Below are 56,734 nucleotides of genomic sequence, written 5' to 3' on the forward strand. Positions count from 1 at the left end.
CTTTGCTGAAGACAGCCACTCCCACGCCGAAGACGCCGACGAGCATGATCACGATCATCGCCCGGGCACACTGGATGCGCATTTGTGGTTGTCGCCGGTGAATGCGCGAGTGATCGCCGACAAGATGGCCGCAGACCTCAGCGCTGCCGACCCGGCGAATGCCGAGCGCTATCAGAGCAATGCCAAGGCGTTTGATGAGCGTCTGGATGCACTGGATCAGCGTTTGAAGCAGCGTCTGGCCAGCGTAGAAGGCAAGCCGTACTTCGTCTTTCACGAAGCGTTTGATTACTTTGAAGAGGCTTACGGCCTGAAGCACACCGGGGTGTTCAGCGTGGCCGCCGAAGTGCAGCCGGGCGCGCAGCATGTCGCGGCGATGCGCAAGCGTTTGCAGGAAGTGGGCAAGACTTGTGTGTTCAGCGAGCCACCGTTGCGTCCGCGTCTGGCCGAAACCTTGGTCGCTGGCCTGCCAGTGAAACTGGCTGAGCTGGATGCGTTGGGCGGGTACACCCCGGCGACGGCTCAGGGCTATGAGCAGGTGTTGGAAAAGTTGGGTAATGATTTGGCCGGGTGCCTGGAATCTCTGTAACCCCGGCATCGGCGTCGACCCATTCGCGAGCAAGCCCGCTCCCACATTGGATTTGTGAACGACACAGAACCAATGTGGGAGCGGGCTTGCTCGCGAAGCTTTTAAAGGGCGAAAGGCAACGGTGTACTGACTTGCTGCCGCTGCGCCAACTTCTGCTCAAACTCTTTTGGATCGTGAATCAACACGTCCTGCCCGGCAAACTGCTCCGCCGCGATCAACCGCGACAGCCAGAACCGCACACACGCCACGCGCAGCATCGTTGGCCACAACTCAGCCTCCGCCGCCGTGAACGGCCGTAGCGCCGCATAAGCGCCAAGGAATGCGCGGGCACGCGGGCCATCGATCAAACCTTCTTCGTCCGAACACCAATCGTTCAAGGCAATCGCCACGTCGTAAAGCATCGGCCCCGAGCAGGCGTTGTAGAAGTCGATCAGCCCGGTCAGGTGCGTGCCTTCGAACATCGCGTTATCGCGAAACAGGTCGGCGTGAATGTTCGCCCGAGGCAGCGCGAGAATCTTCTCTTTACGCTCGGTGATTTCATCCAGCGCCTTTTGCAGCAAGGCACGCGGCTCATCGCTCAGGTGCGAGAGAAATTCGCTGCCCTCTTCCAGCATCCAGTCCAGGCCACGATCGGTCTTGCGCTTGATCATGCGCTCGCCCTGCGTCGCCAGGTGCAGGTGCGCCTGCAACTCGCCGACCTGCGCGCAATGCTGGGCATTGGCGATTTTGATGTGTTTGCCGGACAGGCGAGGTTGCAACAGCGCCGGCTTGCCTTTCAGCTCACGCAACGCCACGCCGTCTGTGGTGCGCAGTGCGTACGGCACCGGCAGATCGGCTTCGTGGAGCACGTCGAGCAGGTCGATGAAGAACGGCATCTCCTGCACCGGGCCGCGCTCGACCAGGGTCAGGACAAATTCGCCCTGCTCCAGGCTGATAAAGAAATTGGTGTTTTCGCTGCCGGCGGCGATCCCCTGGAAATCAAGCAGACGGCCTAGCCCGTAAGGGGCGAGAAAGGTTTCCAGCTCGGGCCGAGCCAGGGGCGTGAACACAGACATGTTTTAACTGCCAGTACGGGCGCCGCCAATTGCGGCGCCGGGTGAATTAAAAACTTACTTCCATTCGAAAATCTTCCATGACGGAATCAGCATATCCGGCTGATCCGAGCGGATGAAGTTGGCATCCGTCCCGTCGGCACGCACCAGAAAGTATGGCGGAAAGCCTTTCTGGGTCACTTTGATCGCATAGAGGAAACCGTTCTGGCGGTACTCCTGAATGGTCTTGTCGCCTTCCGTGCGGATGGTAACTTCCGGCTCCCCTGTCGGTGCATCATCCGCCGCCATCGCGGCCAACGGTGAGGCAGCAATCAGACCGACCAGCAGCAAGCGATTTAACGTACGCATGATAACCTTGTCCCTTTGTCGTCAACGGTCCCGCTATTCTAGCGCCGGACCCGCCGAAAAGGTTGATCCTGCTCATGAGCCAAGCCCCCCTCGTCCTGGTGGACGGTTCGTCTTACCTGTACCGCGCCTTTCACGCGCTGCCACCACTGACCACTTCCAAAGGCCTGCCGACCGGTGCGGTCAAAGGCGTGCTGAACATGCTCAAGAGTCTGCGCAAGCAGTACCCGGACAGCCCGTTCGCCGTGGTGTTCGACGCCAAGGGTGGGACATTTCGCGATGAGATGTACGCCGAATACAAAGCCAATCGCCCAAGCATGCCCGACGACATGCGCGTGCAGATCGAGCCGTTGCACCAGAGCGTGATCGCCCTTGGTTTCCCGCTGTTGTGCGTGGAAGGCGTCGAGGCTGATGACGTGATCGGCACCCTCGCCCGCAGCAGCGCGGCGGCGGATCGTCCGGTGATCATCTCCACCGGCGACAAGGACATGGCGCAACTGGTCGATGGCCACATTACCTTGGTCAACACCATGTCCGGTAGCTCGATGGACGTAGAAGGCGTGAAGGAGAAATTCGGCGTCGCACCGGAGCAGATCATCGATTATCTGGCGCTGATGGGCGATTCGTCCGACAACATTCCGGGCGTTCCGGGCATCGGCCCGAAGACCGCTTCCGGCTTGCTGGTCGGCGTCAACGGTGGCCTCACCGAGTTGTACGCCAATCTCGACATCGTCCCGACCCTGCCGATTCGCGGCGCGAAAACCCTGCCGGCCAAGCTCGAAGAGCACAAGGAGATGGCATTTCTCTCCTATCAACTGGCGACGATCAAGATCGACGTGCCGCTGGACGTCGAACTCGACGATTTGCAGATGGGCGCAGAAGACCCGGCCAAGCTCTACGAGCTGTACTCGCTGCTGGAATTCAAAAGCTGGATCAATGATCTGGATCGCGACGCCAAACGCCTGGAATTGAGCGCGGCCAGCGAGCCTGCGCCGGCTGGCGATCTTTTCAGCGCGCCAGACATCGAAACTCCTGCTGCTCCGACCGAAGCGGCGTACGAAACCATCCTCGATCAGGCACGTTTCGACGTCTGGCTGGAAAAACTCAACAACGCCAAGCTGTTCGCCTTCGACACCGAAACCACCGGCATCGACGCGCAGCAGGCGCAACTGGTCGGGCTGTCGTTTGCCGTGCAGGCCAACGAGGCCGCGTACATTCCGCTGACCCACTCCTACATCGGCGTGCCAGAACAGCTGGATCGCGACACCGTATTGCGCGCCCTCAAACCAATTCTGGAAGACCCGAGCAAGCTCAAGGTCGGCCAGCACGCCAAGTTCGACATGAACATCCTCGCCAACTGCGCCATCGGTGGTGATCAGAGCCAAGGCATCACCGTGCGTGGCATCGCCTTCGACACGATGCTTGAGTCCTACGTGCTCAACTCCACCGCCACCCGCCACGACATGGACAGCCTCGCGCAGAAGTACCTGGATCACACCACTGTGAGTTTCCAGGACATCGCCGGCAAAGGCGCCAAGCAGCTGACTTTCGACCAGATCGCGCTGGAACAGGCCGGCCCGTACGCCGCCGAAGACGCCGACATCACCCTGCGTCTGCACCAGACTCTGTTCGAAAAACTCAGCGCGATCCCGAGCCTGGCCAGCGTGCTGACCGACATCGAAATCCCGTTGGTGCCGGTGCTGGCGCGCATCGAACGCCAGGGCGCGTTCGTTGACGCGGAGCTGCTCGGCATCCAGAGCATCGAGTTGGGCAACAAAATGGTCGCGCTGGAGCGCGAAGCGTTCGAGATCGCCGGGGAAGAATTCAACCTCGGCTCGCCGAAGCAACTGGGCGTGATTCTCTACGAGAAGCTTGGTTTGCCAGTGCTGAAGAAGACCGCCAAGGGCCAGCCGTCCACCGCTGAAGAAGTGTTGGCGAAACTCGCTGAAGATGATCACCGCTTGCCGAAGGTGCTGATGGAGCACCGCTCGATGAGCAAGCTGAAAAGCACTTACACCGATCGCCTGCCGGAGCAGATCAACCCGCGCACCGGGCGTATCCACACTTCGTATCATCAGGCGGTAGCGTCGACCGGTCGCTTGTCCTCCAGCGATCCTAACCTGCAGAACATTCCGGTGCGCACCGCTGAAGGTCGACGCATTCGTCAGGCGTTCGTCGCGCCAAAAGGCTACAAACTGCTGGCAGCGGACTATTCGCAGATCGAACTGCGGATCATGGCGCACCTGTCCAAGGACGAAGGCCTGATGAACGCCTTCCGCAACAATCTCGACGTGCACACCGCGACCGCTGCCGAAGTGTTCAAGGTCGAACTGCACGAAGTCAGCTCCGATCAGCGTCGTGGCGCCAAGGCGATCAACTTCGGCCTGATCTACGGCATGGGCGCGCAGAAGCTCGGCAAGGACATCGGCGTCGACACCAAGACTGCCAAGGCTTACATCGACACTTACTTCGCCCGTTATCCGGGGGTTCGCGAGTACATGGATCGCACCCGCGCGCAGGCAGCGGATCAGGGTTATGTCGAGACGTTCTTCGGTCGTCGTCTGTATTTGCCGGAGATCAACTCGAACAAACCGCAGGAGCGCGCTGCCGCCGAACGCACGGCGATCAACGCGCCGATGCAGGGCACGGCTGCCGACATCATCAAGAAAGCCATGGTGGCGGTGGATGAATGGCTGGCGACGTCCGGGCTGGACGCTCGCGTCATCCTGCAGGTACACGATGAATTGGTGCTGGAGGTTCGCGAGGATCTGGTCGAGCAGGTCAGCGCCGAAATCCGCGTGCACATGAGCGAAGCGGCGAAACTGGATGTACCGCTGCTGGTCGAAGTGGGTGTGGGCAACAATTGGGATGAGGCTCACTGAGCCGTTTGAACACGGTTTGCCGCGACCTGTTGTCGCGGCAAGCCCGGTAAAACCTGCTTATTTCGAAAAGCGCTTGAGATTATTCCAAAGCTTTTTGAAAAAAATCTGAACTAATCTGGAAGGACACTACTCAGAGTTACTGAATGGCTGGTGAAGCCCTTCAATGCTCCTATGTTGTGTTAAGTGTTGGCAGATATCTGAACCCCGCCCTAGCGGTTCGGAACTTAAACCCCGGAATTCTCCCTCCCCAATGAAGTCCGGGGCTTTTTTTGCCCAAAATTTGTCTGTAGCGCGTTCATGCTGCGTTGAAAGCGCAGCTCAAATGCTCATTTAGATTCCCTAAACTCCGCTTTTCACTGCCCTTTCGCCTTGCCTGAACACACTACAAACAAATTTCCATATCCCGACTTACTCGGCTGCCGCCTCGGCGCCTTTGTCTGCCAGTTCCATCCAGCCGGCCAATACAGTGTAGGCCTCTTCCAGGCCCATGCGTTTTGGCGCCGAGAACAGCTGGATGGTGACCAGGTCGCCCCAGCCTTTACGGATTTCCGACTGCACTTTGAGCAGGGTGTTTTTGGCTGCGCCGTAGGTCAGTTTGTCGGCCTTGGTCAGCAGGATGTGCATCGGCATGCCGGCCGCAACGGCCCAGTCGAGCATCAGCAAGTCGAAGTCGGTCATTGGATGACGGATGTCCATCATCAAAATCAAACCCTTCAGACTCTCGCGGCCACCGAGGTAAGCCTCAAGGTGACGCTGCCAGTGCATCTTCAGCGGGATCGGTACTTTTGCATAACCGTAGCCCGGCAGGTCGACCAGACGGCGATCTTCGTCTAGCTTGAAGAAGTTCAACAGCTGTGTGCGACCCGGCGTTTTCGAGGTGCGCGCCAGGCTGGCGTGAGTCAATGTGTTCAGTGCGCTGGATTTGCCGGCGTTGGAACGGCCGGCAAACGCGACTTCGAAGCCTTCGTCGTCAGGGCATTGATCGACTTTGGCGGCACTGAGCATGAACGTGGACTGTTGGCACAGGCCGAGGATGGGATTCTTGAGTTGCATGGGATTTCCGATGTGGGCGGCGCCGGGATTGGGCGCGGAACGCGGTGTCGCTTCCGTTTCAGTGACGCCAGTATATAATGCCGCAGATTTTGTGTGTGCTTTGTCCCAGCGAAGGATGAAGTTCACGAGAGCGACAGACTTTGATTGCGCATTAGAACGCAGAACGCTCTCAACCCTGAAAAGGTCGTTTTATGACGAAATGGCTGCTGGCTGCCGGAGTCTTGATGCCGCTTTACAGCGCACAGGCTACACAGGATCCGGAAGCCGTGTACAACCGTGTTTGTGGTGCCTGTCATTCCGGCCAACTACCCATGGCGCCCAAAAGAGGCGATCAGGAAGCTTGGACGCCGAGGTTGGCGAAAGGTATGGAGACGCTGGTGCAACACGTGACCCAGGGTTTCAAGGCGATGCCGCCGCGTGGTTTGTGCATGGACTGCAGTGCCGAGGATTACCAAGCCATCATCCTTTGGATGAGCGAGTAAACCCGGTCCATAACTTAACCCTTAGCCGTAGTTGGATTAGCTGATGAACAAATTGATCGTGAGTCTGCTGTTGACCGTGGGAATCTCAGGCTTCGCCCATGCTGCCGGTGATGCCGCAGCGGGCCAGGCAAAAGCCGCCGTTTGCGGAGCCTGCCATGGCCCGGACGGCAACAGCATGGCGCCAAACTTTCCAAAACTGGCCGGTCAAGGTGAACGCTACCTGACCAAGCAACTGCACGACATCAAGTCGGGCAAGCGCACCGTTCTGGAAATGACCGGGCTGCTGACCAACCTGAGCGATCAGGATCTGGCCGACATCGCCGCCTACTTCGCCAGCCAGAAAGGCAGCGTCGGCGCCGCCGATCCGAAGATCGTCGCTCGCGGTGAAGCACTGTTCCGTGGCGGCAACCTCGCCAAAGGCCTGCCAGCCTGCACCGGTTGCCACTCGCCGAATGGCGCTGGCAACGCCGCTGCCGGCTTCCCGCACCTGGGTGGCCAACACGCTCAATACATCGCCAAGCAGCTGACCGATTTCCGCAAGGAAGAAGGCGGCCGTACCAACGACGGCGACACAATGACCATGCAGACCATCGCCAAGCGCTTGAGCGACGAAGATATCGCAGCGGTCTCCAGCTACATTCAGGGTCTGCACTAAGCGCGTTGTGGCGGGCGTTGAGCGAGGGTGAAGATCAAAAGATCGCAGCCTTCGGCAGCTCCTACAGGGGGGTTGCGTGATCCAATGCTGGAGTTGATATCTCCTGCAATGTTAACGCTCGATTAATCCGTCGCAGCAAGTATAAAAAGGGTGGCTTTGGCCGCCCTTTTTTGTGGCCGCTGCCGTTACACTACAGAACTCATGCCCGCCAGGATCTGTCTGAAAACAGGTCGCGCGAGGCGACCAAAATTGTCCAGGAGTAAAGCATGCGTAATCTGATCATCAGCGCCGCTCTCGTCGCTGCCAGCCTGTTCGGCGTCACCGCCCAAGCCGCCGAAGCCCCAGCCGCCCCTTATGTGGAACTGGCCAACCCGGTACCGGTTGCAGAGCCTGGCAAGATCGAAGTGGTCGAGCTGTTCTGGTACGGCTGCCCGCACTGCTACGCCTTTGAGCCAGTGATCAACCCGTGGGTTGAAAAACTGCCGTCCGACGTCAACTTCGTGCGTATCCCGGCGATGTTCGGCGGCCCGTGGGACGCTCACGGCCAAATGTTCCTGACCCTGGAAGCGATGGGTGTCGAGCACAAGGTTCACGCGGCGGTTTTCGAAGCCATCCAGAAACAACACAAAAAGTTGACCGACAAGAACGAGATGGCTGACTTCCTCGCCACCCAAGGCGTGGACAAGGACAAGTTCCTCGCCACTTTCGACTCGTTCGCCATCAAAGGTCAGATCGTAAAAGCTCGCGAACTGGCCAAGAAGTATGAAATCACTGGCGTTCCAACCATGATCGTCAACGGCAAGTACCGCTTTGACATCGGCTCTGCCGGTGGTGCCGAACAAGCGCTGCAACTGGCTGACCAACTGGTCGCCAAAGAGCGAGCGGCAACCAAGGCTGCAGCCAACTAAGCGCCGCCCCCGCCATGCGCCGCTGGAAATCTGAACGCATCGTTGGCCTGCATGATCCGCAGGTCAACGAGCATCACCTGGAGTCCACGGGCCTGCCCGCAGACCAACGTCTGCGCCTGCTCAGTTTCAATATCCAGGTCGGCATCAGCACCGAGCGCTATCGGCATTACCTGACCCGTAGCTGGCAGCACCTGCTGCCGCACAACGGTCGCTCAGGCAATCTGCAAAAGATCGGCGACCTGCTCGGCGACTTCGATCTGGTCGCCTTGCAGGAAGCCGATGGCGGCAGCCTGCGTTCGGGCTACGTCAATCAGGTCGAACACCTGGCCCAGCTCGGCGCCTTCCCTTACTGGTATCAACAACTCAATCGTAATCTCGGCCGACTGGCCCAGCACAGCAACGGCGTGCTCAGTCGTCTGAAACCGTCGGCGATTGAAGATCACCCGCTGCCCGGCCCGAAAGGTCGTGGCGCGATTCTGCTGCGTTTCGGCGAAGGCCCGGAAGCGCTGGTGGTGGTGATGATGCATCTGGCCCTTGGCGCGCGAACCCGCAGCCTGCAACTGGCCTATATTCGTGAACTGATCGGTGGCTACAAACACCAGGTGTTGATGGGCGACATGAACACCCACGCCAGCGATCTGCTGCAACATTCTCCGTTACGCGATCTCGGCCTGCTGGCCCCGCAGGTGGAAGCGACATTCCCCAGCTGGCGTCCTCAGCGTTGCCTTGATCATATTTTGCTCAGCCCGACCCTGACCCTGGAAAAGGTCGAAGTGCTGGCGCATCCCATTTCCGATCACCTGCCGGTCGCGGTAGAGATTCGTCTGCCGGGCTCGCTCACGGCTGATGCATTGCCCGCGTTGAGTCCTGACCCTCGCGGAACCCCTGAATGAGCGACGAAGCCCAGCGCTGGAAAGAGAAATACCTCAAAAGCATCGAACAACAGGACAAACTCGAACGCCGCTGGGCCGCCAGGCTCGACCTGCTGCGTCGCGGGCTGGTGCGCAGCACATTGGCCGCCGAAGGCACCGACAAAGTCGTTGATCAGTGCATGAAAGAGATGCGCGACGTGGTGCGCACCGACGACATGGACGCCGGCCTCGCCGCCCTGCTACCGCGCCTGGAAAAAGCCGTGCTCGACTCCGAGCAACGCCGCGAAACCCGCATCGATCAGGTCAGCACCGCGCTGACAGCGCTGGTGACGCAACTGCAAGCCTTGCCGTTGCCTCGCGAAGTCGCGCAACCACTGAAAAAATTCGCCAAGCAACTGGATGGCCGCGTCGGTTCAGCGCGGGAAATGCCGCTGCTGCTGAGTGAGCTTAGTGGTTTGCAGGGCAAGGCGTTGAGTCAGTTGGACGCGCCTGCCGAACCTGAGCGACCGGGATTGTTGCAGCGTCTGTTTGGCGGTCGTGACAGCGATGAAGCGCAGACACCAGAAGCGCCCGCGCCGGTTCAGGCTGCTCAACCGGTCGCTGCACCCGAGCCGATTGCGCCTGCCGCAACCATTGAACCGGTAAAAGCTGCGCCTCCGATCCAGGAAGCCCCTTGCGTTGCGATCACTGAAACACCCGCTACGGCGATTCAGGCAGAACCGGACGTCTTCGCCTTCGTACCGCCAACCGTCGCCAGCGAAGCCGTCAGCGCTCCAGCAGAAGTCATCGCCGTCGAGCCGGAACCGCAGGTCATTGCCGCCCCTGCCCCCCACGTTGCCTTCAACCCCGACGAACTGATCCACCACAGCGATCCATCGCCGCTGATCCTCGACAGCCTGCCGCTGCCCGAACCCATCGCCCAGGCACTGGCCGCGATCGACCCGGAACAACCCGAGCAAGACATTCTTTTTTCTCTGCCGGACACCCCGGAGCCTTCCTACAGCTCCGTGGCCAAACACATCGAAGACACCCTGATCGGTCTGCTCGACGACCTGACCCTGCCCGAACGCCATCGCCCGCAAGCCGAGGCGATGCGCGAGCGGCTCAAGCACGGTCTGAACTGGTACGAACTGATACCGATCCTCGATGATCTGGCGACTTTGATGCTGGCGATCACCGACAGCGGCCAGCACGAATTCGAAGCCTATCTGCAACAACTCAACGAACGCCTTGAAGCGTTCCAGAGCAATCTGCAAGCCGCCAGTGACGGCCATGCCGATAACAGCTCGGCGGCGCGGGCGATGGACACGCAAATTCGCGAGCAAGTCGATGGTTTGCAGACCAGCGTGCAAGAAGCGGCGGATCTGGATGACCTCAAGCAAGTGCTGGAGAATCATCTGGAAGGCCTGCTTGGCACCATGGATCAGCACCAGAAGCAGCGCGACGCCCGCGAGCAGGAAGTGGCGACGCGGCTCAAAGGCCTGTCCGAGCGCGTGGCGCACATGGAGCAGGAAGCCCAAGGCTTCCGCGAACACCTTGAAGAACAACGCCAGAAAGCCCTGATCGACCCGCTCACCGGTCTGCCCAACCGCGCCGCGTGGAGCGAACGCCTTGAGCATGAAATCAAGCAGTGGCAGCAGCACGGCAACACCCTGAGCCTGGCGATGCTCGATCTCGATCACTTCAAGCGCATCAACGACAACTACGGCCACTTGGCCGGCGACAAGGTGCTGAAAATCATCGCCACCGTGTTGCGCAAACGCCTGCGCGGTTCAGATTTCATTGCGCGTTTTGGCGGTGAAGAGTTTGTGCTGTTGTTGCCGGCCACGCCGCCAGCGCTCGGCGCAAAACTGTTGGAAACACTGCGCGCAGCGATCGAGGCCTGCCCGTTCCACTTCAAGGGCGAACGCGTGACCATCACCATTTCCATGGGACTGGCATCGTTCAAGGCCGGAGAACACAGCGATCTGGTGCTGAAAAGAGCCGATCAGGCGCTGTACCGGGCGAAAAATGCAGGACGCAATCGGGTCGAGCTCGGCTGAGGAATTTGTTCCATTTTGTTTAAATCCGCCCGCTGACCGTCGAGACGCAAGGCAGTACGTTACACTGTTGCATTACTGTCTTGCGTGTATTGCCCTCAGCCATGAAATTTTTTGCCCTCCTCGCGTCGCTGCTCGTTCTGGCCGGTTGTGCCAGCGCCCCGCGTTACGACACCAGCCACCCTTCGGCCAATTACGATAGCCGCATTCAATTCGTGATCGTCCATTACACCTCGGCTTCGCTGGAGCGTTCGCTGCAACTGCTGACCCACGGCGAAGTCAGCAGCCATTACCTGATCAGCGATGACAAGAACGCGACCGTCTACAAGCTGATGGATGAAAACCAGCGCGCCTGGCACGCCGGCGAAAGCCAATGGCAGGGCCGCACCTGGCTCAACTCCAGCTCGATCGGCATCGAAATCGTTAACCCGGGCTTCAAAGACACGCCAACCGGCCGCCTCTGGTATCCGTACAGCGAAGCGCAGATCCAAGGGCTGATCGCCCTGCTCAAAGACATCAGCAAACGCAACGGCATCAGCCCGCGCCACATCATCGGCCACAGCGACATCGCGCCGTTGCGCAAACTCGACCCGGGCCCGCTGTTCCCTTGGAAACGTCTGGCTGACGCAGGCCTGGGCCTGTGGCCCAATGAACAAGCGGTGGCGCGCCAGCAGGCGCTGTTCAACAGCGGCGAACTGCCGAGCATCAGCTGGTTCCAGGGGCAACTCGCGCACCTTGGTTACGACACACCGCAGACCGGCGAACTCGACGTCGCCACCCGTCACGTCCTCGCCGCGTTCCAGATGCACTATCGCCCTTCGCGCTTCGATGGCACCCCGGATGCGCAAACGGCGGCGTTGTTGCTGGTACTTAATCAGACAAAATAATGACGCCCGCCCGACGGTCAGGGCGAAATCGCAATCAGCAGCTATAACTCATTGGTAATTCTTCGGATATTCCATATGGTTGCTACCCGAGAGACGCTGCGAAGCTGGTTTTATCGCCCTTGGTTTTTGGCGACGATCGCGGCTGTCCTCAGTGCCAGCCTGTTGATCGCCGGCGGTATGTTCTTTGCGATGCATCAGGTTGAGCAAAGCGAAAGCCGCGAAATGAATGCGCAAGGCGAACGTTTCCTCGCCCGCCTCGAACAATTGTTCGGCCAGTTGCGGGAAAGTCTCGACGACCTCGAAGCACAGCCGTTGCGCAGTTGTGACGGCGACATGATTGCCACCCTGCAGCAAGTCACCTTCAACTATCGCTTCGTCTATGAAGCCGCCTACAGCGATGGCAACCGAACCTGTTCCAACCGTCCGCGTCAGGAAGGTTTGACGGTTGCTCGCCAGCCCGACATCAAAGGCCCGACCTACAGCTATTGGCTGAACACCACCACCGAACCCGATGAAAACCGCGCCGCACTGATGCTGGGTCGCGGTAATTTTCGCGTGGCCACTTCGCGCGGACATTTGACCGACATGGTCGACCTGTCACCCGGCAGCAGCCTGCTGGTGGTGCTCGATCACGGCACGCGGGCAATCCCGGTACTCGGCACAGAGCAGGCCTGGCCGCCAACCGAGCACTGGCCACCGAAAAACCGCGAAGCACTGCAAGTCACGCAAACCCGCCTCGTCTACCGCATGCCCACCGATAACCCGGAATATCAATTGGTGCTGATCTCGCCGCGCAGCGGCATGCATATTCCCGCCGTCTGGTGGTGGATGGTGCCAGCCTGCCTCTTGCTCGGCGCACTGGCCGGGTTCCTGGTGTTTTTGTTGGTGCGCCAGCGTCAGTCAATAGACGCCGAGCTGCACGGCGCGATTCGCCGCGGCGAGTTGCAGGTGCTCTATCAACCGATCTTCGACCTCGACAGCCGCAACTGCGTCGGCGCTGAAGCCTTGCTGCGTTGGCGGCGCCCGGACGGCACGCTGACCAGCCCTGACCTGTTTATCCCGATGGCGGAGAACACTGGGCAGATCAGGCAGATGACTGACTTCGTCCTCCAGCGTTTGCTGGAGCAACTCGGTCAACTCCTGCGCGCCAACCCACAGCTGTATATCTCGGTGAACCTCGCAGCGTGCGACGTGATGGTGCCGCGCATCGGCCAGGTCATGGCACGCCTGCTGACCCTGCACCGGGTGGCCGCGCGGCAGATTGCCTTCGAAGTGACTGAACGTGGATTGATCGATGTGGTGGTGGCGCGGGAAAACCTGCAAGCCCTGCGCGATGTCGGCCACCAAGTGCTGATCGACGATTTCGGCACCGGCTATTGCAGCCTCGCCTACCTGCAAACCCTGCCGGTGGACTGCCTGAAAATCGACAAAGCCTTTATCGACGCGCTCGGCCATGACGCCGCCAGCAGCGGCGTTGCCCCGCACATCATTCACATGGCGCAGGCGCTGGATCTGAAGGTGATTGCCGAAGGCATCGAGCTAGAATCGCAAGCCGAGTTGCTCAGCAGCGAAGGGGTGAAATTTGGTCAGGGCTGGCTGTTCGCCCATGCCTTGAGCGCGGTGCAGTTTATCGAACTGATCACCCGAGGCCGACGACTCGCTGGCCGCCGAATGGATGACGAAGCCTAGACTGCCAACGCCATGTAGAACTGCGTGCCCTGCCCCGGCCGCGAATACACGCCCATGCGCCCGCCATGCAACTGCACGATTTCCTTGCACAGCGCCAGACCAAGCCCGGCGCCGCCCTTCTTGCGCCCGACCTGCACGAACGGTTCGAAGATTCGCCCCTGCTGGCCGTAGGCAATCCCTTCGCCGTTGTCTTCGACGCTGATGATCACCCGCTCGCCATGTCGACGGGCCTGCAAACGAATCTGGCCGTCGCGCGCGGTATGGCGCAAGGCGTTGTCGATCAGATTGTCGAGCACGCGATCGAGTTGCGCCTGATCGGCTTGCAAACGCGGCAACGGGCCTTGCAACTCGACATTGAGGGCAATGCCCTTCGCCGCCGCTGAATCGGCGAACCGCAGCTGCGCTTGCTCGAGCAAATCTTCGATGGAGCACGGTGCCAGCGTGAGTTTCTGCAAACCGTTCTGGTAGCGCGAAAAGTTGAGCAAGTCGTTGATCAACTGCATCAGGCGCTGCATTTCTTCGTTCACGGTGTCGAGCAGATCAGCCTCGCGCGACTCCGGCGGAAATTTCGCCCGTTCGCGGAACAGGCCGAACGCCATGTGCATGCCGGTGACCGGCGTGCGCAATTCGTGGGAAGCACGCAAGACGAACTCACTGCGCACTCGTTCGAACGCACGCTGCTCGGTGACGTCGTGCAGCACCATCACCGCGCCGAGGATATGCCCTTGGGTGTGGCTGACCGGTGTCAGGCTGTACGTCAGCAGACGCGATTCGCCATCGACCTCGATACTCAAATCTTCCGGTGCGCGCTCAAGCGTGCCGCCACGCAGCACCAGTTGCAGCTGAGCGTCCAGCTCAGGCCTTCCGAGCGCGGTGCCGAGGCCTTGGCCGAGACGATCGTCCTCCCAGCCCAATTGGCGCTGCGCCACCGGGTTGAGGTGTTCCAGATGGCCTTGGCGGTCGATCATCAACAAGCCGTCGTCGATGCTGTCGAGCACGGCCTGTAAACGTTGCTGACCGGCGAGCAATTCGTCGACGTTGGTCGCTTGGTGCTCGCGCAGTGCTTCGGCCATCAGCCCGAAACGCCGGGACAACAGGTTCACTTCCATCGCTGAGGAAATCGGCAGGGTTACTTCGAAGTTGCCCTGCCCGATGTTGTCGGCAGCTTTCGCCAACACCTCGATCGGCGCGCCGAAGCGTCGCGCAATGCCGTGAGCGGTGACGAAACCGATGATCAACACCGCCAGCCCGACCAGCCCCAGCAGGCCGGCAACCAGCAACGCCCGTTCGCGGGCGGCGTGTTGCACGGCATTAATGTTGTCCAGCGCATGCTTGTGCTCGGTGATCAAACCGTTGCGCAGCGCATTGAAGCGTTCCCTGAAGTTGGCATTGCTGCTCAACGCGGTCGCCGGGTCACGGGACAGGTCAAACGCCTGCAGAAAACTTATGTAATCCGCTTTGGCCTGGCTGAAGCCGTACTGGCGATCATCATCACCGCGTTCCTGGGCGATGCCTTCATCGAGCAGCTCGAAGTAATGCTGTTTGGACGCTTCGAACGCGGCGTCATCCGGCTTTTCGGCCAACATGAGGATCAGTTGATCACCCAGCGTTTGCCGCATCTTCAGGCCCAGATCAAGGGTGACGAAGTTGTTGCGCAACAGCGCTTCCTGCGAGCCGGCCATCTGCATCACGCTGACCAGCCCGAGCAGAAGCCCGAGCAACGCCACGGTGATCAAGGCGGAAATGCTCAGGAACAACCGTGTGCGCAACTTCATCGCCAGTTTCATCGCCCGGCACTCACAGGTTGTACTGCTTGCGCTTGCGATACAGGGTCGAGGCGTCGATGCCGAGGGTTTTCGCTGCTTGATCCAAGGTGCCGGCGGTGGCGAGAACCGCGCCGATGTGGGCTTTTTCCAACTCATCCAGACTCAGCGCGGCGCCAACCCGTGGTGCATTGTTGGCCGGTTGCTCGGCCATGCCGAGGTGGCTGATTTCCACGCGCTCCTGCGGGCAGATGATGCTCGCCCGCTCGACCACGTTGCGCAGTTCACGAATGTTGCCCGGCCAGCGATAACCCAGCAGTGCTTCACGGGCCTCGTCGCTGAAACCGCGTGCAGGACGCGCGTACTCTTTAACGAAGCGCGCCAGAAAGCGATCGGCGAGGGTCAGGATGTCCTCGGCGCGCTCACGCAGCGGCGGCAAATGCAGGGTGATGACGTTGAGGCGATAGAGCAGGTCTTCACGGAAGCGACCGTCGCGCACCATGTCTTCCAGATTGAGGTTGGTCGCCGCGAGAATTCGCACATCGGCGCGACGGGTGACCGGATCCCCTACCCGCTCGTATTCCTTGTCTTGAATAAAACGTAGCAACTTGGGTTGCAACGTCAGGGGAAAATCGCCGATCTCGTCGAGAAACAGCGTGCCGCCGTCAGCTTGATTGACGCGACCCAGCGTGCTTTCACTGGCACCGGTAAACGCGCCGCGACTGTGACCGAACAGCTCGCTTTCCATCAATTCCGCGGTCAGCGATGGGCAGTTGATGGTGACGCAGGATTTCTTCTCGCGTTTGCTCCAGCCGTGAATGGCGCGGGCCAGTTCACCTTTACCGGTGCCGGACTCGCCGAGAATAAGAATGTTGGCGTCGGTGCCCGCGACCTGGCGTGCAGTTTCCAGTACGACTTTCATCGCCGGGCTGTGGGAATCGAGCCCGTCCTTCGGCTTGCGGATCTCGCCTTCGAGGGCTTCGAGGCGGGCCGACAGTTGGCGCACTTCCAGTTGTTTGGCGGTGGCCAGACGCAATTGATCAGGGCTGCACGGTTTGACCAGATAGTCGGCAGCACCGGCCTGGATCGCGTCCACAGCGGTATCAACAGCAGAATGCGCGGTGACGATCACCACGCGCATCCACGGCGCCTGAATGCGCATTTGCGCGAGAACGTCGAGACCGTTGTCTTCACCCAGACGCAAATCGAGGAAGCACAGGTCGAAGACCTGGCGTTGCAGCAGCGCGTCGGCCTGAGCGGCGCTGTTGGCCGTGGCCACCGTATAGCCTTCGTCTTCGAGGCAATAACGGAAGGTTCGCAGGATGGCGGATTCATCGTCCACCAGCAGAATGCGGCCTTGTTGCTCAGTGGCAGATTCCATTTTTCCTACGCTCCATAAAGATTGGTCTTGGGTTAGTCCCGGAAAAATCGGGCAAGTTGCATGGTTGATTCTGAACGATGCGAGCCATAGGAGGGTAGCTCTCTCCAGCCTTCAGGGCCAATACGTTGATTTTGTTGATTTTTTAAACAAACAGCGATTTGCAGGGGATTCCCTGCGTCCTTTTCTGACATCCAAGACCTCAACTCAATTCCATAAGAATGAATTCTCCTACGAAATAATCGTGCGGTTTGCACGACCGTGGAAGAGCCATCGTGCAGGATGCGTCGCGAAAGATTTTCAGATCGATCGCAACCTATTGTTTTTATTGGTTTTTTAATCAACTAAAAAACTGGCATGCAGTCTGCAATATCTCTATCAGCCCGGGCAGATCAGAACTGCCCTAACCGAATAAGAGAGTGAGGAACCCAGGATGACTCGCCAACGTGCCGCCCAAGTGCGTATCTCGCCACTGCATATCCAGCAAGGTCTGTTTGGCGTACTTGCGCTGCTGATCACCCTGATCGCTTGCCAGCAATACCTGCGCTGGGAAAACGCCCAGCAGCCAGAGGCACCGCTGATCTCGATGCAGCACGCGACACAGAGCCATTTCAGCGCTGTCAGCAGCGCGCAGGAAGACAGCGCGCCGATGCGCATGATGTCGGTCGACCAGGCGGAGCCACTGGATCAGCTGCCACGCGAAGAGCGCTGGGTTTTCTGATCGATCTGATTTTACAAATTCGGGCGCGCAGCGCCGGAACACGCCACACCCCTAAATAGAGAAGTAAGGAGAATCACCATGTTGAGCTGGGCAATTACATTCTTGATCATTGCCATCATCGCTGCAGTACTGGGCTTCGGTGGTATCGCGGGCACCGCCACGGGTATCGCCAAGATTCTCTTTGTCGTGTTCCTGGTGATGTTCATCGCTTCCTTCTTCTTTGGCCGTCGCGGTCGAGGTTAACGATGAATGCTTTAAAAGCATTGGCAGCCGCCCTGCTTCTGGGCGGTAGTGCCATGGCGATGGCGGCCAACGACGGCCAGACGCGGGTCAACGAACTGCTCAGTTCCGACCCGCAGTATCGGGAAACGTGGGAAGGCGTGGTGAAGAAGGAAGAGCGCCTGCCGGAATGGGTGATGAACCTCTCCGGTACACCTGACCAACAGATGAATGCCGTCACCGAAGATGGCGACAAGTACCTGGTCGGGCCGCTCTGCGAATCGCAGGACAAGTGCCTGAACCACCGCTTGATCGTCGCGTTCAGTTTCGACAAGAAAGATGCATACGCCATGCTCGTCGATGTGCCTGAAGGACTGCCGGCCGACAAGTCGCCCACGCGACATGCCACTTACCGCTTCCTCGGCAAACCCGATCAAGGCATGCAGGATCTGCTGATGGAAACCCTGAAGAAAGATCCGAACTGGTATTGAACATGAAGGCAGCAGCCCTGCTGCCTTCCTTTGCACCGAGCCGAGGAGGCTCGGCGCATGACCAAGGGGCCGGGACGTTCTGACTGTTACAGGGTCGGAGTGACCTACGGGTACAGGGAGTGCCTGCGAGAGGGCCGGGTCAGGGCACGTCAAAGCTGCGACGCAGGTTCGCCAACCCCCAGTGGTTCGACGGACTTGCGCTGAGCTTCATCCTCAGCAAAAAACCATCAAAACATTGATCCAGAGCGACCTGCTCATGCTTTTTTGCGACCAGACTGTGCGCGAAAACATTACGCGGTGTTTCCGGGCGACCGTATATCGAGAAAGAAGACCTCTATTCAAGAGGACTTCTAGTCTTCCTGCGTAGGCTTTTTCCTCAAATTTCTGTCGATTTTTCCTGATTAAAAAACCACCAACCCAGGCTGTGATGGCCGGTTCACGGCAGTTATGCCGGCCGAAATGTCGCAATCGAACCGGTTGGGACGCCAGTTTCATTTAAAAAAGCTCATGCCGATTCGGCATAGGGTAGGCGTTTACGGCATTAGACGGCGCAACCTTGCATCGGAATAGTTGCGCCTTTTTTCGCCTGCCGGAGAGCCGTGAATACGCGCTTCGGGGCACCTTATACGGAGGCAGATGCACAGACTTTTCCGCTAAAAAGCGTTCCAGTTCCTGCATGTGCCTGAGTCAAACGCAAGTAAGGGTAAAGATAATGAAGAAGGCAAAACTCAGCCTCGCCTGGCAGATCCTCATCGGTCTGGTTTTGGGGATTGCAATTGGGGCGTTGCTCAACCACTTCAGTGCCGAAAAGGCCTGGTGGATCAGCAATGTCTTGCAACCGGCAGGCGATATCTTTATCCGTCTGATCAAGATGATCGTGATTCCGATCGTCATCTCTTCCCTGATCGTCGGCATTGCTGGCGTGGGCGACGCCAAGAAACTCGGGCGTATCGGCCTGAAAACCATCATCTACTTCGAAATCGTCACGACCATCGCGATCGTTGTCGGCTTGCTGTTGGCCAACGTGTTCCATCCGGGTGCCGGCATCGACATGAGCACGCTGGGCACAGTGGATATCTCCAAGTACCAGGCGACTGCCGCCGAGGTACAGCATGAACACGCGTTCATCGAGACCATCCTTAACCTGATCCCGTCGAACATCTTCGCGGCCATGGCTCGCGGCGAAATGCTGCCGATCATCTTCTTCTCCGTGCTGTTCGGTCTCGGTCTGTCGAGCCTGCAGTCGGATCTGCGCGAGCCGCTGGTGAAGATGTTCCAGGGCGTTTCGGAAAGCATGTTCAAAGTCACCCACATGATCATGAACTATGCGCCAATCGGCGTATTCGCTCTGATCGCGGTGACCGTGGCCAACTTCGGTTTCGCCTCGCTGGTGCCGCTGGCGAAACTGGTGATCCTGGTTTACTTCGCCATCGCTTTCTTCGCCTTCGTGGTGTTGGGCCTGATCGCCAAAATGTTCGGTTTCTCGGTGTTCAAGCTGATGCGCATCTTCAAGGATGAGCTGGTGCTGGCCTACTCCACCGCTTCCTCGGAAACCGTGCTGCCACGCGTGATCGAGAAGATGGAAGCCTACGGCGCACCGAAAGCCATCTGCAGCTTCGTGGTACCGACCGGTTACTCGTTCAACCTCGACGGTTCGACTCTGTATCAGTCGATCGCGGCAATCTTCATCGCGCAGCTGTACGGCATCGACTTGTCGATCAGCCAGCAACTGTTGCTGGTGCTGACCCTGATGGTCACCTCCAAAGGCATCGCCGGTGTTCCGGGCGTGTCCTTCGTGGTACTGCTGGCTACCCTGGGCAGCGTCGGTATTCCGCTGGAAGGCCTGGCGTTCATCGCCGGTGTCGACCGCGTCATGGACATGGCCCGTACCGCGCTGAACGTGATCGGTAACGCGCTGGCCGTGCTGGTTATCTCGCGCTGGGAAGGCATGTACGACGACGCCAAGGGCGAGCGCTACTGGAACTCCCTGCCACACTGGCGCACCAAGACCAAACTGCCAGCAGGCGAAATCTCGAAGAACTGACACACCCCTGTAGGAGCTGCCGCAGGCTGCGATCTTTTGATTCTGTTTTTAAAGGCAAGATCAACAGATCGCAGCCTTCGGCAGCTCCTACAGGAGATTGAGGTCGCCCGGTAAATTGGGGGCGGCAGATCCAGACGAACCCCGGAGAAATCCGGGGTTTGTCGTTTCTGGCCACCCCGTTATCATTCGCGGCATTCTTCGGGGGATTTGACTGATGCTTAATGGCCTGTGGCTTGGCTTCTTCATCGTGGCAGCCGTGTCGGCGCTGGCGCAATGGCTGATTGGCGGCAACGCCGGGATCTTTGCGGCGATGGTGGAGAGCATTTTCGCCATGGCCAAGCTCTCGGTCGAAGTCATGGTGCTGCTGTTCGGCACCCTCACCCTGTGGCTGGGTTTCCTGCGCATCGCCGAAAAGGCCGGAATCGTCGACTGGTTGGCGAAAGTCCTCGGCCCGCTGTTCCTGCGGCTGATGCCGGAAGTCCCGGCCGGTCACCCTGCCCTTGGCCTGATCACCCTGAACTTCGCCGCCAACGGTCTGGGCCTCGACAACGCCGCCACGCCCATCGGCCTGAAAGCCATGAAGGCGCTGCAGGAGCTCAATCCCAGCGCGACCATCGCCAGTAACGCGCAAATCCTCTTCCTGGTGCTCAACGCCTCCTCCCTGACCCTACTGCCGGTAACGATCTTCATGTACCGCGCCCAGCAAGGCGCGCCGGATCCGACGCTGGTGTTCCTGCCGATCCTGCTGGCGACCAGTTGCTCGACGATTGTCGGCTTCCTCTCGGTAGCGTTTATGCAGCGCCTGCGGATCTGGGATCCGGTGGTGTTGGCTTATCTGATTCCCGGCGCGCTGGTTCTCGGTGGCTTTATGGCGCTGCTGGGCACGCTGTCGGCGACGGCGTTGGCGGGATTGTCGTCGATCCTCGGCAATCTCACGCTGTTCGGATTGATCATGTTGTTTCTGATCATCGGCGCGTTGAGGAAAGTGAAGGTTTACGAAGCGTTCGTTGAAGGCGCCAAAGAAGGTTTCGACGTTGCGAAGAATCTGCTGCCGTATCTGGTGGCGATGCTGTGTGCGGTGGGCGTGCTGCGCGCTTCCGGGGCGCTGGACTTTGGTCTGGACGGTATTCGCCATCTGGTCGAATGGGCCGGTTGGGACACGCGGTTTGTCGATGCGCTGCCGACGGCGATGGTCAAACCGTTCTCCGGCAGTGCGGCGCGGGCGATGTTGATCGAGACGATGAAAACCTCGGGCGTCGACAGCTTCCCGGCGTTGGTCGCGGCGACGATTCAGGGCAGTACTGAAACGACGTTCTATGTGTTGGCGGTGTATTTCGGCGCGGTGGGGATCCAGCGGGCAAGGCATGCGGTGGGGTGTGCGTTGCTGGCGGAGTTTGCCGGCGTGGTCGGCGCGATCTTCGTCTGCTACTGGTTCTTCGGCTAACCACTAATCCCATTGTGGGAGCGAGCTTGCTCGCGAATGCGTCCGGTCAGTCAACATCATCGCTGAATGACCCACCGCATTCGCGAGCAAGCTCGCTCCCACAAGGTTTGTGTGTTGGGCTTAGGGTTTTGGGGGCGCGAGTTTCTGGCCTTGGTCGACGGCCCAGGCCACGACTTTCGCGGTCAAGCGATCACTGGCCTGGCCAAAACCGGCGACCACCGCCGGCACCTGCACATCACTCAGCGGCTGGCGCTCTTCAAAGCGGCGACTGGCGAGAATCCGCTGGTCATAACCGCGCACCAGCAACGCATCGACCCGCACCACAACGCTGGCCTGCGTGCCCTGATACTCGGTCTGAAACGCCTGCAAACTCCCGCCCAATTCCAGATCTGCAGCAAAGTTGCTGTCATCTGTGCTCAGCAACGTCACCCGTCCATCACGCTGAAAGCCGTCGAGCAAGCGATTACGCACCAGTACCGGCGCCGGATCGCTCCAGCGCGAAGCCTTGTAACTGCTGATCATATCGCCCTGCGGAATCACCGCGATGTTCGAGCGGTTCAGGGCTTCGCTGGACTGCAATTTATTCAAGCGTAACGACCAGGTCTGAGCCGCCGCCGAACGGGTCGAGGCGGGCGCCTGTGCGGCTGGCAAGCGGTACACATCCGACGGTTCGGACTTGGGCAGGATCGAGCACGCACTGATCAAGGTGAAGCCAACGAGGAGGGCGAGGCGAGTCAGCTTCATGGCGTGAATTCCTTGTTCTTGTCACGGCCCAGCAAATAGCCGCTGGGGTTGGCCTCAAGCCGTTGCGAGATGGCGCGCAGCGAGGTCAGCGTCTCACGCAGTTCGCGGATCGCCGGGGCCAGGCCATTGAGGCCCTGCATGCCGTTGTCGAGGGAGTTTTCGTTTTTGTTGAGCAGGGCGCTGATCGTCGTCGTGCTTTGCTCCAGCGATTTCATCGCCTGCTCGGCGCTGCCCAGCGCTTGTTTGCCCTGATCGTTGAGCAAGCCGTTGGCGTTGCGCATCAGCAGCGACGTCTGTTCGAGCATGCTGCCGGCCTGTTTGCCGACCGTCGCCAGTTGCTGCATGGCTTGCTTGATGTCACCGCGTTGGTCGTTGATGGTGCCGGTGGTTTGCTCCAGATGGGCGAGGGTCTTGCTGACGCGTTCGACGTTGTCGGGGGAGAACATCTGATTGGCGTTCTGCAGCAGCGCGCTGATGCCGGTCATCAAATCGTTGGAGTCATTGAGCAAGCGCGAAATAGGCGAGGGCGACGCGACGATCAGCGGCAGCTTACCGTCATGCCCACGCAGTTTCGCGCTCTGCGGCGTGCCACCGCTGAGCTGGATGATCGACGTGCCAGTGATCCCGGCCAGCGCCAGTTTCGCCTGGGTGTCTTCTTTGACCGGGGTGTCACCGGCCAGACGAATTCGCGCCAGCACCCGGCGTGGATCCTGCGGATCGAGGCGCAGGCTGATCACGTCGCCGACCTTGATCCCGCTGTACTGCACCGAGCTGCCCTTGGACAAACCGCTGACCGCCTCGTTGAAGACGATTTCGTAATCCTTGAACTCGGTGTCGACGCTGGACTTGGCCAGGAACAGACCGAAGAGCAGGGCGCCTGCCACCACAATCACGGTGAACAGGCCGATCAACACATGATGCGCTCGGGTTTCCATGTCAGACCTCGTTGAGCAATTTGGCGGCGTCCAGCGCCGAGCGGCCGCGCGGGCCGTGGAAGTATTCGTGAATCCAGGCGTCGTCGGTCTCCGAAACGACGTCGATCGGGCCGGCGACCAGCACTTTCTTCTGCGCCAGCACCGCCACGCGATCGGTGATGGTGTAGAGCGTGTCGAGGTCGTGGGTCACCAGAAACACGCTGAGACCGAGCGCATCGCGCAGGGTCAGGATCAATTGGTCGAATTGCGCCGCGCCAATCGGATCAAGGCCGGCGGTGGGCTCATCGAGAAACAGAATGTCCGGATCCAGCGCCAAGGCCCGGGCCAGAGCGGCGCGCTTGATCATGCCGCCGGACAGCGACGAAGGATATTTATCCGCTGCCGACAATGGCAACCCGGCCAGCGCCAGCTTCACGGCGGCCAAATGTTCGGCGTCGTTACGGCTGAGGCCGGCGTGTTCAATGAGGGGCAGGGCGACGTTCTCGGTCACCGTCAGCGAGGAAAACAGCGCGCCTTTCTGGAACAGCACACCAAAGCGTCGTTCAACCATCGAACGCTCGTGCTCCGACAGACTCGGCAGGTTCTTACCGAACACTTTGACGATACCTTCGCTGGGCCGACGCAAACCGACAATGCTGCGCAACAACACCGATTTGCCGCTGCCGGAACCGCCGACCACGGCGAGGATTTCGCCTTTGTACAAATCCAGATCGAGGTTCTCATGCACGCTCTGGCTGCCGAAGCGATTGCACAGGCCACGGACTTCGATCACCGCCTCCGAGGGCGCGCGGGGTAGACGACTCACCAGCCCATCTCCATGAAGAACAGTGCGGCCACCGCGTCGAGCACGATCACCACGAAAATCGACTGCACCACGGCAGACGTCGTGTGCGCGCCGACCGACTCGGCGCTGCCGCTGACCTTGAAGCCTTCCAGGCAACCAATCGCTGCAATGATGAAGGCGAAGATCGGCGCTTTTACCAAGCCGACCAGAAAGTGCTGCACGCCGATGTCCGACTGCAACAGCGTCAGGAACATCGCCGGCGAGATATCCAGCGACACCGCGCACACCACGCCGCCGCCGATGATCCCGCAGAGCATCGCCAGAAAGGTCAACATCGGCAGTGCCACCAGCATCGCCAGCACGCGCGGCACCACCAGCAGCTCCATCGGGTCGAGGCCGAGGGTGCGGATCGCGTCGATTTCTTCGTTGGCCTTCATCGAGCCGATCTGCGCGGTGAAGGCACTGGCAGTGCGCCCGGCCATCAGGATCGCGGTGAGCAGCACGCCGAATTCACGCAGGAACGAGAAACCGACCAGATCCACGGTAAAAATCGTCGCGCCGAAACTGGCCAGCACCGTCGCGCCGAGGAACGCCACCACCGCGCCGACCAGAAAGGTCAGCAACGCCACGATCGGTGCGGCGTCGAGGCCGGTCTGTTCGATGTGCGCAATCATTGGCGTAATGCGCCAGCGCTTGGGCCGGAACAGGTTGCGAGCGATGGTTTCCAGAATCAGGCCGACGAAGCCGAGCAGTTGCAGGGTGTCCTGCCAGACCGTATCGACCGCACGACCAATGCGTGTGAGCAATTGCACGCTGACGCTGATTTCCGCTTCCTTGATCGGCACGCAGAAATCAGTCATCGAGCGATACACGGTTTGCAGCAACGCGCGATCGGCGGTGGAAATCGTGCAATCAGGGTGCTCGGCAGATTTACCGAGGCGCTCGGAGCCGAGCAGTTCGACCAGCAGCGAAGCGCCAGCGGTATCGAGGGCGCCGAGGCTGTTGAGGTCAATCGGGGTGTTGGCGTCGTATTGGCCGTGGAGCTTTTCGCTGAGGGTCTTGAGCTCGGCGTAATGGGCAAGCGTCCAGTCCCCGGTCACGCGCAGGCGGGCAGGGCTGATCGACGTGTCCAGTTGGGCATTGCCGCTGATCGAACTGCTGGTCATAAGCTCCGTGCTTTTCGGCTGATTACGCTGGGATAGGTAATAGCACGAACCTGACTACTTTTCTTTGATGGCTGTGCTGTCGGTGATTTCGAAGCGCAGCACGCCGATCACCTGGCCATCCTCGGTCAGCACCCGCACCTGCCATTTGCCCGCCGGGTTGCCGGGGAAATTCTGCTTGTGCGTCCACGCCCGGTAGCCTTCCTTGCGCCCGCCGTGGATGTCGAGCGGGATGCGATCGACCTCTTTGCCGTTGAACTGCCAGACGTGATAAATCCGCTCATCGAGCCCGCGTGGCGCGTTGATCGCGGTGTAGGCGTAGAGGCCATCGCCACGAATCTGCTCGGCGCTGACCGTGTCGAGGCTGGCGCCGGGGGTGCGATCCTGCAATTGCGTGCTGATCGCCACGTCGGTCATCCACAAAGTCGCCGGCGGTACCCACGAACGCAACACCCAACCGACGCCGCCGATGCCGACGGTGATGCACAGAATCGCCAGCGCGTTGCGCACCGTGCGGATCGGGAAGATCGACGCCAGGCTCGGGAACGACAACAGCACGGCAATGCCCAGCGCCCACTTGAAACTCTGCGAGGTGGTCAAATGCATGATCACCGGCAATGCGGTGAGCAGGGCGGCGAACAGGGTCAGGGTGTGCAACGCGAGGAACGCCCAGCGCCGTGGCGCCAGCCATTTGTAATAGAGAGGATCGACGATGGAGATCAGTGCCGCGACGCTGAGCAGGCCGGTGAAAACCAGTTGACCGCTGTTCCACGTCGTGGTGATGAAGAAGAACGGCAGGACGAAAAACAGGCTTTCCTGGTGAATCATCTGCGTCGCGTAACGCAGCAACGGCTGGGGAATTTCCCGTTTGAAGATGCGGGTGAACAGGCCGGTGAGGGTGTTTTCCAGCATCAGCCAGATCCAGCTGAGCAGCATGATCACCGTGATCCAGCTCGCCAGCCCTTGCTGACGATCGACCATGATGAAACTGCCGACCCCGGAGATGAAACCACCGAGCGCAATGACCCCGGGATAGCGCTTCATCAGTTCGAGAATGCGCTGGATCAGGAGCTGTATTTTCGGCATGTCGGGGTTCACAACGCTGTAGGAAAAATCCTCGACAGAGTAGCGCCCGCCGGGCGCTGTGGCGAGGCTGCCGGTCACTTATTCGGTGTATTTCAGGGCCTCAAAAGATCGCAGCCTTCGGCAGCTCCTACATTTGGAATGCAACCCCCTGTAGGAGCTGCCGAAGGCTGCGATCTTTTGATCTTCAACCCCGCTTACGATGCAAACGCCAGCCGATCAGAATCAGCATCAACACACCGATTCCACCCGCACTCAACCACAACACCTGATCATCACTGATCAACGGCTTTTCAATCCGCAAATACCCCGGCTGCAACAGCAACTCGCGCATGGCTTTGTTCGCCGCTTCCAGCGTCACCCCTTGCAGCTCGCGCGCCGGGTTGGCGAAGCGGCCGTCCTCGTAATCGCTCAGGGCACTCCAGTAATAATCCGCCATCGCGCTATTACCCTGCACTGCCCACGCCTGATGGGCGATGGATGCCTGTTTGATGCGGGCAAAAGTCGCCGGGTCGAGACCGTTTTTCAGCAGGTCGGCCTTGAGGTCTTCGAGCACCTGGATGGCTTCGTCGACGTCATCGCGATCCAGATCGGCGTTCAGGCTCATGAAGCCGACACCACCAAACACTTCGCGCTCAGCCCACGGCCCGTACGACAAACCGTGGTTGAGGCGGATCTGCCGGTACAGCGCCCAGTCCAGATAATCCTTGAGGATGTCGAACGTCTCGTCGTACTGATCGTCAATCACCGGTTCCGGCACCAGCCAGTGCAGCTTGGCGCTGTCGCCGATAAAGCCACGGGTGAGGGTGCGTTCATGGGCGGCGCTGGTGCGGATGTCCGGCAGCGGTCGATGCTCGCTCGGCTCAACCGCTTCGAGTGCGCCCCAGGCGCGTTCGAGATAGGCCGGCAGCAGTTTGTCGAGTTCACCGACGACGATCAGGGTCATGTTGTTTGGCGCGTACCAGGCTTTGCGCACCTTCTCCAGTTGCTCTTGGGTCAGGTGGCCGACCTCGGCGCGTTGCGGGCATTTCAGACCCAGTTCGACGGCGAGCTGATTGCTCGCGGTGTGGCCGAGATCCTGGCGATCGAGGAAGCGTTGCAGACGCGTGTAATGGCCGCCGTCCTCGCGCTCGACCACGCGTTTGGCGGCGTTGATCGCGTTTTCGTCGATGCGTGTTTGCGTGAGCAGATCGAGCAGCAGGTCGAGCACCTTGCGCTGGTTTTTCGCCGGGGCTTCGATGACGAACGTGGTGTCGGCGTTGCTGGTAAAGGCGTTCCAGTCACCGCCCAGTGCCTGCATGCGTTCCTCTAAACCACCTTCGCCCGTGGCGTCGATGCCGCTGAACAGCAGATGCTCGAGCAGGTGCGGCAGCTCTTTGTCGTCGCAATCGAAATCATCGAGGCCGACGCCGACCACCAAGCGGATCGCCACATGCCCGCGTTCGGTGCCGGGTTTGAGCAGCAACTGCAAACCGTTGGGCAGCGCATAGCCTTCGACCTGAAAGCGATCCAGGGCGAAGGCGGGCAGGGAACCGAGCAACAGACAGGCGAACAACAGGCAACGCATAACAGGCTTCCATACGGCTGATTTGGAGATCCGTGTCGCTATTCAGGCCGCCATTCGCGAGCAGGCTCGCTCCCACTTTTGAAACGCATTCCCCTGTGGGAGCGAGCCTGCTCGCGAAGGTCTTAAAGCTGAATCAATGTTACTGACTAACCCGAGCCCCAGACGTTCAAGGCGAATGCGTGATGTCGGCAATATCATCCGACGCCAGTGCCCCGGTGTCCGCCGTTTCCAGCACCACATACGCACTGCCGCAAAACAGCGAATTCAAACGCTTCATGTCGGCAATCAACTCCAGGTGCAGCGAACTGGTTTCAATACTCTGCACGATCTTGCGTTGCAAACGGCTGACATGCGCGTGGGCCAAACGGCGTTCCTGCGCGCGGAAGCGGCGTTTCTCACGCAGCAATTGCCGGGCGCTTTCGCGATCACCGCTGAGGAATACCGACAGCCCCAAACGCAGGTTGGAGATCAATTGCTGCTGCAGCCCGGCCAGATCTTCCAGGCCTTCTTCGGAGAACGAGCGGCGCTGCGAGGTTTTCTGCTGCTGGATCTTGCGCAGCATGCGCTCGATCAGATCACTGGCGAGTTTCAGGTTGATCGCCAGTTCGATGATCTCGGCCCAGCGTCGACTGTCTTGCTCGCCGAGGTCTTCGCGCGGCATCTGCGCCAGGTAGAGCTTGATCGCGCTGTACAGCGATTCGATGTCGTCGGTCTGCCGGCGGATTTCCTGAGTGACGGCGGTTTGCTTGCCGCGCAGCACATCGAGGGTGGCGTCGAGCATGTTTTCCAGCAAATCGCCCATGCGCAGGGTTTCCCGCGCGGCGTTGGCCAGCGCCAGACTCGGTGTGACCAGCGCGGTGGCGTCGAGGTGACGCGGTTTGGCGGTGCCGTTGAGCTCCGGCCGCTCCGGCAGCAGCCAGGCGCAGAGTCGCGCCATCGGGCCGACGCTCGGCAACAGAATCAGACAGCGCGCGGTGTTGTAGAGCAGGTGGAAGCCGATGACCATTTCCTGCGGGCTGAAATCGAGGCTGTCGATCCAGTGCACCAGCGGGTCGAGCACCGGGATGATCAGCAGCAGGCCGATCAGTTTGTACAACAGACTGCCCAACGCCACTTGCCGGCCAGCGGCGTTCTGCATGCTGGTGCTCATGAACGCCAGCACGCCGCTGCCGATGTTGGCGCCGATCACCAGACCGATCGCCACCGGCAGACTGATGACACTGGCGCCGGCCAGCGTCGCGGTGAGCAGCACGGCGGCGAGGCTGGAGTAGGAAATCATCGCGAACAGCGCGCCGACCAAGGCGTCGAGAAGGATATCGCCGGTCAGCGATGCGAAAATCACCTTCACGCCCTGAGCGTGGGTGATCGGCGCGGCGGCCTCGACGATCAGTTGCAGCGCGAGAATGATCAGGCCGAGACCGATCGACACCCGGCCCATTTGCCCGAGCCGCGTCTGTTTGCGCGACAGAAAGAAAATCACCCCGAGGAAAATCAGCAGCGGCGACAGCCACGACAGGTCGAAGGTCAGCACCCGCGCCATCAGCGCGGTACCGACGTCGGCGCCGAGCATGGTCGCCAGCGCCGGGGTCAGCGCCATCAGGCCCTGGCCGACGAAAGAGGTGACGAGCATGGCGGTGGCGTTGCTGCTCTGCACCATGGCGGTCACGAGGATGCCGGCCACGAACGCGAGCCAGCGCTTGGACATGTTCTGGCCAATCACATGGCGCAGATTGGTGCCGTACACCCGCAGGATGCCGGTTCGAACGATGTGCGTGCCCCAGATCAGCAGGGCGACGGCGGAAAGCAGATTGAGCAGGGTGAGCATGCAGACCCCCTGTAATAGCAGTGCCCCAAAGGAGCAAGTTGACGGTACCGCGCGGTTTCTACGTTTTTGATACTTAAGCTGTAGTTGGCTAACGGACTGGGCGCCAGCATTGCACAGCTAAAGTGTTGATTGAAACAAAAGTGTCATGAAAAGCGCTTCATGCACCCACCCGAATCCACCACAAAACCTTGTAGGAGCATGGCTTGCCAGCGAAGGCGTCTATTCAGCCAACATTGATATTGCTGACACTCCGCTTTCGCTGGCAAGCCATGCTCCTACAGGGGTTGCGGTGTCTGGATATCGCCCAAAACAAATGTGGGAGCGGGCTTGCTCGCGAATGCGGTGGGTCAGCCAACATTGCTGTCGACTGACACTCCGCCTTCGCGAGCAAGCCCACTCCCACAGGGGTAATGCGTATTGCCGGACTACCGGGTTACTGGCCCGGGATGTCCTTGCGCAGTTTCACCGGGTCTTGCTGCTTTTTCTTGCGGGCAATCGCGCCGCGCAGTTTGATGTTGATCGCCTCAACCGCCAGCGAGAAGCCCATCGCGAAGTAGACGTAGCCTTTCGGCACATGCACGTCGAACGACTCGGCAATCAGCACGGTACCAACCACCAGCAGGAACGACAGCGCGAGCATCTTCAGCGACGGGTGCTTGTCGATGAACTCGCTGATCTTGCCCGACGCCAGCATCATCACCAGCACCGCCACAACAATCGCCGCGACCATCACCGGCACGTGAGAAACCATGCCGACAGCAGTGATCACCGAATCCAGCGAGAAGACGATGTCGATAATCGCAATCTGAATGATGGTGTAGAGGAAGTTGCCGCCCTTGCCGCCGGGGGTGTCGTCGCTTTCGTCTTCACCTTCCAGCGCGTGATACATCTCCTGCGAGCTCTTCCACAGCAGGAACAGACCACCGAAGAACAGGATCAGGTCGCGACCGGAAATGCCCTGGCCGAACACTTCGAACAGGTCGGCGGTGAGGCGCATGACCCAAGTGATCGACAGCAGCAACAGGATCCGCGTGATCATGGCCAGGCCAAGACCGAAGATCCGGGTGCGCTGCTGCATGTGCTTGGGCATGCGGCTGACCAGGATCGAAATCATGATGATGTTATCGATGCCGAGGACGATTTCCAGGGCGGTCAGGGTGAAGAAGGCAACCCAGATTTCGGGGTTGGTCAGCCATTCCATGTGTATTCCTTTGAGCGTGTGTTAAACCAAGACGCCAGCAAGCAGCTGGCGTGTTGGTGAGTTGATGCCGTTACAAAGTGCTGAACAGCGGGAAAGTCCCCAACAGCAATGCCGCCACAAGTATGCACATGCAGACCAGCACTGCCCACTTCAGGGTGAAACGTTGATGGTCACCGAACTCGATACCGGCCAAAGCCACCAGCAGGTAAGTCGACGGCACCAGCGGACTGAGCAAGTGGACGGGCTGACCGACGATCGAGGCACGTGCCATTTCCACCGCGGTGATGCCGTAATGGCTGGCCGCTTCGGACAACACCGGCAACACACCGTAGTAGAACGCGTCGTTCGACATGAAGAACGTGAACGGCATGCTCACCAGCGCCGTGATCACCGCCAGGTACGGGCCGAGGAAATCCGGAATCACTGCCAACAGGCTTTTCGACATGGCGTCGACCATGCCGGTTCCGGAGAGGATACCGGTGAAGATACCCGCAGCGAAAATCAGACTGACCACCGACAGCACGCTACCGGCGTGGGCCGCGACACGATCCTTCTGCATTTGCAGGCACGGGTAGTTGACGATCATCGCGATACTGAACGCCACCATGAACAGCACCGGCAGCGGCAGCAGGCCGGCGATCAGGGTGCACATCAACACCAACGTCAGCAGACCGTTGAACCAGATCAGCTTCGGACGACGGGCATCCGGGAACTGCGAGACGCTGATTTCGCTGTGATCCATTTCATCGCCGATCAGATGCAACTCACCGAGGCGCGCACGCTCACGTTTACCGTAGAAGTAGGCAATGATCAGGATCGCCACCACACCGGCGGCCATGGCCGGGATCATCGGCACGAAAATGTCCGAAGGATCGACATGCAGCGCACTCGCCGCACGGGCAGTCGGGCCGCCCCACGGGGTCATGTTCATCACGCCACCGGCAAGAATGATCAGACCGGCCATGATCCGCGGGCTCATGCCGATGCGGCTGTACAGCGGCAGCATGGCGGCCACGCAGATCATGTAAGTGGTCGCGCCGTCACCATCGAGAGAAACCACGAGCGCCAGGACGGCGGTGCCGACCGAAACTTTCAGCGGGTCGCCCTTGACCAATTTGAGGATCTTGCGCACGGCCGGGTCGAACAGGCCGGAGTCGATCATCAGGGCGAAATACAGAATGGCGAACATCAGCATCACGCCGGTCGGCGCCAGCTTGGTGATGCCTTCGAGCATCATCGGGCCGATCTTCGGTGCAAAACCACCGAATAGAGCGAACAGAATCGGGATCACGATCAGAGCGATCAGCGCGGACAGGCGCTTGGTCATGATCAGGAACATGAACGTGATGACCATGGCGAAGCCAAGGAAAGTCAGCATGGGAATACTCCAGGCGTAGCGCGGCTAGTGAGGTGAGCGGATCGGCGAGGGATCAGCGCAGAACGGCAAGCACGAGACGTACGGGCGGAGTCACAGCGAGGAGGCGGCCTACAGAGGACATCAGAATCACCATTGTTGTTGTTAATTGGGCCGCGCGAGCGAGACATCACACGCATTGGCCAACCGGTCTGTTGCCGGAAGTGGAGGCGATCCTAATCGCGGAAGCTTTCAGCTACCTTTCGCTGGTGAAAGCTTTGAATAAACGGTCAACCGGTCGTCGGATGCGAACTTGAGTCAATAAACACGGGAAGGAGGGCGTTCAACATGAGCCAATTGCACAGCGGCGGCTGCCATTGCGGAAACATTCGTTATCAGTTCAGCGGGCCTTTGCACGACATCGCCCACTGCCATTGTTCGATCTGCCGCAAGGTCAGCGGCGGGATTGTCACGACATGGATCAGCGTGCCGGCGGCGAATTTCCAATGGCTGGCCGGGACGCCGTCGCGGTATGACTCATCGCCAAGTTGCGCGCGATACTTCTGCCCGACCTGTGGCGCGCAACTGGCGTTGGTCACGCTGCTCAGCCCTGAGGTCATCGACGTGACCATCGCCACGCTGGATCAGCCGGAGCTGGCGCCGGCCGAGCGGCATATCTGGACGGACAGCCAATTGCCGTGGCTGCATCTGGACGAACATCTACCGGGTGAAGCCGAAGAAACGCTTTGATTAAAAAATAGACAGATCCAGCGGCCGGATCGCGCCCATCCAGATCGCGTGTTCCGTGTGGTCGAGCAAGTCATTCCCCGTGTCCGGGTGCAGAAACACCACCAGGCCTTTGCGATTCAGCGCCAGCCACGGCAGCACATCGGCAATCAGCTCGGGGCCGAAGGCCAATTGGCAGCTCCAGTCCGGGTGCGGGCCGACCGGGCGTTCGTGGACGCGGCCCATTTTCAACGGAAACAACTGCGCGGCCTGCTCGCACAATGTCCGCGCTTGCTCAATGGTGCTGGCGTCGAAATAGACGTGGGCGTGATAACCCTTGATCGCTTGCATCTGAAAGCCTCTGAATCGGTTCGAACCCTCGGCGTTACCCGTATGTCACACGCCATACAAGGGATAACAAAAGGGATCAGCCATGAAAAATGCCGAAACCCCGGCGGTAAAAGTGGTGCTCTATGGTGCCATGAGTAGCCTGGGCGGTGCGTTGATGGCTGAGTTGCTGCGTCGCCAGCACGAAGTCATCGCCATCCTCGACGACCTCACCGCGCTCGCGCCGCGTCCGGGTCTACGTACGAAAAGCGGTGATCTGTTCGATTCCGAGCGGGTTAATCAAAGTGTGGCAGGCAGTTCGGCGGTCATCTGTTTATTGGATGCGCCGGGGTTGCCGTTCAGTAGCGACCACGTTGAACACTCAGTGGTGCTCGGGCCGGTTGAGCAAGTATTGGCCGTAGATGCTTTGGTCGACGGTCTGCAAGCGGCGAATGTTTCGCGACTGTTTTTGGTAGGAGAGTTCTCGGTGCTCGACGAACCGGAACTGGACGATCGCCTGCAACGCCACGCCGCCGAGGAAATCCGTGAAGCGCTGCAAAGCAGCCCGCTGCAGTGGACGCTGGTCAATGCGCCGCATGGCGTGGCCGGGCTGACGATTGAGCATTTCAGTCAGGTTGGCGGCAATCTGGAACCGGGATTGGCGGAGCCGCTGGAACGCCTGAATCGCGTAGCGGTGGGGATTGCTGATGAGCTGCGGCTGAATTTGCATGTGGGTCAGCATGTAAATTTTGTGGCGGCTTCAGACTCGTAAAAGATCGCAGCCTTCGGCAGCTCCTACAGGGGACCGCGTTCTTAATGTAGGAGCTGCCGCAGGCTGCGATCTTTTGACTTTCAAACCGCGATCGAAGGCAGTGCGAGTCCATCAAGCGATTCGGCGCTGCTCGCCTGCTCCGCCATCAACCAATCCACAAACTGTTGAATCAACACCCCACGCCGTTTGCGCTGCGGCAACACCACGTAATACCCCAACCGCGACAGCGTCGTTTCAGCAATCGGCCGACACAACAAACCCTGTCTCAGCAAGTTATCCACAAGGTGCCGCCAGCCAATCGCCACGCCTTGCCCGCCGATCGCCGCTTGAATCAACAGCGTGTAATTGTCGAAGCGCAACTGCCCCGGCGCCGGCGGCGTGCTGATGCCTAACTCGCGAAACAGTCCGCTCCAGTCAAACCAGTTGCTGCTGTTTTCGCCACGCAGGTGCAGCAGCGGCAGCTCCAGCAGCGCCTGAGCGGGCAAGGGCAGGGCGCGTTCCTTGAGCAATTGCGGGCTGCACACCGGGAACACTTCTTCGCTGAACAACCAATGGCTCTCGCCCTGCTTGAAGCGCCCGTCGCCAAACAGGATCGCCACGTCGATGTCGGTGCGCAGCATGTTGTGGTTGCGTTCGCTGGTGACCAGGCTGACGTCGACGTGGGGATTGGCCTCATGGAAGCGGTGCAGACGCGGCATCAGCCAGTACGCGGCGAAGGCGAAGTCGGTGGCAACTTGCAGTACCTCATGTTGCTGCTGTGCGCTGATCGCGCTCAACCCGGCGTCGATATTCTGCAAACCCAGGCTAACTTGCTCGAAAAGGATTGCACCGACTTCGGTTAACTCGATGCCTCGGTAGATGCGATCAAACAGCCGCGTGCCGAGCTGTTCCTCCAGTCGTTTGATCTGCTGGCTGATCGCCGGTTGCGTGGTGCCCAATTCGACCGCTGCTGCAGTAAAACTGCGATGACGAGCGGCGGCTTCGAAGGCGCGTAGCAGGTCGAGCGACAGATCGCCCAAGGCTTCATACATAAGCTGTGCTTATCCTAGTCATTGCCCAGCGCGGGCTTTACCCGACAGAGCATGGACTCCATGCTCGATCGCAGCAATGTCGCATAAATATTCACTATGGAATGCCGCGATCACATGAAGCGCAAGAATATTCTTTTCATCATGGCCGATCAGATGGCCGCGCCAATGTTGCCGTTCTACGGCCCATCGCCAATCAAACTGCCGAATCTTTCCCGCCTCGCCGCCCAAGGCGTGGTGTTCGATGCCGCGTACTGCAACAGCCCGTTGTGCGCGCCGTCGCGTTTCACCCTGGTCAGTGGCCAGTTGCCGAGCAAGATCGGTGCCTACGACAACGCTGCCGATTTTCCTGCTGATGTGCCGACTTACGCCCACTACTTGCGCCGTCTCGGCTACCGCACGGCGCTGTCGGGCAAGATGCATTTCTGTGGCCCGGATCAGTTGCACGGTTACGAAGAGCGTCTGACCAGCGACATCTATCCGGCCGATTACGGTTGGTCAGTGAACTGGGATGAGCCGGACGTGCGTCCGACCTGGTATCACAACATGTCCTCTGTGTTGCAGGCCGGGCCGTGCGTGCGCACCAACCAACTCGATTTCGACGAAGAGGTGGTGTTCAAGGCGCAGCAGTACCTGTTCGATCACATCCGCGAAGATGGCGATCAGCCGTTTTGCCTGACCGTATCGATGACTCACCCACACGACCCGTACACGATTCCCAAAGCGTTCTGGGATTTGTACGACGATGCCGATATCCCTTTGCCTACAGCCCCGGATCAACACGAGCTCGATCCGCACTCGCAGCGCCTGCTCAAGGTTTATGACCTGTGGGATAAACCGCTGCCTGTGGATAAGATCCGAGATGCGCGTCGGGCGTATTTCGGGGCGTGCAGTTATATCGACGCCAACGTCGGCAAACTTCTGCTAACCCTCGAGGAAACCGGGCTGATCGATGACACCATCATTGTGTTCTCCGGTGACCACGGCGACATGCTCGGCGAGAAAGGCCTCTGGTACAAAATGCACTGGTACGAAATGGCCGCCCGCGTGCCGCTGTTGATCAGTGCGCCGGGCCAATTTGGTGCCGGTCGGGTCAGCGCGGCGGTGTCTACCGCTGACCTGTTGCCGACTTTCGTGGAACTGGCCGGCGGCACCCTGGAGCCGGGCTTGCCACTGGATGGCCGCTCGCTGGTCTCGCATCTGCAAGGGCAGGGCGGTCACGACGAAGTGTTCGGCGAATACATGGCCGAAGGCACTGTCAGCCCGTTGATGATGATCCGTCGCGACGCCTACAAATTTATCTACAGTGAAAGCGACCCTTGCCTACTCTTCGACGTAAGCAACGATCCGCGCGAACTGGAAGAACTCAGTCAATCGCCGCAACATCGCCGGCTGTTCGACGATTTTCTTGCCGAAGCGCGGGCCAAATGGGACATTCCGGCGATTCACCAAGAGGTGCTCGCCAGCCAGCGCCGCCGCCGTTTTGTCGCCGACGCACTAACGATCGGCAAGCTGAAGAGCTGGGACCACCAGCCGCTGGTTGACGCCAGTCAGCAGTACATGCGCAACCATATCGACCTCGATGATCTGGAACGCAAAGCACGTTATCCACAACCCTGCCAAAACCAATAATGTTAAGGGGAAGTCCATGCGTAAGTTATCCACAGTAGTGACGGTTGGCCTGCTCGCACTGAGCAGCGCCTCGGCGTTCGCCGAGCAGAGTTGCGACACGGTGAAAATGGCCGACCCGGGCTGGAGCGACATTGCCGCGACCAACGCGATCACCGGGTTTCTGCTGGACGGCATGGGCTACAAGGCCAAGGTCGACACCCTCGCGGTGCCTATCACCTTTGGCGGTTTGAAGGATGGCCAGGTGGATGTGTTTCTCGGTAATTGGATGCCGGCGCAGCAGGGCTTCTACGACAAGTTCGTCGCTACCGGTGACGTCACGCAACTGGCGAAAAACCTCGACGGCACCGAATTCACCCTCGCCGTGCCGGACTACGTGTGGGACGCGGGTGTGCATAACTTTGCCGATCTGAATAAGTATGCCGACAAGTTTGATCGCAAGATTTACGGCATCGGCTCGGGTGCGCCGGCGAATATCTCGTTGCAGGAAATCATCAAAAAGAACGACTTCGACCTGGGCCAGTGGAAGCTGATCGAGTCCAGCGAACAGGCGATGTTGGCCGAAGTGTCGCGGGCGGTGAAGAAACAGAAATTCGTCACCTTCCTTGGCTGGACGCCGCACCCGATGAACGTGCAGTTGAAGATGCATTACCTGAAAGGAGGCGAGAAGTACTTTGGCGACACCGGCAGCGTGTTTACGTTGACGCGTAAGGGCTATGCCGAGGCGTGTCCGAATGTGGGTAAATTGCTGACCAATCTGTCGTTCACGCAGGAGATGGAGAACAGCATCATGGCTGAGGTGGTGAACAAGAAGATCACTAATGCCGCGGCGGCGAAGGCGTGGATCAAGGCGAATCCGGCGGTGTTGGACAAGTGGCTGGACGAGGTGAAGACGGTAGACGGGAAGGATGCGTTGGCGGCGGTTAAGGCGAAGCTTTGATTGTGGGGTGATTGGATGAGTGATCGGCTTGAGATTTTTGCCCCCTCACCCCAGCCCTCTCCCCCAAGGGGGCGAGGGGAAAGGGAGCCGATCGTTGTTGGATTCTAAACTTGCGCTCAACTCCGAAATTGCAGGTCAGTGCATCTCCACCAAACACCTCGGTCAGTCCCCTCTCCCTCCGGGAGAGGGCTAGGGTGAGGGCCCTTTCCCTGACACCCTGATAACCTTGAACAAAACCCCAACCGCGAGGATCCATGGCCTTCCCCAGCCGCCACTCACTCTTTCCCTTTCTCACCTGGCTCCCGCGGCAATCCCGCGCCAGCGTAGGACGGGATCTGATCGTCGGCCTCAGCGGCGCAATTCTCGCGTTACCCCAGTCGATTGCCTACGCACTGATTGCCGGTCTCCCACCCGAATACGGTCTCTACGCTGCGATCATTCCGGTGTTGATCGCCTGCCTGTGGGGCTCATCGTGGCACCTGATCTGCGGACCGACCGCCGCTATTTCCATCGTGCTGTTCGCCAGCGTCAGCCCTTTGGCCGTGCCGGCGTCGCAGGACTACATCACCCTCATTCTTCTACTGACCTTCCTCGCCGGGATTTTCCAGTGGCTGCTCGGCCTGCTGCGCTTCGGCGCGCTGGTGAATTTCGTCTCGCATTCGGTGGTGCTCGGCTTCACCCTCGGTGCGGCGGTGGTGATCGCCATTGGCCAATTGCCGAACCTGTTGGGGCTGGAGTTATCGGCGAAAGCCACGGCATTGGCGAGTCTGATGGATCTGCTGCAACACCTCAGGGCTGTGGATAAACCTTCACTCGTTCTCGGCGTGGCCACAGTGGTGGTCGGCGTGGTGCTCAAACAACTGCTGCCGCGCTGGCCGACGCTGTTGATCACGCTGGTGCTCGCCAGTCTGTTGGTGTGGTTGTGGCCGGCGATGTTTGGCCATGTGCATCTGGTCAGCGCCTTCGTCGGGCGATTGCCGCCGTTCAGTACGTTGCCGCTGGATCTGGATTTGATCCTGCGTCTGCTGCCGAGCGCCGTGGCGGTAGGCATGCTCGGGCTGGTCACCAGCCTGTCGATCGCGCGCTCGATTTCCGCTCGGTCACAGCAGTTGCTCAACGCCAATCAGGAAGTCCGCGCGCAGGGTCTATCGAATATTGTCGGGGCGTTTTTTTCCGGGTCGTTGTCGGCCGGATCGTTTACCCGCTCGGGATTGAGTTATGAGGCCGGCGCCTGTTCGCCACTGGCCGGGGTGTTTTCGGCGATCTGGGTGGCGCTGTTTGCGATTTTCGGTGCGGGGCTGATTTCACATATTCCGATTCCCGCCATGGCCGGCAGCATTCTGTTGATTGCCTGGGGACTGGTCGATCATCGCGGCATCCGCGCATTGCTGCGGGTCAGTCGTGCCGAGTTCGTGGTCATGGCGCTGACCTGCCTCGCGACATTGTTACTGGAATTGCAGACGGCGATTTATGCCGGGGTGCTGGCGTCGCTGTTCTTCTATCTCAAGCGCACCTCGCAGCCGCGCGTGCAGCATTGGCGCGACGGTGAGGATGATGTGTTGCGGGTCGGCGGTTCGATTTTTTTCGGCGCCAGCCATTACCTGCAAGTGCGCTTGCAGCGGATGCACGGCGCGCGGGTGGTGATCGAGGCGCAGCAGATCAACTTCATCGATTATTCGGGGGTGGAGATGCTGCATCAGGAGGCGCGGCGCTTGTTGAGCCAGAATCGTAGTTTGACCTTGCGCCGGGCGCGGCCGCAGGTGGTGGAGGAATTGAGAAAGCTTGAGGGGCCGGAGAAATGTCCGATCCGGTTTGAGGATTGATCCAGGATCGGCGGTGCGGCCATTCGCGAGCAAGCCCGCTCCCACATTTGCAATGCATTCCACTGTGGGAGCGGGCTTGCTCGCGAAGCTTTTAAAGGGCTAATTGTCGACGCAATTCTTCGAGTACTGGCGCCGTGTCTGGGCGCACACCCCGCCACAAAAAGAACGCCTCGGCGGCCTGCTCAGCAAGCATCCCCAACCCATCCATCGACACCGCCGCGCCATGCTCGCTGGCCCAGCGGCAGAACGCCGTCGGTTCCTTGCCGTACATCATGTCGTAGCACAGGGTTTTGCCCGGTTCGATCAGGCTCGGCGCAATCGGCGGTACATCACCGGTCAGGCTCGCCGACGTCGCATTGATGATCACGTCCACCGGCTCGCGCAGCCAGTCAAAACCACTGGCGGATACCGGCCCGAGGTCGCAGAACAACTCGGCCAGCAACTCAGCCTTGTCCACCGTGCGATTGGCGATGATCACCGAGGCCGGTTTCTCCGCCAGCAACGGTTCGAGCGCCCCGCGCACCGCGCCGCCAGCGCCGAGTAACAGAATGCGTTTGCCGGTCAGGCTGAACCCGGCGTTTACCGTCAGATCCCGCACCAGTCCGGCGCCGTCAGTGTTGTCGCCGAGCAATGAACCGTCGGCGAGTTTGCTCAAGGTGTTCACCGCGCCAGCACGTTCTGCTCGGGCGGTCAGGCTGTTGGCCAAGCGATAAGCGTCTTCCTTGAACGGCACGGTCACATTGGCGCCGCGACCTTGTACGAAAAAGGCTTCAGCACAGCCGGAAAAATCGTCGAGCGGCGCCAGCAGGGTGCTGTAGTCGAGGCTCTGGCCGGTCTGTTCGGCGAACAATTTGTGAATCATCGGCGATTTGCTGTGGCCGATCGGGTTACCGAAAACGACGTAACGATCCATCAGAAATCCTCAGGCTTCGGCCAACCAGTCGCGGTCTTGCAGGAAGTACTCGGTCAGACGCGCTTCTTCGCTGCCCGGTTCAGCCTTCCAGTCATAGCCCCAGCGCACTTGCGGCGGCAGCGACATCAGGATCGACTCGGTACGTCCGCCCGATTGCAGGCCGAACAACGTGCCACGGTCATAAACCAGGTTGAATTCAACGTAGCGACCACGGCGGAATTCCTGGAACTCACGCTGCTGCGCGGTGAACGCAGCGTTTTTGCGGCGCTGCACAATCGGCAGATACGCATCGATGTAGGCGTCGCCGATGGCGCGCATGAAAGCGAAGCTGGTGTCGAAGTCCCACTCGTTCAAGTCATCGAAGAACAGCCCGCCGATGCCGCGCGGTTCGTGGCGGTGCTTGATGTGGAAGTAGGTGTCGCACCAGGCCTTGTAGCGCGGATAAACGTCGGTGCCGAACGGCGCGCAGGCCTGTTCGGCGACGCGATGCCAGTGGATGCAGTCTTCTTCGTTGCCGTAATACGGAGTCAGGTCGAAGCCACCACCGAACCACCAGACCGGCTCTTCGCCTTCTTTCTCGGCGATGAAAAAACGCACATTGGCGTGAGACGTCGGCACATGCGGGTTGTGCGGGTGGATCACCAGCGACACGCCGAGGGCCTCGAAACCGCGACCGGCCAATTCCGGGCGATGGGCGCTGGCCGATGGCGGCAGACCGCTGCCGAAAACGTGGGAAAAGTTGACGCCGCCCTTTTCGATCAGCGTGCCATTCTCGATCACGCGGGTGCGACCGCCACCGCCGGCAGGCCGGGTCCAGGCGTCTTCGACGAAGCGCGTGCCGCCGTCTTCGCTTTCGAGTGCGGCGCAGATGCGGTCTTGCAGGTCGAGCAGATAGGCCTTTACGGCGTCGGTGCGGGTCGTCATGGCTTCACCTTGAATCGGGCGGCGCCCCGCAGGCGGGCGACGCAAATGGGCGCGTAGCATACCACCGCAGAACAGCGCGCCGCAGTTGACGAAGATCAAGCATGGGAGTTGGATAGGGGGCTCACGAAAGACCCAAGGAGAGCAGGCAGATGGCAAAGCGTATCCAGTTCCGCGCCCACGGTGGCCCCGAAGTGCTCGAATTTGTTGATTACGAACCCGCCGCACCCGGCCCGAATCAAGTGCGCGTGGCGAACAAGGCGATTGGCCTGAATTTCATCGACACCTATTACCGCAGCGGTCTGTATGCGCTGCCAGCCTTGCCGTCCGGCCTCGGCGCCGAAGGTGCAGGCGTGGTTGACGCGGTCGGTAGCGGCGTTACCCGTTTCAAGGTCGGTGATCGCGTTGCCTACGGCAGCGGCCCGCTGGGCGCCTACAGTGAGTTGCACGTTTTGCCTGAAGCCAATCTGGTGAAACTGCCGGATGAAATCAGTTTCGAAACCGCCGCCGGCGTGATGCTCAAGGGCCTCACCGTGCAGTACCTGCTGCGCCAGACCTATGAATTGAAGGGTGGCGAAACCATTTTGTTCCACGCCGCTGCCGGTGGGGTCGGTTCGCTGGCCTGCCAATGGGCCAAGGCGCTGGGCGTAAAGTTGATCGGCACCGTCAGCTCGAAAGAGAAGGCTGAGCTGGCCAAGGCCAATGGCGCTTGGGCGACCATCGATTACAGCCACGAAAACGTTGCCGAACGCGTGCTGGCGCTGACCGATGGCAAGAAAGTACCGGTGGTTTACGACGGTGTGGGCAAGGACACGTGGCTGACGTCGCTGGACAGCGTTGCACCGCGTGGTTTGCTGGTGAGTTTCGGTAATGCGTCGGGCGCGGTGGACGGCGTGAATCTGGGGATTCTTGCGGCGAAGGGTTCGCTGTACGTGACCCGGCCGACGTTGGCGACTTATGCCAATAACGCGGAGAACTTGCAGCGGATGGCGGATGAGCTGTTTGAGATGATCATCAGCGGCAAGATCAAGGTGGATATCAGCCAGCGTTATTCGTTGGCAGAGGCGGCCAAGGCGCAGACTGAGTTGTCGGCGCGACGCACGACAGGGTCGACAATTCTGTTGCCTTGACCGGCCCCTTCGCGAGCAGGCTCGCTCCCACATTTGCAATGCATTTCAACTGTGGGAGCGAGCCTGCTCGCGAATGAAGCGACGCGGTCTTAAGCCGGGCGCACAATGTTGCCCGTGGCCAAATCACGAATCAGGCTCGGGTTCTTGCGCCCACCCAATTCCCCGCCCAACACCAGATCAATCTGCCCACGGAAATACTGTTCAACACGCAACCGCGTGCGCGCTGCCGGTCGTCCTTGCGGGTTAGCCGAGGTCGAAATCAACGGGCCGACCATCGAGCACAGATCACGCACCTGCGGATGATCGCTAACGCGCAGCGCTACCGTGTCGTGCACACCCGTCACCCATTCCGGCAACAAGCCCTGATGTGGCACCAGCCAGGTGTTCGGCCCCGGCCAGGTGCTGGCCATGCGGTCGAGCCACTCTTGCGGGAAGTCTTCGAACAGGAAGTCGAACTGGCGAATGTTGTCGGCGACCAGAATCAGGCCCTTATTGACCGAGCGATTCTTGATCGCCAGCAGCCGATCCACCGCTTCTTCATTCCACGGGTCGCAACCCAGGCCCCAGACGGCTTCGGTTGGATAGGCAATCACCGCCCCGGCGCGAATCTCTCGTGCGGCTTGTTGCACACGCCAACTGTTGACCATGAAAAAACTCTCCACAAACTGGTTTCGCGCAGTTTACCGATCTTCCTTGTAAAACCTAGCTCACCCGCGCAAACCAGCGGCCGTTTTCACTCACCGCGCGGCCATCCATTTCCAGTTCGGTCAGCGCTGCCAGCACTTTCGGTAACGCCCAGCCGCTGCTGTCGGCCAGACCTTCGCTGGTATGCGGCGCGGCGTGCAGCAACATGAGCAGCGGATGATCGACTTGCGGCGTGTCTGCGGACAGCGGCAAGCGCTGCCAGCCGCGCAGGGCTTCGAGGATGTGCTCAATGGTTTCCACGAGCACCGCGCCATCGCGAATCAACTGGTGACAACCGCGCGCGCCGGGGTGATGAATCGAGCCGGGAATCGCGTAAACCTCGCGCCCCTGTTCTGCCGCCAGCCTCGCCGTGATCAGTGAACCGCTAGCAACGCTGGCCTCGACCACCAGAACGCCAAGGGACAAACCGCTGATGATCCGGTTGCGCCGGGGGAAGTTGCTCGCGGTCGGCCCGGCGTCCAGCGGAAACTCCGAAAGCACCGCGCTGCCGGACGCAATCATTGCGTCGCAGAGGCGTCGATTGCGCTGTGGATAAAAGTTTTCCAGCCCGGTGCCGAGCACCCCGACGGTCAGCCCGCCGACATCCAGCGCGGCTTGATGCGCAGCGGCATCAATGCCCAGCGCCAGACCGCTGGTGATGACAAAACCGGCCCCGGCCAAGCTGCGGGAAAACGCCGCCGCCGTGTCCATTCCCGGACGCGAAGCGCGGCGGCTGCCGACCATCGCCAACTGCGGTTTCTCCAGAATCAGTGGATCACCCGCGACAAACAGCAGCGGCGGTGGATCCGGAATCTGCGCCAGCAGTGCCGGGTAATCCGGCTGATCCCACATCAGCAAATGATGCTCCGGCCGCTCTAGCCAGCGCATTGCGTGGCTGGCGCCATCGCGCACTTGCGGGCAACGCCGCGCTTCGGCACTCGCCGCCGGCATTCCCAGCGAACGCCAGGCACTCGCGGGCGCGCTGATGGCTTTTGAGGCCGAGCCAAAGGCTTCGAGCAATTTGCTAAAACGCTTCGGGCCGATTTCCGGCAAGCGGTGCAGGCGCAGGCGCGCTTCCAGTTCTGCCGGGGAAACCGGCGCGGAGGCAGACATCATCATGGATCATCCTTGATCGTTATAAGCTCCGAACCATTCGGAACAAGCTGTGGATAACTCTGTTGGTAACTTGTGAAGCAAGCTTACGGATTTCGCACCTTGTCGAGCACCGCCAGCGAGCGCGATGCGTTAAGGACGAGGCCGTAACTGAGTTTGTCGTAAGTGCGGAACACCATCAGCAACCCAGCGCGTTCGTCGGGAATTTTCAGCGGCTGACCAGTGATACGGTCGCGCACGGTTTCGCCGGTTTTCATGACCTCCAGCACGTTGCCTTCGACCAATCCGTCGCGTTTGCCCTTGTTCAGGGTGACCACGTCCATCACGCCGATCTGAGTGACGCCGCGTGGTACGTCGATGATCACGCCGTTGATCTGGGTAGCGGGTGCGCTGGGCATGAACGTCGAGTTGATTGAACGCTCTTCGCCGCTGAACAAACGGTCGCCGAGGCGCACTTCCTGCGTGGTGCGTTGCAGGGCGAGGGTGGCGACGTCACCTTCGGTCGCGACGATTTCACCGCCGCCGATGTCGTCGGCGTTGATGCCGAGGAACTCCTTGGTCTGCGGATCGGTGTAGACCTTGCCCTGGCGGAAGATGCCGTAGACCGGTTGATTCGGGTCGAAATGGCCGCGCGCGTAGATGCGGTCGCCGGTGCCGCTGAGCACACGCTCGGCATCGCCGGCGACGATGTACGGCGCCTTGTCGAAATCTTCGGCCTTGTCGACGATGCGGTTGCTCAGCAGAAAACTGTTGATCGATTTCAGTGGAATGCTCGGAATCGCCTCGGCTACCGGGCTGGTGCGAATCCGTGGCGAGAGTTTGATGGTGCCGCGCGACTCGCCGCGATTGAGCGTCAGACGCGGCTGGCCGTTGACGTAGCTGAGCGTCAGCGTGTCGCCGGGATAGATCAGGTTGGGGTTCTCAATTTGCGGATTGGCCCGCCACAACTGCGGCCATTGCCAGGGCTCGCGCAGGTATTTGCCGGAAATGTCCCAGAGTGTGTCACCCGTAACCACCGTGTATTGCTGTGGAAAACCATCCCTGAGTTGCACTTGCCCTTGCGCTACGCCGGCCGAAGCCAGCAACAGCAGGGCGAGTAGTGTTTTCCTCATGCAGTGAATCCCTTTATCATGTGCGTTCGCGTGAACCGTCAGAGCCCCCGTGGCTCGCTTGAGCAAAATGCACAAGCTACGCTTCACAAACGGTAGCCTGCATCTTCGGACCTGCCAGGCCATCGACCCGACTTTACTCAACACGTGCAGCAATCAAAGCCTATGGCCATTTTAGACATCCTCGAATTTCCGGACCCGCGTCTGCGCACTATCGCCAAACCTGTGGCTGTAGTGGACGACGAAGTGCGTCAGTTGGTCGACGACATGTTTGAAACAATGTATGAAGCGCCGGGCATCGGCCTCGCCGCGACCCAGGTCAACGTGCACAAACGTATCGTCGTGATGGACCTTTCCGAAGACCGTACCGAGCCCCGGGTGTTCATCAACCCCGAGTTCGAATCGCTGACCGAAGAAATGGAGCAATACCAGGAAGGCTGCCTTTCGGTACCGGGTTTCTACGAAAACGTCGACCGCCCGCAGAAGGTCAAGATCAAGGCGCTGGACCGCGACGGCAAGCCCTATGAACTGATCGCCGAAGGCCTGCTCGCGGTGTGCATCCAGCACGAATGCGACCACCTCAACGGCAAATTGTTCGTCGATTACCTGTCCACGCTCAAACGCGACCGGATCAAGAAGAAACTGGAAAAGCTCCACCGCCAGAACGCTTGATGCCCCTCCTTCAAAGGCTTGCTGCGGCAAGCCTTTTTCTTTTCAAGAGACGCCTTCCATGACTGAGCCACTGCGCATCGTTTTTGCCGGTACCCCGGAATTTGCCGCCGAACACCTCAAGGCCCTGCTGAGCAGCCCTTACGAGATCGTTGCGGTCTACACCCAACCGGATCGTCCGGCCGGTCGCGGGCAAAAACTGATGCCGAGCCCGGTCAAACAGCTCGCGCTGGAAAATAATATCCAGGTGTTGCAGCCGCCGACGTTGCGCAACGCTGACGCTCAAGCCGAGCTGGCCGCGTTGAAGCCGGATTTGCTGGTGGTGGTCGCCTACGGCCTGATCCTGCCGCAAGTGGTGCTGGATATTCCGCGCCTGGGTTGCATCAACAGTCACGCCTCGTTGCTGCCACGCTGGCGCGGTGCGGCGCCGATTCAGCGCGCCGTCGAACACGGTGATGCCGAAAGCGGCGTGACCGTGATGCGCATGGAAGCTGGCCTCGACACCGGGCCGATGCTGCTCAAGGTCGTCACGCCGATCACGGGCGAAGACACTGGCGGCTCCTTACATGATCGCCTCGCCGAGATGGGCCCGCCGGCCGTGGTGCAAGCGATTGCCGGTCTGGCCGCAGGCACGCTGGAAGGCGAAGTGCAGAACGATGAACTCGCCACTTACGCGCACAAATTGAACAAAGACGAAGCACGCATCGACTGGAGCCGTCCGGCGGTTGAACTGGAGCGACTGGTGCGCGCCTTCAACCCATGGCCGATCACCCACAGCACCCTCAACGGTGAAGCGCTGAAAGTGCTGACGGCGACCATTGCCGAAGGCAACGGCGCGCCGGGTGAAATCCTCAGCGCCAGCAAGGACGGCCTGGTCGTCGCGTGCGGCGAACAGGCGCTGTGCCTGACCCGCCTGCAGTTGCCCGGCGGTAAAGCGCTGAACTTCAGCGATCTGTTCAACAGCCGTCGCGAGAAATTCGCTGTCGGCACGGTGCTCGGCGCAGCGGTGGACGCGCAATGAACCCGCGTCTGGCCGCCGCCAAGGCACTCGCCGCCGTGCTCAGCGGCAAAGCTTCGCTGAACAGTTCGCTGCCGACACAACTGGACAAGGTCGAGGATCGCGATCGCGGTTTCACTCAGGATCTGGCGTTCGGCACCGCGCGCTGGCAGCCACGCCTGTCGGCACTGGCGGAAAAACTTCTGCAGAAGCCGTTCAAAACCGCCGACGCCGATGTCGAGGCGTTGCTGCTGGTCGGCCTCTACCAATTGCTCTACACCCGCGTGCCGGCCCACGCCGCCATCGGCGAAACCGTCGGTTGCGCCGACAAGCTGAAAAAGCCTTGGGCCAAAGGCCTGCTCAACGCGGTGCTGCGTAACGCTCAGCGCGAAAGCGAAACGATTTTTGCCGAACTGGAACGTGATCCGGTGGTGCGTACCGCTCACCCGCGCTGGCTGCAGAAATCCCTGAAAGCTTTCTGGCCGGAACAGTGGGAAGCCATCTGCGAAGCGAACAACGCGCATCCGCCGATGATCCTGCGCGTTAATCGTCGCCATCACAGCCGCGCTGCCTACCTCGGCTTGCTGACTGAAGCCGGGATTGCTGCGACACCGTGCGTGTACAGCCGCGACGGCATCATTCTCGAAGCCGCCGCCGACGTGCGTAGCCTGCCGGGTTTCGCCGAAGGCTGGATCAGCGTGCAGGATGAAGCCGCGCAACTGGCCGCCGACCTGCTCGACCTGGCGCCAGGCCAACGTGTGCTCGACGCCTGCTGCGCGCCGGGTGGCAAGACCTGCCATATCCTCGAAGCCGAAGCGGCGCTGGCCGGCGTGGTCGCGGTGGATCTGGAAGCCAAGCGACTGGTGCGAGTGAAGGAAAACCTTGAGCGCCTCGGTCTTAACGCCGAACTGATCGCCGCCGACGGTCGCGACACCGAAAAATGGTGGGACGGCAAACCGTTCCAGCGCATCCTGCTCGACGCGCCGTGCTCGGCCACCGGCGTGATCCGTCGCCATCCGGACATCAAGTTGACCCGTCAGCCGGACGACATCGTCGCCCTCGCGCAACTGCAAGGCGAGCTGCTCGACGCCATGTGGAAAACCCTCGAAGTCGGCGGCATTCTGCTTTATGCCACCTGCTCGACGCTGCCGACCGAGAACACCGAAGTCATCGCCGCGTTTCTTGAGCGCACACCGGGTGCACGTGAACTGGATCTGGCCACCACGGCCGGAATCAAACAGCCCCATGGTCGCCAATTGCTGGCCCAGCAGGGCGGGCATGACGGGTTCTACTACGCCAAGCTGATCAAGATCGCTGCCGCACGCGGCTAAATGGATTCAATGGAGTGACTGGATGAAAATCATCATCCTCGGGGCAGGGCAGGTCGGCGGTTCGCTGGCTGAGCACCTCGCCAGCGAAGCCAACGACATCACCGTGGTCGACACCGACGGCGAACGCCTGCGCGACCTCGGCGACCGTCTCGACATCCGTACCATTCAGGGCCGAGGCTCGTTACCGACGGTGCTGCGTCAGGCCGGCGCGGACGACGCCGACATGCTGGTGGCGGTGACCAACAGCGACGAAACCAACATGGTCGCCTGTCAGGTCGCCCACACGTTGTTTCACACGCCGACGAAAATCGCCCGAGTGCGCGAAGCTTCGTACCTGACGCGCGAAGAGCAGTTGTTCCAGAACGAAGCGATTCCGGTCGACGTGCTGATCAGCCCCGAGCAAGTGGTGACCAATTACATCAAGCGCCTGATTGAATATCCGGGCGCGTTGCAAGTGATCGACTTCGCCGGAGGTCAGGCGCAACTGGTCGCGGTGCGCGCCTATTACGGCGGGCCGCTGGTCGGTCAGCAACTGCGCCAGTTGCGTGAGCACATGCCGAATGTCGAAACCCGCGTCGCAGCGATTTTCCGTCGTGACCGGCCGATCTTGCCGCAGGGCGACACGGTGATCGAGGCCGACGACGAAGTCTTCTTCATCGCCGCCCGTGAGAATATTCGCGCGGTGATGAGCGAAATGCGCCGCCTCGACGAAACCTACAAACGCATCGTCATTGCTGGCGGCGGGCAGATCGGTGAGCGCCTGGCCGAGGCCATCGAAAGCCGCTATCAGGTGAAAATCATCGAGATGAACCCGGCGCGCTGCCGCTACCTCTCCGACACCCTCGACAGCACCGTGGTGTTGCAGGGCAGCGCGTCCGACCGCGATTTGCTGCTGGAAGAGAACATCGCCGACGCCGATATCTTCCTCGCGCTGACCAACGATGACGAAGCCAACATCATGTCGTCGCTACTGGCGAAACGGCTGGGGGCGAAGAAGGTCATGACGATCATCAACAACCCGGCCTACGTCGACCTGATTCAGGGCGGCGACATCGACATCGCCATCAGCCCGCAACTGGCGACCATCGGCACGTTACTGGCGCACGTACGCCGAGGCGATATCGTCAGCGTGCACTCACTACGTCGCGGTGCGGCGGAAGCGATCGAGGCAATTGCCCACGGCGATGCGAAATCGAGCAAGGTGATCGGCAAACCGATCGAGAAGATCGGCCTGCCGCCGGGCACCACGATTGGCGCGGTGATCCGCAACGAACAAGTGATCATTGCCCACGACGACACGGTGATCGAGGCGGGCGACCATGTGATTCTGTTCCTTGTGGATAAAAAGCATATTCGCGATGTGGAGAAGCTGTTTCATGTGGGGTTGAGCTTTTTCTGAGGTTGATCGTTCCCACGCTCCGCGTGGGAATGCAGCCCGGGACGCTCTGCGTCCCAAGAGCGGACGCAGAGCGTCCATTGAGGCATTCCCACGCGGAGCGTGGGAACGATCACTGAAGCGAGGGTGCAAAAATGCTCGAATCCCTGGAGAAAATGCTCGCCAAGGGTGTGGATAACTCCCTGCTGCGCTTCGGCCTGGGCAAGGGCTATCTGGATCTGGGCGAAAACGCCAAGGCTGCCGAGCATTTCCAGCGCTGCGTCGGCTTCGATCCGAAGTATTCCGCCGCGTGGAAACTGTTGGGCAAGGCGCAACTGGCGCTGGGCGACACTGCCGCCGCACGTCAGGCGTGGGAACAAGGTCTGGAAGCCGCTCGCGCCCATGGCGACAAGCAGGCCGAGAAGGAAATGACGGTGTTTTTGAAGAAACTCGATCGTCAGGCGCAGTGACGTTCTACAAGTAGCGCAAACCGATGCCTTCGGCGTCGACCGTCACCACTTCCATTCGCACGCGCGGCGCGCCTGTGGGTAAATCCTGAACCTGGCCATAGACGACCGCGCCTTTGGGCAACGACGCCAGGCTCGGATGCTGCACATAGACCCCGGTCGGCGATAGGTTGCGGGTTTGCCCGAGGCATTCGCCGAAGCTGTCGTGGGTGATTTTGATGCGGAAGGATTTGCGGTGTTCGGACATCTTGGTGCGCCCTTTTTGAACGGGTTGTGGATAACTGAAAGAGAAAGATCAAAAGATCGCAGCCTGCGGCAGCTCCTACAAGTTATCCACAGAGTGTGCCAACTTCGTCAGTACCAGCGTTCTTCGCCGGGTGGGCGCTTTTTGAAGCGCTTCATGCTCCACATGTACTGGCTCGGATAGGCGGCGACGTAGCGCTCGACGACTTTGCTCATCGCAGCGCAAGACTCGGCGGTATCGGTGCTGTACATGGCTTCGGGCGCGGCTTCGAGGATCACTTTGTAGCCAGAACCGTCGGGCAGGCGCAGCGCATGCAGGAACACGCCGACCGCTTTACCACCGGCCAACATGTTCGGCACGAATTTGCTCGTCAGCGCCTGCGTGGCGAAGAACGGCACGAAGATCCCGGCGGATTCGGCCGGTTCCGGGTCAGCGGGGATGCCCACTGCACCACCTTTGCGCACTTCCTTGATCACGCTGAGGATGCCTTCCTTGGTGGAGGCGGCGACCTTGTTGCCCAGTTGCACGCGCTGTTTGCGGAGCAATTCGTCCACAGCTTTGAGCTTCGGCGGACGATAGAAAATGATCGGTTTGCACTGACTGCAATAGAAGTGGTTGAGCACTTCCCAGTTGCCGAGGTGGCTGGTGATGCCGACCACGCCTTTGCCCGAGGCCAAAGCGTCTTTCAGCACGTCGAGGCCTTCGACTTCGCACACCAGATCGATCGAACGCTGCGCCGGCCAGATCCACGCGCAGGCGCTTTCGGTCAGCGACTTGCCGATGTCTTTCAGGCTCTGCCCGACCAGACGCTCACGTTCGGCCGGATCCATCTGTGGAAAACATTTGGCGAGGTTGATCCGCACCACGTCGCGGGAGCGGTTGGGGGTTTTCCACATGATCCAGCCGATCGCCGAACCCACGGCCTGCACGGCCCGCCATGGCAGCAGGGCAAACAGCCGCAGAGCGCCTACCAGCAAGGCGCCTTTAAACTTTTCCACAGGTCACTCCTGATCTTGTGCGGTGCGCGAGGCGGCCATTCTAACCGGCGTTGACGAGCTGCGCGTAGCGGTCGCAGTCGCGGGTGTGATCCATGACCATGCCCGAAGCCTGCATCAGCGCGTAGCAAATGGTCGGGCCGACGAACGTGAACCCGGCCTTTTTCAGGGCTTTGCTCATCGCCAACGCTTCGGGGGTGATCGCCGGGACTTCGCTGCGATCGTTGAAATGATTGATGATCGGTTGGTCGTTGACGAACGACCAAAGGAAGGCCACCGGATCCTCCAGCGCCAGCCAGGCCTGGGCATTGCGGCGAGCGGCGTTGAGTTTGAGGCGGTTGCGGATGATCCCCGGATCGAGCATCAATTCGTCGATTTCGGCGTCGCTCATCTGCGCCACGCGCTGCACGTCGAAGCCGAACAGCACCTCGCGATAACGCTCGCGTTTGCGCAGCACGGTGATCCACGACAGGCCAGCCTGGAACCCTTCGAGCAAAAGCAACTCGAACAAACCCTGCGCATCGCGTAGCGGCGTGCCCCACTCCTGATCGTGATAAGCCATGTACAGCGAATCTTCGGTACACCAAAAGCAGCGTGGCATAAGGCTCCAGGGGGTGGAGGTGCGACTGAATCGGGTATACTCCCGCTCTTTAAATCGCAGCCCAAGAAACAGGTGAATTTCGTGAGCCAGCCTACGCCAGCCGTGCGTACCTTCCAAGACTTGATCCTCGCGCTCCAGCAATACTGGGCCGAGCAAGGTTGCGTGGTACTTCAGCCCTACGATATGGAAGTAGGCGCCGGCACTTTCCACACCGCGACCTTCCTCCGTGCCATCGGCCCGGAAACCTGGAACGCCGCTTACGTGCAGCCAAGCCGTCGTCCGACTGACGGCCGTTACGGCGAAAACCCGAACCGTCTGCAGCACTACTACCAGTTCCAGGTCGTGCTGAAGCCGAACCCGGACAACTTTCAGGAACTGTACCTGGGCTCCCTCAAGCATGTCGGTCTGGACCCACTGGTTCACGACATCCGCTTCGTCGAAGACAACTGGGAATCGCCGACCCTCGGCGCCTGGGGTCTGGGCTGGGAAGTCTGGCTGAACGGTATGGAAGTGACGCAGTTCACTTACTTCCAACAGGCGGGCGGCATCGAGTGCTACCCGGTGACCGGCGAGATCACATACGGTCTCGAGCGTCTGGCCATGTACCTGCAAGGCGTGGATTCGGTCTACGACCTGGTCTGGGCTGACGGCCCGATGGGCAAAGTCACCTACGGCGACGTGTTCCACCAGAACGAAGTGGAGCAGTCCACTTACAACTTCGAACACGCCAACGTCGACAAACTGTTCGAACTGTTCGACTTCTATGAAAGCGAAGCCAAGCGCCTGATCGAACTCGACCAGCCGCTGCCGTTGCCGAGCTACGAAATGGTGTTGAAGGCCTCGCACACCTTCAACCTGCTAGATGCGCGCCGGGCGATCTCGGTGACCGCGCGTCAGCAATACATTCTGCGCGTACGCACCCTGGCGCGTTCCGTTGCGCAAGCCTACCTGCTGGCGCGCGCCAAGCTGGGCTTCCCGATGGCGACCCCGGATCTGCGTGACGAAGTACTGGCCAAGCTGGAGGCAGCACAATGAGTGCGCAAGATTTTCTGGTTGAACTGGGCACCGAAGAACTGCCACCGAAAGCCCTGAACACCCTGGCTGACGCGTTCCTCGCCGGTATCGACAAGGGCCTGCAAGCCGCTGGCCTGAGCTACGAGACTAAAACCGTCTACGCCGCGCCGCGCCGTCTGGCTGTGCTGATCACCGCGCTGGCTACCCAGCAACCGGATCGCAGCATCAACCTCGACGGCCCGCCACGTCAGGCGGCGTTCGACGCTGAAGGTAATCCAACGCAAGCAGCACTGGGTTTCGCCAAGAAGTGCGGCGTTGATCTGAGCGAAATCGACCAGAGCGGCCCGAAACTGCGTTACAGCCAGAGCATTGCCGGCAAGCCGACCGCGAGCCTGCTGCCGACCATCGTCGAAGATTCGCTGAACGACCTGCCGATCCCGAAACGCATGCGTTGGGGTGCGCGCAAGGAAGAGTTCGTGCGTCCGACCCAATGGCTGGTGATGCTGCTCGGTGACCAGGTCATCGACTGCACCATCCTCGCGCAGAAGGCCGGCCGTGATTCCCGTGGTCACCGCTTCCATCACCCGGAAAGCGTGCGCATCGGTTCGCCGTCGAGCTACCTCGCCGACCTGCGTGCCGCTTACGTATTGGCCGACGCCAACGAGCGTCGCGAGATCATCAGCAAGCGCACCGAAGAGCTGGCCACCCGTCAGGAAGGCACCGCAATCGTGCCGCCGGCACTGCTCGACGAAGTGACCGCGCTGGTTGAATGGCCGGTGCCGCTGGTGTGCTCGTTCGAGGAACGTTTCCTCGACGTGCCGCAAGAAGCGCTGATCACCACCATGCAGGACAACCAGAAGTACTTCTGCCTGCTGGATGCCGACGGCAAGTTGCTGCCACGTTTCATCACCGTGGCCAACATCGAAAGCAAAGACCCGCAACAGATCATCGCCGGTAACGAGAAAGTGGTTCGCCCACGCCTGACCGACGCCGAGTTCTTCTTCAAGCAAGACAAGAAGCAGAAACTCGAAGACTTCAACCTGCGCCTGCAGAACGTGGTGTTCCAGGAAAAACTCGGCAGCGTCTACGACAAGGCTGAGCGCGTATCGAAACTGGCTGCTTACATCGCCGCTCGCATTGGCGGCAACGCTTCGTGGGCTGCTCGCGCTGGCCTGCTGTCGAAGTGCGACCTCGCCACGGAAATGGTCGGCGAGTTCCCGGAGATGCAAGGTGTCGCCGGTTACTACTACGCCCTCAATGACGGCGAACCGGAAGACGTCGCACTGGCGCTGAACGAGCAGTACATGCCACGTGGTGCCGGTGCTGAACTGCCAGCCACCCTGACCGGTGCGGCCGTCGCGATCGCTGACAAGCTCGACACTCTGGTCGGTATCTTCGGTATCGGCATGCTGCCAACCGGCAGTAAAGACCCGTATGCCCTGCGCCGTGCGGCACTCGGCGTGCTGCGTATCCTCATCGAGAAGAAGCTCGATCTGGACCTGAACGACGCCGTCGCATTCGCGGTGAATGCGTTCGGTACCAAGGTCAAGGCTGCCGGCCTCAACGAGTCCGTGCTGGAATTCATCTTCGACCGCCTGCGTGCGCGTTATGAAGACGAAGGCGTTGAAGTCGCCACTTACCTGTCGGTACGTGCCCTGAAGCCGGGCTCGGCGCTGGACTTCGATCAGCGCGTGCAAGCGGTGCAGGCCTTCCGCAAACTGCCGGAAGCGGCAGCGCTGGCGGCGGTGAACAAGCGTGTGTCGAACCTGTTGAGCAAACTCGAAGGCGCAGTACCGACCGAGGTACAAGCGAAGTACTTCGACAACGCCAACGAGTTCTCGCTGTACTCGGCGATCCAGCAAGCGGATCAAGCGGTACAGCCGATGGCTGCGGCGCGTCAGTACAACGAATCGCTGGCACGCCTGGCGGCATTGCGTGAGCCGGTGGATGCGTTCTTCGACGCGGTGATGGTCAATGCCGACGACGCCAATGTGCGGGCCAACCGTTACGCGCTGCTGGCGCGTCTGCGTGGTCTGTTCCTCGGCGTTGCCGACATTTCGCTGCTGGGTTGAGGGATTGCTGTTGAAACTGCTGATTCTCGATCGGGACGGAGTGATCAATTACGACTCCGACGCTTACATCAAGTCAGTGGCGGAGTGGATTCCGTTGCCCGGCTCGATCGAAGCGATTGCGCAGTTGAGCAAGGCCGGCTGGACGGTGGCGGTGGCCACCAACCAGTCGGGCATTGCTCGCGGCTACTACGACCTCGCCACCCTCGATGCCATGCACGCGCGCTTGCGTGAGCTGGTCGCGGAACAGGGCGGTGAAGTCGGGCTGATCGTGTACTGCCCGCATGGGCCGGACGAAGGCTGCGATTGCCGCAAGCCGAAACCGGGGATGTTGAAAACCATCGCGGCGCATTACGACGTCGAGCTGAGCAATGTCTGGTTTGTCGGCGACAGCCTTGGTGACCTGGAGGCTGCCAAAGCCGTCGATTCACAGCCAGTTTTGGTAAAGACCGGAAAAGGCGAAAAGACTCAGGGCAAAACCCTGCCGGTTGGCACTCTGATTTTTGACGATCTGGCGGCGATTGCCGCAGAACTTATCCACAACTAGAGTACTTCTGAAGTTCCTGACCAGGGATTGATCGGGAGTGCGCTTGAACACTCGGGCATTGCCCCGTCACGGTAAACGTCACTATGTCGATACTGCGGGCCATCAGGATTTTTCTCTTTTACCTGCTGCTGGGCACCACCTCCCTGCTGTGGTGCAGCTTGAGTTTTTTCATCGCGCCGTTTCTGCCGTTCAAGGCGCGTTATCGGTTTATCAACGTGTACTGGTGCCGTTGCGCCTTGTGGCTGACCAAGGTATTTCTCGGTATCCGCTACGAAATCAAGGGCGCGGAAAACGTGCCTGACCGGCCCTGCGTGATTCAATCGAACCACCAGAGCACCTGGGAGACGTTCTTTCTCTCCGCTTATTTCTCGCCGTTGAGCCAAGTGCTCAAACGCGAATTGCTTTACGTGCCGTTCTTCGGCTGGGCCATGGCCATGTTGCGGCCGATCGCGATTGACCGTGACAACCCGAAAGCGGCGCTCAAACAAGTCGCCGCCAAAGGTGACGAGCTGCTCAAGGACAACGTTTGGGTGCTGATCTTTCCGGAAGGCACACGCGTGCCGTTTGGCACTGTCGGCAAGTTCTCCCGCAGTGGTAGCGCTTTGGCGGTGAATGCGGCGCTTCCGGTACTGCCGATTGCACACAATGCCGGCAAATTCTGGCCGAAAGTCGGCTGGGGCAAAAAGTCCGGCGTGATCACGGTGGTCATCGGCGAACCGATGTACGCCGAAGGCACAGGCCCGCGCGCCATTGCCGAGTTGAACGACCGGGTGCAAGCCTGGAACGAGAAGACTCAACGCGAAATGGGCTCGTTGCCGCCGGCCCCGCAGGCACCAGTCGCCGATGATCAGATCGCTGTCTGAGATTTTGTGGATAACCTGTGTACGGTTTGTTTGAAAAGGCTTGAATATTGAGATTAAGTAATTGATTTACTTATATATTTCTCAAGCTCATAAAAGACCGTAAAAGGTGCATAAGTTTGTTTCCGATGTAAAAAAACCGGCTGATATAGCCGGTTTTTTTGTGCCTGATTATTCGTGAATCAGCGGTAACTCCAGCAGGAACGTGGTGCCTTGATCCACCACGCTGCGGCATTCGATTTTACCGCCATGGTGATCAACCACCGCTTTGACCATCGACAGGC

At 60.1% G+C, this 56,734-nt stretch carries 54 protein-coding genes (2 of these 54 running past the window's edge); 29 read left to right on the forward strand and 25 right to left on the reverse strand.

What is annotated here, in order from left to right; translation table 11 throughout:
* Positions 1-586: the 3' portion of a zinc ABC transporter substrate-binding protein gene (locus GVL50_RS12870; protein WP_159813377.1), read on the forward strand. The gene continues 335 nt to the left of window position 1, outside the view; the window shows 586 of its 921 coding nt (coding positions 336-921); the start codon falls outside the window, past its left edge; its stop codon occupies positions 584-586.
* Between the two features lie 101 nt (positions 587-687).
* On the opposite strand, the gene GVL50_RS12875 is transcribed toward GVL50_RS12870, so the two are convergent.
* Both GVL50_RS12875 and GVL50_RS12880 read right to left on the reverse strand, forming a co-directional pair.
* Positions 688-1,641, reverse strand: a complete 954-nt coding sequence (locus GVL50_RS12875) for a homoserine kinase (protein WP_159813379.1) — start codon at positions 1,639-1,641, stop codon at positions 688-690.
* A 54-nt stretch (positions 1,642-1,695) separates the two neighbouring features.
* Positions 1,696-1,986, reverse strand: a complete 291-nt coding sequence (locus GVL50_RS12880; protein ID WP_159813381.1) for a DUF2782 domain-containing protein — start codon at positions 1,984-1,986, stop codon at positions 1,696-1,698.
* 74 nt (positions 1,987-2,060) lie between these two features.
* On the opposite strand from GVL50_RS12880, the gene polA reads away from it, so the two are divergent.
* Complete coding sequence (gene polA / locus GVL50_RS12885; RefSeq protein ID WP_159813383.1) at positions 2,061-4,865, forward strand: DNA polymerase I; 2,805 nt, start codon at positions 2,061-2,063, stop codon at positions 4,863-4,865.
* Between the two features lie 408 nt (positions 4,866-5,273).
* Here the strand turns inward: polA and yihA are convergent, their stop codons facing one another.
* Positions 5,274-5,918, reverse strand: coding sequence for a ribosome biogenesis GTP-binding protein YihA/YsxC (gene yihA / locus GVL50_RS12890; RefSeq protein ID WP_008081236.1), 645 nt, complete (start codon positions 5,916-5,918; stop codon positions 5,274-5,276).
* A 191-nt stretch (positions 5,919-6,109) separates the two neighbouring features.
* Here yihA and GVL50_RS12895 point away from each other — a divergent pair, with 191 nt between their 5' ends.
* From GVL50_RS12895 to GVL50_RS12925, 7 genes are all read left to right on the forward strand, one after another.
* Complete coding sequence (locus GVL50_RS12895; RefSeq protein ID WP_053125398.1) at positions 6,110-6,400, forward strand: cytochrome c5 family protein; 291 nt, start codon at positions 6,110-6,112, stop codon at positions 6,398-6,400.
* A gap of 43 nt (positions 6,401-6,443) precedes the next feature.
* Positions 6,444-7,055, forward strand: a complete 612-nt coding sequence (locus tag GVL50_RS12900) for a cytochrome c (protein ID WP_008081240.1) — start codon at positions 6,444-6,446, stop codon at positions 7,053-7,055.
* A gap of 266 nt (positions 7,056-7,321) precedes the next feature.
* Positions 7,322-7,963, forward strand: coding sequence for a thiol:disulfide interchange protein DsbA (gene dsbA, locus GVL50_RS12905; protein WP_159813385.1), 642 nt, complete (start codon positions 7,322-7,324; stop codon positions 7,961-7,963).
* Positions 7,964-7,977: 14 nt separating this feature from the next.
* Complete coding sequence (locus tag GVL50_RS12910; protein WP_159813387.1) at positions 7,978-8,856, forward strand: endonuclease/exonuclease/phosphatase family protein; 879 nt, start codon at positions 7,978-7,980, stop codon at positions 8,854-8,856.
* A complete protein-coding gene (locus GVL50_RS12915) occupies positions 8,853-10,877 on the forward strand; it encodes a GGDEF domain-containing protein (protein WP_159813389.1) in 2,025 nt (674 codons plus the stop codon). The genes GVL50_RS12910 and GVL50_RS12915 overlap by 4 nt, the downstream gene beginning before the upstream one ends.
* Before the next feature lie 101 nt (positions 10,878-10,978).
* Positions 10,979-11,761 (forward strand): N-acetylmuramoyl-L-alanine amidase, encoded by a 783-nt coding sequence (locus GVL50_RS12920; RefSeq protein WP_159813391.1) that lies wholly within the window; start codon positions 10,979-10,981, stop codon positions 11,759-11,761.
* Positions 11,762-11,836: 75 nt separating this feature from the next.
* Entirely contained in the window at positions 11,837-13,450 is a 1,614-nt protein-coding gene (locus tag GVL50_RS12925; RefSeq protein WP_159813393.1) for an EAL domain-containing protein, read from the forward strand.
* Here GVL50_RS12925 and GVL50_RS12930 read toward each other — a convergent pair.
* Positions 13,447-15,237, reverse strand: a complete 1,791-nt coding sequence (locus GVL50_RS12930) for a KinB sensor domain-containing domain (protein ID WP_053125389.1) — start codon at positions 15,235-15,237, stop codon at positions 13,447-13,449. The two genes, GVL50_RS12925 and GVL50_RS12930, sit on opposite strands and share 4 nt — an antisense overlap.
* A 10-nt stretch (positions 15,238-15,247) precedes the next feature.
* On the reverse strand, positions 15,248-16,594 hold the full coding sequence (gene algB, locus GVL50_RS12935) for a sigma-54-dependent response regulator transcription factor AlgB (protein WP_053125387.1): 1,347 nt from the start codon (positions 16,592-16,594) through the stop codon (positions 15,248-15,250).
* A 430-nt stretch (positions 16,595-17,024) separates the two neighbouring features.
* Between algB and GVL50_RS12940 the strand changes: the two genes are divergently transcribed.
* From GVL50_RS12940 to GVL50_RS12960, 5 genes are all read left to right on the forward strand, one after another.
* Complete coding sequence (locus GVL50_RS12940; RefSeq protein WP_053125385.1) at positions 17,025-17,312, forward strand: hypothetical protein; 288 nt, start codon at positions 17,025-17,027, stop codon at positions 17,310-17,312.
* A gap of 78 nt (positions 17,313-17,390) precedes the next feature.
* Positions 17,391-17,555, forward strand: coding sequence for a DUF1328 domain-containing protein (locus GVL50_RS12945; RefSeq protein WP_003177151.1), 165 nt, complete (start codon positions 17,391-17,393; stop codon positions 17,553-17,555).
* A gap of 2 nt (positions 17,556-17,557) precedes the next feature.
* Positions 17,558-18,022 carry an inhibitor of vertebrate lysozyme family protein gene (locus GVL50_RS12950; RefSeq protein WP_053125383.1) on the forward strand — a complete coding sequence of 155 codons (465 nt, stop codon included), beginning with the start codon at positions 17,558-17,560 and terminating at the stop codon, positions 18,020-18,022.
* A gap of 712 nt (positions 18,023-18,734) precedes the next feature.
* Positions 18,735-20,066 carry a glutamate/aspartate:proton symporter GltP gene (gene gltP / locus GVL50_RS12955; protein WP_053125381.1) on the forward strand — a complete coding sequence of 444 codons (1,332 nt, stop codon included), beginning with the start codon at positions 18,735-18,737 and terminating at the stop codon, positions 20,064-20,066.
* A 214-nt stretch (positions 20,067-20,280) separates the two neighbouring features.
* The gene (locus tag GVL50_RS12960) at positions 20,281-21,510 is read left to right on the forward strand and encodes a nucleoside recognition domain-containing protein (RefSeq protein ID WP_159813394.1); all 1,230 of its coding nucleotides are present in this window, start codon (positions 20,281-20,283) and stop codon (positions 21,508-21,510) included.
* Between the two features lie 120 nt (positions 21,511-21,630).
* On the opposite strand, the gene GVL50_RS12965 is transcribed toward GVL50_RS12960, so the two are convergent.
* The 9 genes from GVL50_RS12965 to GVL50_RS13005 all read right to left on the reverse strand — a co-directional run bounded on the left by GVL50_RS12965 (position 21,631) and on the right by GVL50_RS13005 (position 32,190).
* Complete coding sequence (locus GVL50_RS12965) at positions 21,631-22,254, reverse strand: ABC-type transport auxiliary lipoprotein family protein (protein WP_159813396.1); 624 nt, start codon at positions 22,252-22,254, stop codon at positions 21,631-21,633.
* A complete protein-coding gene (locus GVL50_RS12970; RefSeq protein WP_159813398.1) occupies positions 22,251-23,189 on the reverse strand; it encodes an MlaD family protein in 939 nt (312 codons plus the stop codon). Before GVL50_RS12970 ends, GVL50_RS12965 begins: the two co-directional genes overlap by 4 nt.
* A gap of 1 nt (position 23,190) precedes the next feature.
* On the reverse strand, positions 23,191-23,994 hold the full coding sequence (locus tag GVL50_RS12975) for an ABC transporter ATP-binding protein (protein WP_053125373.1): 804 nt from the start codon (positions 23,992-23,994) through the stop codon (positions 23,191-23,193).
* The gene (locus GVL50_RS12980) at positions 23,991-25,139 is read right to left on the reverse strand and encodes an ABC transporter permease (RefSeq protein ID WP_053125372.1); all 1,149 of its coding nucleotides are present in this window, start codon (positions 25,137-25,139) and stop codon (positions 23,991-23,993) included. Before GVL50_RS12980 ends, GVL50_RS12975 begins: the two co-directional genes overlap by 4 nt.
* A 54-nt stretch (positions 25,140-25,193) precedes the next feature.
* Entirely contained in the window at positions 25,194-26,222 is a 1,029-nt protein-coding gene (locus tag GVL50_RS12985; RefSeq protein WP_053125370.1) for a DUF5924 family protein, read from the reverse strand.
* 184 nt (positions 26,223-26,406) lie between these two features.
* A complete protein-coding gene (locus GVL50_RS12990) occupies positions 26,407-27,786 on the reverse strand; it encodes a pitrilysin family protein (protein ID WP_159813400.1) in 1,380 nt (459 codons plus the stop codon).
* Between the two features lie 166 nt (positions 27,787-27,952).
* The gene (locus GVL50_RS12995; RefSeq protein ID WP_159813402.1) at positions 27,953-29,611 is read right to left on the reverse strand and encodes a Na/Pi cotransporter family protein; all 1,659 of its coding nucleotides are present in this window, start codon (positions 29,609-29,611) and stop codon (positions 27,953-27,955) included.
* Between the two features lie 433 nt (positions 29,612-30,044).
* Entirely contained in the window at positions 30,045-30,812 is a 768-nt protein-coding gene (locus GVL50_RS13000; RefSeq protein ID WP_159813404.1) for a TerC family protein, read from the reverse strand.
* 70 nt (positions 30,813-30,882) lie between these two features.
* Positions 30,883-32,190, reverse strand: a complete 1,308-nt coding sequence (locus GVL50_RS13005; RefSeq protein WP_053125357.1) for a CitMHS family transporter — start codon at positions 32,188-32,190, stop codon at positions 30,883-30,885.
* A 324-nt stretch (positions 32,191-32,514) separates the two neighbouring features.
* On the opposite strand from GVL50_RS13005, the gene GVL50_RS13010 reads away from it, so the two are divergent.
* Entirely contained in the window at positions 32,515-32,916 is a 402-nt protein-coding gene (locus GVL50_RS13010) for a GFA family protein (protein WP_159813406.1), read from the forward strand.
* Here GVL50_RS13010 and GVL50_RS13015 read toward each other — a convergent pair whose 3' ends face one another.
* Entirely contained in the window at positions 32,917-33,243 is a 327-nt protein-coding gene (locus GVL50_RS13015; protein ID WP_159813408.1) for a DOPA 4,5-dioxygenase family protein, read from the reverse strand. It lies immediately after the preceding gene.
* 82 nt (positions 33,244-33,325) lie between these two features.
* Between GVL50_RS13015 and GVL50_RS13020 the strand changes: the two genes are divergently transcribed.
* Positions 33,326-33,991 carry an NAD(P)-dependent oxidoreductase gene (locus GVL50_RS13020; protein ID WP_159813410.1) on the forward strand — a complete coding sequence of 222 codons (666 nt, stop codon included), beginning with the start codon at positions 33,326-33,328 and terminating at the stop codon, positions 33,989-33,991.
* A gap of 80 nt (positions 33,992-34,071) precedes the next feature.
* Here the strand turns inward: GVL50_RS13020 and GVL50_RS13025 are convergent, their stop codons facing one another.
* Positions 34,072-35,022 (reverse strand): LysR family transcriptional regulator, encoded by a 951-nt coding sequence (locus tag GVL50_RS13025; RefSeq protein WP_159813412.1) that lies wholly within the window; start codon positions 35,020-35,022, stop codon positions 34,072-34,074.
* 114 nt (positions 35,023-35,136) lie between these two features.
* Here GVL50_RS13025 and betC point away from each other — a divergent pair, with 114 nt between their 5' ends.
* From betC to GVL50_RS13040, 3 genes are all read left to right on the forward strand, one after another.
* The gene (betC, locus tag GVL50_RS13030; protein WP_159813414.1) at positions 35,137-36,651 is read left to right on the forward strand and encodes a choline-sulfatase; all 1,515 of its coding nucleotides are present in this window, start codon (positions 35,137-35,139) and stop codon (positions 36,649-36,651) included.
* Between the two features lie 16 nt (positions 36,652-36,667).
* Entirely contained in the window at positions 36,668-37,588 is a 921-nt protein-coding gene (choX, locus tag GVL50_RS13035) for a choline ABC transporter substrate-binding protein (RefSeq protein WP_159813416.1), read from the forward strand.
* A 254-nt stretch (positions 37,589-37,842) separates the two neighbouring features.
* Complete coding sequence (locus GVL50_RS13040) at positions 37,843-39,411, forward strand: SulP family inorganic anion transporter (protein WP_159813418.1); 1,569 nt, start codon at positions 37,843-37,845, stop codon at positions 39,409-39,411.
* 91 nt (positions 39,412-39,502) lie between these two features.
* Here GVL50_RS13040 and aroE read toward each other — a convergent pair whose 3' ends face one another.
* The gene (aroE, locus tag GVL50_RS13045) at positions 39,503-40,324 is read right to left on the reverse strand and encodes a shikimate dehydrogenase (protein WP_159813420.1); all 822 of its coding nucleotides are present in this window, start codon (positions 40,322-40,324) and stop codon (positions 39,503-39,505) included.
* Positions 40,325-40,333: 9 nt separating this feature from the next.
* On the reverse strand, positions 40,334-41,248 hold the full coding sequence (gene hemF, locus GVL50_RS13050) for an oxygen-dependent coproporphyrinogen oxidase (RefSeq protein ID WP_053125461.1): 915 nt from the start codon (positions 41,246-41,248) through the stop codon (positions 40,334-40,336).
* A 149-nt stretch (positions 41,249-41,397) separates the two neighbouring features.
* On the opposite strand from hemF, the gene GVL50_RS13055 reads away from it, so the two are divergent.
* Positions 41,398-42,375, forward strand: coding sequence for a quinone oxidoreductase (locus tag GVL50_RS13055; RefSeq protein WP_159813422.1), 978 nt, complete (start codon positions 41,398-41,400; stop codon positions 42,373-42,375).
* Between the two features lie 89 nt (positions 42,376-42,464).
* On the opposite strand, the gene GVL50_RS13060 is transcribed toward GVL50_RS13055, so the two are convergent.
* The 3 genes from GVL50_RS13060 to GVL50_RS13070 form a co-directional block, all read right to left on the reverse strand.
* A complete protein-coding gene (locus tag GVL50_RS13060) occupies positions 42,465-43,022 on the reverse strand; it encodes an L-threonylcarbamoyladenylate synthase (protein ID WP_053125335.1) in 558 nt (185 codons plus the stop codon).
* 55 nt (positions 43,023-43,077) lie between these two features.
* The gene (dprA, locus tag GVL50_RS13065) at positions 43,078-44,178 is read right to left on the reverse strand and encodes a DNA-processing protein DprA (protein ID WP_159813424.1); all 1,101 of its coding nucleotides are present in this window, start codon (positions 44,176-44,178) and stop codon (positions 43,078-43,080) included.
* 80 nt (positions 44,179-44,258) lie between these two features.
* Entirely contained in the window at positions 44,259-45,284 is a 1,026-nt protein-coding gene (locus GVL50_RS13070; protein WP_053125331.1) for a LysM peptidoglycan-binding domain-containing protein, read from the reverse strand.
* Positions 45,285-45,446: 162 nt separating this feature from the next.
* Between GVL50_RS13070 and def the strand changes: the two genes are divergently transcribed.
* The 5 genes from def to GVL50_RS13095 all read left to right on the forward strand — a co-directional run bounded on the left by def (position 45,447) and on the right by GVL50_RS13095 (position 50,123).
* The gene (gene def / locus GVL50_RS13075; RefSeq protein WP_053125329.1) at positions 45,447-45,953 is read left to right on the forward strand and encodes a peptide deformylase; all 507 of its coding nucleotides are present in this window, start codon (positions 45,447-45,449) and stop codon (positions 45,951-45,953) included.
* 58 nt (positions 45,954-46,011) lie between these two features.
* Positions 46,012-46,971, forward strand: coding sequence for a methionyl-tRNA formyltransferase (gene fmt / locus GVL50_RS13080; protein ID WP_159813426.1), 960 nt, complete (start codon positions 46,012-46,014; stop codon positions 46,969-46,971).
* Positions 46,968-48,278, forward strand: coding sequence for a 16S rRNA (cytosine(967)-C(5))-methyltransferase RsmB (rsmB, locus tag GVL50_RS13085; protein ID WP_159813427.1), 1,311 nt, complete (start codon positions 46,968-46,970; stop codon positions 48,276-48,278). The genes fmt and rsmB overlap by 4 nt, the downstream gene beginning before the upstream one ends.
* Positions 48,279-48,300: 22 nt before the next feature.
* Entirely contained in the window at positions 48,301-49,677 is a 1,377-nt protein-coding gene (trkA, locus tag GVL50_RS13090; RefSeq protein ID WP_053125322.1) for a Trk system potassium transporter TrkA, read from the forward strand.
* Between the two features lie 131 nt (positions 49,678-49,808).
* The gene (locus GVL50_RS13095; protein WP_159813429.1) at positions 49,809-50,123 is read left to right on the forward strand and encodes a tetratricopeptide repeat protein; all 315 of its coding nucleotides are present in this window, start codon (positions 49,809-49,811) and stop codon (positions 50,121-50,123) included.
* Between the two features lie 4 nt (positions 50,124-50,127).
* On the opposite strand, the gene GVL50_RS13100 is transcribed toward GVL50_RS13095, so the two are convergent.
* The 3 genes from GVL50_RS13100 to tag all read right to left on the reverse strand — a co-directional run bounded on the left by GVL50_RS13100 (position 50,128) and on the right by tag (position 51,960).
* Positions 50,128-50,367 (reverse strand): PilZ domain-containing protein, encoded by a 240-nt coding sequence (locus GVL50_RS13100; protein ID WP_053125318.1) that lies wholly within the window; start codon positions 50,365-50,367, stop codon positions 50,128-50,130.
* A gap of 107 nt (positions 50,368-50,474) precedes the next feature.
* Positions 50,475-51,362 (reverse strand): lysophospholipid acyltransferase, encoded by an 888-nt coding sequence (locus tag GVL50_RS13105; protein WP_159813431.1) that lies wholly within the window; start codon positions 51,360-51,362, stop codon positions 50,475-50,477.
* Between the two features lie 40 nt (positions 51,363-51,402).
* The gene (tag, locus tag GVL50_RS13110) at positions 51,403-51,960 is read right to left on the reverse strand and encodes a DNA-3-methyladenine glycosylase I (protein WP_159813433.1); all 558 of its coding nucleotides are present in this window, start codon (positions 51,958-51,960) and stop codon (positions 51,403-51,405) included.
* An 81-nt stretch (positions 51,961-52,041) separates the two neighbouring features.
* Here tag and glyQ point away from each other — a divergent pair, with 81 nt between their 5' ends.
* The 4 genes from glyQ to GVL50_RS13130 all read left to right on the forward strand — a co-directional run bounded on the left by glyQ (position 52,042) and on the right by GVL50_RS13130 (position 56,453).
* Positions 52,042-52,995: a glycine--tRNA ligase subunit alpha gene (gene glyQ, locus GVL50_RS13115; protein WP_025112261.1), complete on the forward strand. Its 954-nt coding sequence runs from the start codon at positions 52,042-52,044 to the stop codon at positions 52,993-52,995.
* Positions 52,992-55,046 carry a glycine--tRNA ligase subunit beta gene (gene glyS / locus GVL50_RS13120; RefSeq protein ID WP_159813435.1) on the forward strand — a complete coding sequence of 685 codons (2,055 nt, stop codon included), beginning with the start codon at positions 52,992-52,994 and terminating at the stop codon, positions 55,044-55,046. Before glyQ ends, glyS begins: the two co-directional genes overlap by 4 nt.
* A 4-nt stretch (positions 55,047-55,050) precedes the next feature.
* The gene (gene gmhB / locus GVL50_RS13125; RefSeq protein WP_178124186.1) at positions 55,051-55,590 is read left to right on the forward strand and encodes a D-glycero-beta-D-manno-heptose 1,7-bisphosphate 7-phosphatase; all 540 of its coding nucleotides are present in this window, start codon (positions 55,051-55,053) and stop codon (positions 55,588-55,590) included.
* 83 nt (positions 55,591-55,673) lie between these two features.
* Positions 55,674-56,453, forward strand: a complete 780-nt coding sequence (locus tag GVL50_RS13130; protein WP_159813439.1) for a 1-acyl-sn-glycerol-3-phosphate acyltransferase — start codon at positions 55,674-55,676, stop codon at positions 56,451-56,453.
* 168 nt (positions 56,454-56,621) lie between these two features.
* Here GVL50_RS13130 and GVL50_RS13135 read toward each other — a convergent pair whose 3' ends face one another.
* Positions 56,622-56,734, reverse strand: the 3' portion of a protein-coding gene (locus GVL50_RS13135) for an ATP-binding protein (RefSeq protein ID WP_159813441.1). Its footprint extends 1,420 nt past the window's final position; the window shows 113 of its 1,533 coding nt (coding positions 1,421-1,533); the start codon falls outside the window, past its right edge; its stop codon occupies positions 56,622-56,624.

Origin of the sequence: Pseudomonas sp. 18058 (assembly GCF_902706155.1) — a bacterium.
Taxonomy (GTDB): Bacteria; Pseudomonadota; Gammaproteobacteria; order Pseudomonadales; family Pseudomonadaceae; genus Aquipseudomonas; species Aquipseudomonas rustica.

Excerpts from the sequence above, each read along its gene's own strand:
- GVL50_RS12875 (WP_159813379.1), bottom strand. The coding sequence starts at position 1,641 with ATGTCTGTGTTCACGCCCCTGGCTCGGCCCGAGCTGGAAACCTTTCTC.
- GVL50_RS12880 (WP_159813381.1), bottom strand. The coding sequence starts at position 1,986 with ATGCGTACGTTAAATCGCTTGCTGCTGGTCGGTCTGATTGCTGCCTCA.
- polA (WP_159813383.1), top strand. The coding sequence starts at position 2,061 with ATGAGCCAAGCCCCCCTCGTCCTGGTGGACGGTTCGTCTTACCTGTAC.
- yihA (WP_008081236.1), bottom strand. The coding sequence starts at position 5,918 with ATGCAACTCAAGAATCCCATCCTCGGCCTGTGCCAACAGTCCACGTTC.
- GVL50_RS12895 (WP_053125398.1), top strand. The coding sequence starts at position 6,110 with ATGACGAAATGGCTGCTGGCTGCCGGAGTCTTGATGCCGCTTTACAGC.
- GVL50_RS12900 (WP_008081240.1), top strand. The coding sequence starts at position 6,444 with ATGAACAAATTGATCGTGAGTCTGCTGTTGACCGTGGGAATCTCAGGC.
- dsbA (WP_159813385.1), top strand. The coding sequence starts at position 7,322 with ATGCGTAATCTGATCATCAGCGCCGCTCTCGTCGCTGCCAGCCTGTTC.
- GVL50_RS12910 (WP_159813387.1), top strand. The coding sequence starts at position 7,978 with ATGCGCCGCTGGAAATCTGAACGCATCGTTGGCCTGCATGATCCGCAG.
- GVL50_RS12915 (WP_159813389.1), top strand. The coding sequence starts at position 8,853 with ATGAGCGACGAAGCCCAGCGCTGGAAAGAGAAATACCTCAAAAGCATC.
- GVL50_RS12920 (WP_159813391.1), top strand. The coding sequence starts at position 10,979 with ATGAAATTTTTTGCCCTCCTCGCGTCGCTGCTCGTTCTGGCCGGTTGT.
- GVL50_RS12925 (WP_159813393.1), top strand. The coding sequence starts at position 11,837 with ATGGTTGCTACCCGAGAGACGCTGCGAAGCTGGTTTTATCGCCCTTGG.
- GVL50_RS12930 (WP_053125389.1), bottom strand. The coding sequence starts at position 15,237 with ATGAAACTGGCGATGAAGTTGCGCACACGGTTGTTCCTGAGCATTTCC.
- algB (WP_053125387.1), bottom strand. The coding sequence starts at position 16,594 with ATGGAATCTGCCACTGAGCAACAAGGCCGCATTCTGCTGGTGGACGAT.
- GVL50_RS12940 (WP_053125385.1), top strand. The coding sequence starts at position 17,025 with ATGACTCGCCAACGTGCCGCCCAAGTGCGTATCTCGCCACTGCATATC.
- GVL50_RS12945 (WP_003177151.1), top strand. The coding sequence starts at position 17,391 with ATGTTGAGCTGGGCAATTACATTCTTGATCATTGCCATCATCGCTGCA.
- GVL50_RS12950 (WP_053125383.1), top strand. The coding sequence starts at position 17,558 with ATGAATGCTTTAAAAGCATTGGCAGCCGCCCTGCTTCTGGGCGGTAGT.
- gltP (WP_053125381.1), top strand. The coding sequence starts at position 18,735 with ATGAAGAAGGCAAAACTCAGCCTCGCCTGGCAGATCCTCATCGGTCTG.
- GVL50_RS12960 (WP_159813394.1), top strand. The coding sequence starts at position 20,281 with ATGCTTAATGGCCTGTGGCTTGGCTTCTTCATCGTGGCAGCCGTGTCG.
- GVL50_RS12965 (WP_159813396.1), bottom strand. The coding sequence starts at position 22,254 with ATGAAGCTGACTCGCCTCGCCCTCCTCGTTGGCTTCACCTTGATCAGT.
- GVL50_RS12970 (WP_159813398.1), bottom strand. The coding sequence starts at position 23,189 with ATGGAAACCCGAGCGCATCATGTGTTGATCGGCCTGTTCACCGTGATT.
- GVL50_RS12980 (WP_053125372.1), bottom strand. The coding sequence starts at position 25,139 with ATGACCAGCAGTTCGATCAGCGGCAATGCCCAACTGGACACGTCGATC.
- GVL50_RS12985 (WP_053125370.1), bottom strand. The coding sequence starts at position 26,222 with ATGCCGAAAATACAGCTCCTGATCCAGCGCATTCTCGAACTGATGAAG.
- GVL50_RS12990 (WP_159813400.1), bottom strand. The coding sequence starts at position 27,786 with ATGCGTTGCCTGTTGTTCGCCTGTCTGTTGCTCGGTTCCCTGCCCGCC.
- GVL50_RS12995 (WP_159813402.1), bottom strand. The coding sequence starts at position 29,611 with ATGCTCACCCTGCTCAATCTGCTTTCCGCCGTCGCCCTGCTGATCTGG.
- GVL50_RS13000 (WP_159813404.1), bottom strand. The coding sequence starts at position 30,812 with ATGGAATGGCTGACCAACCCCGAAATCTGGGTTGCCTTCTTCACCCTG.
- GVL50_RS13005 (WP_053125357.1), bottom strand. The coding sequence starts at position 32,190 with ATGCTGACTTTCCTTGGCTTCGCCATGGTCATCACGTTCATGTTCCTG.
- GVL50_RS13010 (WP_159813406.1), top strand. The coding sequence starts at position 32,515 with ATGAGCCAATTGCACAGCGGCGGCTGCCATTGCGGAAACATTCGTTAT.
- GVL50_RS13015 (WP_159813408.1), bottom strand. The coding sequence starts at position 33,243 with ATGCAAGCGATCAAGGGTTATCACGCCCACGTCTATTTCGACGCCAGC.
- GVL50_RS13020 (WP_159813410.1), top strand. The coding sequence starts at position 33,326 with ATGAAAAATGCCGAAACCCCGGCGGTAAAAGTGGTGCTCTATGGTGCC.
- GVL50_RS13025 (WP_159813412.1), bottom strand. The coding sequence starts at position 35,022 with ATGTATGAAGCCTTGGGCGATCTGTCGCTCGACCTGCTACGCGCCTTC.
- betC (WP_159813414.1), top strand. The coding sequence starts at position 35,137 with ATGAAGCGCAAGAATATTCTTTTCATCATGGCCGATCAGATGGCCGCG.
- choX (WP_159813416.1), top strand. The coding sequence starts at position 36,668 with ATGCGTAAGTTATCCACAGTAGTGACGGTTGGCCTGCTCGCACTGAGC.
- GVL50_RS13040 (WP_159813418.1), top strand. The coding sequence starts at position 37,843 with ATGGCCTTCCCCAGCCGCCACTCACTCTTTCCCTTTCTCACCTGGCTC.
- aroE (WP_159813420.1), bottom strand. The coding sequence starts at position 40,324 with ATGGATCGTTACGTCGTTTTCGGTAACCCGATCGGCCACAGCAAATCG.
- hemF (WP_053125461.1), bottom strand. The coding sequence starts at position 41,248 with ATGACGACCCGCACCGACGCCGTAAAGGCCTATCTGCTCGACCTGCAA.
- GVL50_RS13055 (WP_159813422.1), top strand. The coding sequence starts at position 41,398 with ATGGCAAAGCGTATCCAGTTCCGCGCCCACGGTGGCCCCGAAGTGCTC.
- GVL50_RS13060 (WP_053125335.1), bottom strand. The coding sequence starts at position 43,022 with ATGGTCAACAGTTGGCGTGTGCAACAAGCCGCACGAGAGATTCGCGCC.
- dprA (WP_159813424.1), bottom strand. The coding sequence starts at position 44,178 with ATGATGATGTCTGCCTCCGCGCCGGTTTCCCCGGCAGAACTGGAAGCG.
- GVL50_RS13070 (WP_053125331.1), bottom strand. The coding sequence starts at position 45,284 with ATGAGGAAAACACTACTCGCCCTGCTGTTGCTGGCTTCGGCCGGCGTA.
- def (WP_053125329.1), top strand. The coding sequence starts at position 45,447 with ATGGCCATTTTAGACATCCTCGAATTTCCGGACCCGCGTCTGCGCACT.
- fmt (WP_159813426.1), top strand. The coding sequence starts at position 46,012 with ATGACTGAGCCACTGCGCATCGTTTTTGCCGGTACCCCGGAATTTGCC.
- rsmB (WP_159813427.1), top strand. The coding sequence starts at position 46,968 with ATGAACCCGCGTCTGGCCGCCGCCAAGGCACTCGCCGCCGTGCTCAGC.
- trkA (WP_053125322.1), top strand. The coding sequence starts at position 48,301 with ATGAAAATCATCATCCTCGGGGCAGGGCAGGTCGGCGGTTCGCTGGCT.
- GVL50_RS13095 (WP_159813429.1), top strand. The coding sequence starts at position 49,809 with ATGCTCGAATCCCTGGAGAAAATGCTCGCCAAGGGTGTGGATAACTCC.
- GVL50_RS13100 (WP_053125318.1), bottom strand. The coding sequence starts at position 50,367 with ATGTCCGAACACCGCAAATCCTTCCGCATCAAAATCACCCACGACAGC.
- tag (WP_159813433.1), bottom strand. The coding sequence starts at position 51,960 with ATGCCACGCTGCTTTTGGTGTACCGAAGATTCGCTGTACATGGCTTAT.
- glyS (WP_159813435.1), top strand. The coding sequence starts at position 52,992 with ATGAGTGCGCAAGATTTTCTGGTTGAACTGGGCACCGAAGAACTGCCA.
- GVL50_RS13130 (WP_159813439.1), top strand. The coding sequence starts at position 55,674 with ATGTCGATACTGCGGGCCATCAGGATTTTTCTCTTTTACCTGCTGCTG.